61 protein-coding genes and 2 pseudogenes (1 of these 63 only partly in view) are annotated in these 57671 nt (G+C 38.9%); 25 read left to right on the top strand and 38 right to left on the bottom strand.

All coding sequences use genetic code 11. The features are described 5' to 3' along the window. The first annotated feature begins 49 nt into the window (after positions 1-49). From MHI23_RS09030 to MHI23_RS08990, 9 genes are all read left to right on the top strand, one after another. Positions 50-2212: an MMPL family transporter gene (locus MHI23_RS09030; protein ID WP_224426487.1), complete on the top strand. Its 2163-nt coding sequence runs from the start codon at positions 50-52 to the stop codon at positions 2210-2212. Positions 2213-2313: 101 nt separating this feature from the next. After that, complete coding sequence (locus tag MHI23_RS09025; protein ID WP_125587384.1) at positions 2314-3498, top strand: sensor histidine kinase; 1185 nt, start codon at positions 2314-2316, stop codon at positions 3496-3498. A gap of 5 nt (positions 3499-3503) precedes the next feature. Further along, positions 3504-4154: a response regulator transcription factor gene (locus MHI23_RS09020; protein ID WP_224426488.1), complete on the top strand. Its 651-nt coding sequence runs from the start codon at positions 3504-3506 to the stop codon at positions 4152-4154. A gap of 207 nt (positions 4155-4361) precedes the next feature. Beyond that, the gene (locus tag MHI23_RS09015; protein WP_342492449.1) at positions 4362-5330 is read left to right on the top strand and encodes an AraC family transcriptional regulator; all 969 of its coding nucleotides are present in this window, start codon (positions 4362-4364) and stop codon (positions 5328-5330) included. A 139-nt stretch (positions 5331-5469) separates the two neighbouring features. After that, entirely contained in the window at positions 5470-6888 is a 1419-nt protein-coding gene (rhaB, locus tag MHI23_RS09010; protein ID WP_224426490.1) for a rhamnulokinase, read from the top strand. Positions 6889-6909: 21 nt separating this feature from the next. After that, positions 6910-8178: an L-rhamnose isomerase gene (rhaA, locus tag MHI23_RS09005; protein ID WP_224426491.1), complete on the top strand. Its 1269-nt coding sequence runs from the start codon at positions 6910-6912 to the stop codon at positions 8176-8178. Between the two features lie 280 nt (positions 8179-8458). Continuing rightward, positions 8459-9175 (top strand): (Fe-S)-binding protein, encoded by a 717-nt coding sequence (locus MHI23_RS09000; RefSeq protein WP_342492448.1) that lies wholly within the window; start codon positions 8459-8461, stop codon positions 9173-9175. A gap of 21 nt (positions 9176-9196) precedes the next feature. Beyond that, on the top strand, positions 9197-10621 hold the full coding sequence (locus MHI23_RS08995; protein ID WP_342492447.1) for a LutB/LldF family L-lactate oxidation iron-sulfur protein: 1425 nt from the start codon (positions 9197-9199) through the stop codon (positions 10619-10621). Then, positions 10621-11334 carry a lactate utilization protein C gene (locus tag MHI23_RS08990; protein WP_224426493.1) on the top strand — a complete coding sequence of 238 codons (714 nt, stop codon included), beginning with the start codon at positions 10621-10623 and terminating at the stop codon, positions 11332-11334. Before MHI23_RS08995 ends, MHI23_RS08990 begins: the two co-directional genes overlap by 1 nt. 119 nt (positions 11335-11453) lie before the next feature. Here the strand turns inward: MHI23_RS08990 and MHI23_RS08985 are convergent, their stop codons facing one another. The 3 genes from MHI23_RS08985 to MHI23_RS08975 form a co-directional block, all read right to left on the bottom strand. Then, a complete protein-coding gene (locus tag MHI23_RS08985; protein WP_125587379.1) occupies positions 11454-12725 on the bottom strand; it encodes an MFS transporter in 1272 nt (423 codons plus the stop codon). Positions 12726-12807: 82 nt separating this feature from the next. After that, positions 12808-13122 carry an L-rhamnose mutarotase gene (gene rhaM, locus MHI23_RS08980; RefSeq protein ID WP_056766886.1) on the bottom strand — a complete coding sequence of 105 codons (315 nt, stop codon included), beginning with the start codon at positions 13120-13122 and terminating at the stop codon, positions 12808-12810. 331 nt (positions 13123-13453) lie between these two features. After that, the gene (locus tag MHI23_RS08975) at positions 13454-14236 is read right to left on the bottom strand and encodes a DeoR/GlpR family DNA-binding transcription regulator (RefSeq protein ID WP_224426495.1); all 783 of its coding nucleotides are present in this window, start codon (positions 14234-14236) and stop codon (positions 13454-13456) included. 378 nt (positions 14237-14614) lie between these two features. Between MHI23_RS08975 and rhaD the strand changes: the two genes are divergently transcribed. Further along, a complete protein-coding gene (gene rhaD, locus MHI23_RS08970; protein WP_224426496.1) occupies positions 14615-15439 on the top strand; it encodes a rhamnulose-1-phosphate aldolase in 825 nt (274 codons plus the stop codon). A gap of 42 nt (positions 15440-15481) precedes the next feature. Next, a complete protein-coding gene (aldA, locus tag MHI23_RS08965; RefSeq protein WP_125587377.1) occupies positions 15482-16948 on the top strand; it encodes an aldehyde dehydrogenase in 1467 nt (488 codons plus the stop codon). A gap of 124 nt (positions 16949-17072) precedes the next feature. On the opposite strand, the gene MHI23_RS08960 is transcribed toward aldA, so the two are convergent. Further along, positions 17073-17414 carry a helix-turn-helix domain-containing protein gene (locus tag MHI23_RS08960; RefSeq protein WP_024425154.1) on the bottom strand — a complete coding sequence of 114 codons (342 nt, stop codon included), beginning with the start codon at positions 17412-17414 and terminating at the stop codon, positions 17073-17075. Positions 17415-17536: 122 nt separating this feature from the next. Here MHI23_RS08960 and MHI23_RS08955 point away from each other — a divergent pair, with 122 nt between their 5' ends. Then, complete coding sequence (locus MHI23_RS08955) at positions 17537-18118, top strand: NAD(P)H-dependent oxidoreductase (protein ID WP_125587376.1); 582 nt, start codon at positions 17537-17539, stop codon at positions 18116-18118. A 228-nt stretch (positions 18119-18346) separates the two neighbouring features. On the opposite strand, the gene MHI23_RS08950 is transcribed toward MHI23_RS08955, so the two are convergent. Then, positions 18347-18916, bottom strand: a complete 570-nt coding sequence (locus MHI23_RS08950) for a sugar O-acetyltransferase (RefSeq protein ID WP_024427095.1) — start codon at positions 18914-18916, stop codon at positions 18347-18349. 225 nt (positions 18917-19141) lie between these two features. On the opposite strand from MHI23_RS08950, the gene MHI23_RS08945 reads away from it, so the two are divergent. From MHI23_RS08945 to MHI23_RS08935, 3 genes are all read left to right on the top strand, one after another. Next, positions 19142-20323: an MFS transporter gene (locus tag MHI23_RS08945; RefSeq protein WP_248350617.1), complete on the top strand. Its 1182-nt coding sequence runs from the start codon at positions 19142-19144 to the stop codon at positions 20321-20323. Between the two features lie 184 nt (positions 20324-20507). Further along, positions 20508-20843: a hypothetical protein gene (locus MHI23_RS08940; protein ID WP_024425150.1), complete on the top strand. Its 336-nt coding sequence runs from the start codon at positions 20508-20510 to the stop codon at positions 20841-20843. Positions 20844-20886: 43 nt separating this feature from the next. After that, a complete protein-coding gene (locus MHI23_RS08935; protein ID WP_254966705.1) occupies positions 20887-21012 on the top strand; it encodes a hypothetical protein in 126 nt (41 codons plus the stop codon). A gap of 53 nt (positions 21013-21065) precedes the next feature. Here MHI23_RS08935 and parC read toward each other — a convergent pair whose 3' ends face one another. From parC to MHI23_RS08915, 4 genes are all read right to left on the bottom strand, one after another. Further along, on the bottom strand, positions 21066-23504 hold the full coding sequence (gene parC / locus MHI23_RS08930) for a DNA topoisomerase IV subunit A (RefSeq protein ID WP_073205734.1): 2439 nt from the start codon (positions 23502-23504) through the stop codon (positions 21066-21068). Positions 23505-23506: 2 nt separating this feature from the next. Continuing rightward, a complete protein-coding gene (gene parE / locus MHI23_RS08925; protein ID WP_024425148.1) occupies positions 23507-25474 on the bottom strand; it encodes a DNA topoisomerase IV subunit B in 1968 nt (655 codons plus the stop codon). Positions 25475-25891: 417 nt separating this feature from the next. Then, a complete protein-coding gene (locus MHI23_RS08920; RefSeq protein ID WP_024425147.1) occupies positions 25892-26305 on the bottom strand; it encodes a CoA-binding protein in 414 nt (137 codons plus the stop codon). Further along, the gene (locus MHI23_RS08915) at positions 26256-26384 is read right to left on the bottom strand and encodes a hypothetical protein (RefSeq protein ID WP_254966706.1); all 129 of its coding nucleotides are present in this window, start codon (positions 26382-26384) and stop codon (positions 26256-26258) included. The genes MHI23_RS08920 and MHI23_RS08915 overlap by 50 nt, the downstream gene beginning before the upstream one ends. A 75-nt stretch (positions 26385-26459) precedes the next feature. On the opposite strand from MHI23_RS08915, the gene plsY reads away from it, so the two are divergent. After that, a complete protein-coding gene (gene plsY / locus MHI23_RS08910; RefSeq protein ID WP_024425146.1) occupies positions 26460-27041 on the top strand; it encodes a glycerol-3-phosphate 1-O-acyltransferase PlsY in 582 nt (193 codons plus the stop codon). A 97-nt stretch (positions 27042-27138) separates the two neighbouring features. Next, on the top strand, positions 27139-27426 hold the full coding sequence (locus MHI23_RS08905; RefSeq protein ID WP_024425145.1) for a HesB/YadR/YfhF family protein: 288 nt from the start codon (positions 27139-27141) through the stop codon (positions 27424-27426). Positions 27427-27465: 39 nt separating this feature from the next. Here MHI23_RS08905 and MHI23_RS08900 read toward each other — a convergent pair whose 3' ends face one another. The 7 genes from MHI23_RS08900 to acnA form a co-directional block, all read right to left on the bottom strand. Next, a complete protein-coding gene (locus tag MHI23_RS08900; protein ID WP_024427092.1) occupies positions 27466-27777 on the bottom strand; it encodes a hypothetical protein in 312 nt (103 codons plus the stop codon). A gap of 3 nt (positions 27778-27780) precedes the next feature. Continuing rightward, complete coding sequence (locus MHI23_RS08895) at positions 27781-28203, bottom strand: thioesterase family protein (protein WP_024427091.1); 423 nt, start codon at positions 28201-28203, stop codon at positions 27781-27783. A gap of 107 nt (positions 28204-28310) precedes the next feature. Further along, a complete protein-coding gene (gene tlp / locus MHI23_RS08890; protein WP_024427090.1) occupies positions 28311-28553 on the bottom strand; it encodes a small acid-soluble spore protein Tlp in 243 nt (80 codons plus the stop codon). A 14-nt stretch (positions 28554-28567) separates the two neighbouring features. Continuing rightward, positions 28568-28711 carry an acid-soluble spore protein N gene (locus MHI23_RS08885; RefSeq protein ID WP_008357830.1) on the bottom strand — a complete coding sequence of 48 codons (144 nt, stop codon included), beginning with the start codon at positions 28709-28711 and terminating at the stop codon, positions 28568-28570. 51 nt (positions 28712-28762) lie between these two features. Further along, positions 28763-28933, bottom strand: a complete 171-nt coding sequence (locus MHI23_RS08880; protein ID WP_229137412.1) for an FbpB family small basic protein — start codon at positions 28931-28933, stop codon at positions 28763-28765. A 28-nt stretch (positions 28934-28961) separates the two neighbouring features. Further along, complete coding sequence (locus MHI23_RS08875) at positions 28962-29465, bottom strand: TlpA disulfide reductase family protein (RefSeq protein WP_342492446.1); 504 nt, start codon at positions 29463-29465, stop codon at positions 28962-28964. Positions 29466-29531: 66 nt separating this feature from the next. Continuing rightward, positions 29532-32261, bottom strand: a complete 2730-nt coding sequence (acnA, locus tag MHI23_RS08870; protein ID WP_024427088.1) for an aconitate hydratase AcnA — start codon at positions 32259-32261, stop codon at positions 29532-29534. Positions 32262-32481: 220 nt separating this feature from the next. Between acnA and sspO the strand changes: the two genes are divergently transcribed. From sspO to MHI23_RS08850, 4 genes are all read left to right on the top strand, one after another. After that, entirely contained in the window at positions 32482-32628 is a 147-nt protein-coding gene (sspO, locus tag MHI23_RS08865; protein ID WP_024425139.1) for a small acid-soluble spore protein O, read from the top strand. A 16-nt stretch (positions 32629-32644) separates the two neighbouring features. Next, on the top strand, positions 32645-32791 hold the full coding sequence (locus MHI23_RS08860) for a small acid-soluble spore protein P (RefSeq protein ID WP_003211331.1): 147 nt from the start codon (positions 32645-32647) through the stop codon (positions 32789-32791). 102 nt (positions 32792-32893) lie between these two features. Next, a complete protein-coding gene (locus MHI23_RS08855; protein ID WP_024425138.1) occupies positions 32894-33295 on the top strand; it encodes an Hsp20/alpha crystallin family protein in 402 nt (133 codons plus the stop codon). A 262-nt stretch (positions 33296-33557) separates the two neighbouring features. Then, complete coding sequence (locus MHI23_RS08850) at positions 33558-33986, top strand: DUF2621 domain-containing protein (RefSeq protein ID WP_024427086.1); 429 nt, start codon at positions 33558-33560, stop codon at positions 33984-33986. A gap of 19 nt (positions 33987-34005) precedes the next feature. Here MHI23_RS08850 and MHI23_RS08845 read toward each other — a convergent pair whose 3' ends face one another. Continuing rightward, positions 34006-34488 carry a CcdC protein domain-containing protein gene (locus tag MHI23_RS08845; protein ID WP_024425136.1) on the bottom strand — a complete coding sequence of 161 codons (483 nt, stop codon included), beginning with the start codon at positions 34486-34488 and terminating at the stop codon, positions 34006-34008. Between the two features lie 94 nt (positions 34489-34582). Then, positions 34583-35290, bottom strand: a complete 708-nt coding sequence (locus MHI23_RS08840) for a cytochrome c biogenesis protein CcdA (RefSeq protein WP_064498509.1) — start codon at positions 35288-35290, stop codon at positions 34583-34585. A gap of 214 nt (positions 35291-35504) precedes the next feature. Here MHI23_RS08840 and MHI23_RS08835 point away from each other — a divergent pair, with 214 nt between their 5' ends. Next, entirely contained in the window at positions 35505-35672 is a 168-nt protein-coding gene (locus MHI23_RS08835; protein WP_008343814.1) for an aspartyl-phosphate phosphatase Spo0E family protein, read from the top strand. Between the two features lie 261 nt (positions 35673-35933). Here MHI23_RS08835 and MHI23_RS08830 read toward each other — a convergent pair whose 3' ends face one another. The 6 genes from MHI23_RS08830 to yneA form a co-directional block, all read right to left on the bottom strand. Continuing rightward, the gene (locus MHI23_RS08830) at positions 35934-36152 is read right to left on the bottom strand and encodes a YneF family protein (protein WP_003212379.1); all 219 of its coding nucleotides are present in this window, start codon (positions 36150-36152) and stop codon (positions 35934-35936) included. 84 nt (positions 36153-36236) lie between these two features. Beyond that, entirely contained in the window at positions 36237-36683 is a 447-nt protein-coding gene (sirA, locus tag MHI23_RS08825) for a sporulation inhibitor of replication protein SirA (protein WP_024425134.1), read from the bottom strand. 198 nt (positions 36684-36881) lie between these two features. Beyond that, positions 36882-38885 carry a transketolase gene (gene tkt, locus MHI23_RS08820; RefSeq protein ID WP_125587374.1) on the bottom strand — a complete coding sequence of 668 codons (2004 nt, stop codon included), beginning with the start codon at positions 38883-38885 and terminating at the stop codon, positions 36882-36884. 187 nt (positions 38886-39072) lie between these two features. Further along, positions 39073-39303: a DUF896 domain-containing protein gene (locus MHI23_RS08815; RefSeq protein WP_024425132.1), complete on the bottom strand. Its 231-nt coding sequence runs from the start codon at positions 39301-39303 to the stop codon at positions 39073-39075. Between the two features lie 69 nt (positions 39304-39372). Further along, on the bottom strand, positions 39373-40020 hold the full coding sequence (locus MHI23_RS08810; protein WP_025093247.1) for a recombinase family protein: 648 nt from the start codon (positions 40018-40020) through the stop codon (positions 39373-39375). A 17-nt stretch (positions 40021-40037) separates the two neighbouring features. Next, positions 40038-40349, bottom strand: coding sequence for a cell division suppressor protein YneA (gene yneA, locus MHI23_RS08805; RefSeq protein ID WP_041117521.1), 312 nt, complete (start codon positions 40347-40349; stop codon positions 40038-40040). Between the two features lie 158 nt (positions 40350-40507). Between yneA and lexA the strand changes: the two genes are divergently transcribed. Continuing rightward, positions 40508-41128 carry a transcriptional repressor LexA gene (lexA, locus tag MHI23_RS08800; protein WP_024425129.1) on the top strand — a complete coding sequence of 207 codons (621 nt, stop codon included), beginning with the start codon at positions 40508-40510 and terminating at the stop codon, positions 41126-41128. 44 nt (positions 41129-41172) lie between these two features. Here lexA and MHI23_RS08795 read toward each other — a convergent pair whose 3' ends face one another. Continuing rightward, complete coding sequence (locus tag MHI23_RS08795; protein ID WP_342492445.1) at positions 41173-41619, bottom strand: hypothetical protein; 447 nt, start codon at positions 41617-41619, stop codon at positions 41173-41175. Between the two features lie 296 nt (positions 41620-41915). On the opposite strand from MHI23_RS08795, the gene MHI23_RS08790 reads away from it, so the two are divergent. Then, positions 41916-42458 (top strand): IseA DL-endopeptidase inhibitor family protein, encoded by a 543-nt coding sequence (locus MHI23_RS08790; protein WP_024425127.1) that lies wholly within the window; start codon positions 41916-41918, stop codon positions 42456-42458. A 59-nt stretch (positions 42459-42517) separates the two neighbouring features. Here the strand turns inward: MHI23_RS08790 and MHI23_RS08785 are convergent. The 8 genes from MHI23_RS08785 to MHI23_RS08750 all read right to left on the bottom strand — a co-directional run bounded on the left by MHI23_RS08785 (position 42518) and on the right by MHI23_RS08750 (position 53480). Continuing rightward, a protein-coding gene (locus MHI23_RS08785) for an IS3 family transposase (protein ID WP_125587610.1) occupies positions 42518-43668 on the bottom strand; the annotation gives its coding sequence in 2 pieces (ribosomal slippage) (positions 42518-43398 and positions 43398-43668; 1152 coding nt in all). 110 nt (positions 43669-43778) lie between these two features. After that, entirely contained in the window at positions 43779-44627 is an 849-nt protein-coding gene (locus MHI23_RS08780; protein ID WP_041109222.1) for an STAS domain-containing protein, read from the bottom strand. A gap of 144 nt (positions 44628-44771) precedes the next feature. Continuing rightward, positions 44772-45152: a NucA/NucB deoxyribonuclease domain-containing protein gene (locus tag MHI23_RS08775; RefSeq protein WP_044335941.1), complete on the bottom strand. Its 381-nt coding sequence runs from the start codon at positions 45150-45152 to the stop codon at positions 44772-44774. 257 nt (positions 45153-45409) lie between these two features. Beyond that, positions 45410-46318: a trypsin-like serine protease gene (locus MHI23_RS08770; protein WP_024425124.1), complete on the bottom strand. Its 909-nt coding sequence runs from the start codon at positions 46316-46318 to the stop codon at positions 45410-45412. A 197-nt stretch (positions 46319-46515) separates the two neighbouring features. Further along, positions 46516-49659, bottom strand: a complete 3144-nt coding sequence (locus MHI23_RS08765) for a cytochrome P450 (protein WP_342492444.1) — start codon at positions 49657-49659, stop codon at positions 46516-46518. A 22-nt stretch (positions 49660-49681) separates the two neighbouring features. Further along, positions 49682-50260, bottom strand: coding sequence for a TetR/AcrR family transcriptional regulator (locus MHI23_RS08760; RefSeq protein ID WP_041109214.1), 579 nt, complete (start codon positions 50258-50260; stop codon positions 49682-49684). Between the two features lie 227 nt (positions 50261-50487). Further along, on the bottom strand, positions 50488-51198 hold the full coding sequence (locus MHI23_RS08755) for a DUF421 domain-containing protein (RefSeq protein ID WP_149126621.1): 711 nt from the start codon (positions 51196-51198) through the stop codon (positions 50488-50490). A 65-nt stretch (positions 51199-51263) separates the two neighbouring features. Further along, positions 51264-53480, bottom strand: a complete 2217-nt coding sequence (locus MHI23_RS08750) for an RNA ligase (protein WP_197202481.1) — start codon at positions 53478-53480, stop codon at positions 51264-51266. Positions 53481-53590: 110 nt separating this feature from the next. Here MHI23_RS08750 and MHI23_RS08745 point away from each other — a divergent pair, with 110 nt between their 5' ends. Beyond that, positions 53591-53782, top strand: coding sequence for a TIGR00366 family protein (locus tag MHI23_RS08745; protein ID WP_044335590.1), 192 nt, complete (start codon positions 53591-53593; stop codon positions 53780-53782). A 12-nt stretch (positions 53783-53794) separates the two neighbouring features. Here the strand turns inward: MHI23_RS08745 and MHI23_RS08740 are convergent, their stop codons facing one another. The 5 genes and pseudogenes from MHI23_RS08740 to MHI23_RS08720 form a co-directional block, all read right to left on the bottom strand. Further along, complete coding sequence (locus MHI23_RS08740) at positions 53795-54703, bottom strand: DMT family transporter (protein WP_342492443.1); 909 nt, start codon at positions 54701-54703, stop codon at positions 53795-53797. 151 nt (positions 54704-54854) lie between these two features. Next, positions 54855-55576 (bottom strand): annotated as a pseudogene (locus MHI23_RS08735) (lactate utilization protein C). Beyond that, positions 55576-56103, bottom strand: a pseudogene (locus MHI23_RS08730) (lactate utilisation protein LutB domain-containing protein); the annotation flags it as partial. The pseudogenes MHI23_RS08735 and MHI23_RS08730, both read right to left, overlap by 1 nt. A 75-nt stretch (positions 56104-56178) precedes the next feature. Beyond that, a complete protein-coding gene (locus MHI23_RS08725) occupies positions 56179-56919 on the bottom strand; it encodes an ABC transporter ATP-binding protein (protein WP_342492442.1) in 741 nt (246 codons plus the stop codon). A gap of 10 nt (positions 56920-56929) precedes the next feature. Continuing rightward, positions 56930-57671 carry the final stretch of a hypothetical protein gene (locus MHI23_RS08720; protein ID WP_254966782.1) on the bottom strand. It continues 947 nt past the right edge of the window, so the window shows 742 of its 1689 coding nt (coding positions 948-1689); its start codon lies beyond the right edge, outside the window; its stop codon occupies positions 56930-56932.

Here is a 57671-nt window from a genome sequence, read left to right as displayed (position 1 = left end):
TAGAATAAAGAGGTGAATATCATGAATTCGATGAAAAAGGAGTAAGTGAATGGCTAAATTTTTATATAACTTAGGAAACTTTGCTTTTACTAAGCCGAAACGAATGTTAATCGGTTGGTTACTTATTTTAGTAGCTGTAGTTGCAGCAACAATAGGGACAGGCGTTTCATTTAATGGAGATATGTCGATTCCAGGAACAAAATCTGAAAAAGCGATGGATCTCTTGGAAAAGAAGTTCCCAGCAGGTGATGATGAGGGAACGATTCGTCTAATATTTAAAGCACCTAAAGATGAAACTTTAGAAGCAAAGAAAGTGAAACATAAAATTAATGAGACGATAAAAGAAATTAAAAAGGATAAAGCAGTTAAGCAGGTGACCGATTTATATGAGACCTTTACGATAAGTAAAGATAAGAAAATAGGATATGCTGATATTACGTATCGAGTGAAAGCGGACAAGGTAAAGGAATCCTCAAAAGAGAAAGTATTAAATAGCATAAAGATTTCAAAAGATGCGGGCATCCAAACGGAATTAGGCGGCTCCGTGACATTCTCTGAAATTGAAGTAGGTGGCATTTCTGAAATCATAGGGATTATCTTCGCCTTCTTGATTTTAGCCTTTACATTTGCTTCACTTTTGGTCGCAGGATTACCAATATTGACGGCTGTGATTGGGTTAGTAATAGGTGTGATGGTCATTTTAATCACCTCAAACTTTGTAGACATGTCTGCATTTAGTCTCACATTAGCGGTGATGATTGGTCTTGCAGTAGGAATTGATTATGCGCTGTTTATCATTTCAAGATATCGACAGCTGTTAGCAGAAGGCTACAATTTGAATGAGGCTGCTGCTAGAGCAGTGGGTACCGCAGGAAGTGCTGTATTATTTGCGGGCGTCACTGTCATTGTTGCATTATGTGGACTTGTATTAGTTGACATACCGTTTCTAGGTATCATGGGCCTTGTGGGAGCCTTTATGGTACTATCTGTTATGCTTGTTTCCCTCACGATTGTTCCAGCTATACTAGGGCTTCTTGGAGATAAGGTGAGTCCTTCTAGGAAAAATAAGTTATTTTCTAAATTACAGCCAAAAAAAGAGAAAAAAACAATGGGCTGGGGAAGATTTATTCAAAAGCATCCGGGTAAAATAATGCTAGGTGTCATTTTATTGACAGGATTGATAAGCTGGCCAGCACTTCATATGGAGCTTGGTCTTCCGGATAACGGTATGAAAGGCAAAGAAACAACTGAACGTAAAGGATACGATCTTTTAGCAGAAGGTTTTGGCAAGGGGTTTAATGGACCACTTGTTGTCATCATAGATGCCTCTCAAGCAGATAAAACGATGAAGTCCGAGTCCGTCGAGAAATCATCAAAATTGTTAGAAAAAATGGATGGTATCAAACAAATCACGCCGGCGATCCCTGATCCATCGGGTGAGTACGCAATGTTAACAATCTTACCTAGAAGTGGTCCGGAGGATAAAGAAACGAAGCAATTAGTGAAAGACATTCGAAATGTATCGAGTGTGACTGACACAAAGTTTCTTGTGACTGGTTCTACTGCCGTGAATATAGATATTTCAGATAGACTCAGTGAAGCATTGCCAAAATTTGCAGGAGTCATTATTGGATTTGCTTTTGTGTTAATGATTCTTGTATTTAGATCATTCCTTGTTCCATTAAAGGCTGTACTAGGTTTTTTAATGACATTAACTGCTACATTAGGTTTTGCTGTCTTTGTTTTACAGGATGGACACCTTGCCCCATTGTTTGGAATACCTGCAGCAGGACCGTTGTTAAACTTTATGCCTGTACTAGTAACAGGAATATTATTTGGTCTTGCAATGGATTATGAAGTATTTTTAGTTAGTAGAATGAGGGAAGAATTCCTTCTATCTCATGATGCAAAGAAATCAGTTATTTCTGGCTTACAGCATAGTGGCAGGGTTGTAACTGCAGCAGGCTTAATTATGATTTTCGTTTTCGCAAGCTTTATTTTTGCTCAAGACTTGATTATTAAAACAATGGGATTAACATTGGCATTTGGGGTTTTATTCGATGCATTTGTCATTAGAATGACCTTTATCCCTGCTTGTATGATGCTATTAGGGCGGGCAAATTGGTACTTACCAAAATGGCTGGCACGATTGCTTCCGCATATTGATATTGAAGGAGAGTCAATTGCCCAAAAAGAAAAGAAGATTATATAATGTATTCTTTTTAAAATGTTAAAATTCTAATACCGCCCTTGCCTCTTTAAAAGGCGGGCGGTATTTTTCGTGTTATGATGGGGTTTGGAAGGTGAGAGTTTATGGTTAAGAAACGGATAGACCCATTTAATGAAATGATCTATTCCCGAATTCCCACGTTATTATGGGGCGTTCTTGTGTATGCTGCAGCGATGATTTTTCAGTTTTTAACAGCATCTTTATCGCTTTCAAGTTTGTTTTTTTCTGGCCTTATCGCGATCCATCTCATTTTGCACTGGTGGTCATTTTATTGGTTCAAGAAGAAGCCTTGGATTTATTTCTTCATACAAGGAATCGTTATTCTACTTTGTGTTTTAGCTATGCAAGCTGCCTCTCCTGTTATTTTAATTGGTCTTTTACCGTTATTAATTGCTCAAAGCATCGGTGTATACTATCATACATTAAAGATTATTTTGACAGGACTTTGTTTTTATGTGCTTTTTTTTCTAGCTCTTATTTTGGTTAATGATACAGATGATCTGACTGTCTACATTCCGATTTTATTTCTTATCCTTATTGTGGTCGTTGCATACTCTATCTTATTTTTTAGACAAGTAAAGGCTAGAATACGAACTCAAACGTTTCTAAAGGAACTCGAACTCGCACATCAGCAGGTGGAGGAGTTAACCCTTGCTAATGAACGTCAAAGAATGGCGAGAGATTTACATGATACCCTTGCACAAGGGCTTGCAGGCATTATTATGCAATTGGAAGCTGTTCAAGCACATTTAGAGAACCAAAATACCCAGCGTGCTCAAAGCATTATCAAGGGCTCAATGAGCCAAGCGCGAAAAACATTAGGTGAGGCACGAATGGTGATTGATGATCTTCGGAAGGATCGTCATGATCAATACGATTTAACTGAAACAGTGAAAAATGAAGTAAATCGATTTACGACAGCAACGAATATCCCAATTCGTACAAAGATATCTGTACCTCAGAATATGTCACCTTTTTTTATTGAACATACTGTTTACATGATAAAAGAATGCTTAACGAATGTTTCAAAACATGCCAAAGCAAGCCATGTCGAGTTAGTGATGGTACAACAAGGTGATCACATCCATTTGAAAATAGCAGACAATGGAGTGGGATTTGATGAGAAAAAACGAGAATCCACTTTTGGACATTACGGCATCATTGGTATGTCAGAACGTGTTCGGCTGCTTGGTGGAGAGATCCATTTGAAAAGTAAAAAAAATGAAGGTACACAAGTAATAGTGAACATACCTTTGAAAAAGGAGTAAATACAGTGTCTTATCGAATTGTGATTGTTGATGATCATTATGTTGTGAGAGAAGGATTAAAATTAATTCTTGAAACAGACGAAAGATTTGAAGTTGTTGGAGAAGCAGAAGATGGAGGAAAGGGGATAGATGTCATAAAAGAAAAATCCCCAGACCTTGTATTACTTGACCTCAACATGCCAATGATGAGCGGGCTTGATATGCTTAGAGAAATGCAGACTCTTCAAATAAAAGTTCCTGTACTCATTTTGACTACTTATAATGAAGAAAAATTAATGATCCAAGGGTTACAGCTTGGTGCAAAAGGCTACCTCTTAAAGGATGCCAGCAGAGAAAACTTATTTAATACAATTGAAGCGGCCATTAGAGGAGACATTTTACTTCAATCAAATGTGGCCTCAAAGGTATTTGAATCAACCTTACACAAAGAACCTCAAGAAAAATTGAAAACAGACAACCACTTGCTTACCGAAAAAGAAATGCTCGTTTTGCAAGCAGTAGCTAGAGGGTTTCGGAGTAAGGAAATTGCATTTGATATGGGAATTTCCGAGAGAACTGTAAAAGCACATTTAACAAACATTTATCAAAAACTAAATGTGACATCAAGAGCTGAAGCAATTAAAACATCAATAGAATTAGGAATCATTCATTTTTAGATAATTGAACAAACAGGAGTCAAAGCCACTCTTGCAGAAGCACTTTTGTACAAACCTATGAGCTTGGGAAATAATAAAGAGACTACTTCAGGTAGTCTCTTTTTAAAAAGCATGGAGTTAGACTCTATAAAAGAAAGAAGGTATGTGGGCTTTGGTTGAAGAAGTCTAATAAACAATGAAGTAAGATTATAAACAAAGGAGAAACCTATGCAACATGATCTTCTCAATCAATTATTAAAGATAACAGATGAAGAGGAACTGATTCTACAAAACAGAAGAGAGATAAATAAAGACATTTATACCAATCAGTCTAATTTTATTATAGAAAGTCAAAAATTTCTCAATCAAGAGAGTATGATTACGGTTCGAAAACATACACGCTTTGTGGATTTTCCTAAACATAAACACGACTACATTGAGATTAATTATGTTTACAATGGACAGTATAACCAAAAAGTAGGGAATCAAAGAATAAAATTGCAACAAGGGGAGCTGTTATTTTTAAACCAGCATATTGAGCATGAAACTCAAGCTTGTGCAGAAGAAGACATTATTATTAATTTTATCATTTTACCTCATTTTTTTGATTTTATCTTTTCGTTTTTAACGACTGAAAACAGAATTAGTAATTTCTTAATTAACAGTTTATATAACAGTACTCAAAATGGACAATTCCTTTACTTTAAAGTTTCAGATGTAGAAAGCATTCAAGAATTAATAAAAAAAATTATTATTGAAATTATGTCTCCTGCTTTTATGTCTGAATCCACCATTAAATTGTATATGGGGCTTTTAATGGTGGAGTTAATTAAACACGCTGATAAGGCCGAACATACAGAAGACAATCCTGTACAACATTATTTAATTGTTGAATCATTAAAGTATATTGATGAACATTTCCAGCGTGCATCACTGAATGAATTAGCCACAAAATTAAGCCAGCCCGCTTATGCTTTAAGTAAAGAGATTAAAAAGGCTACCAACTATACATTTAAAGAATTACTTCAAGAAAAACGTTTAAATAAAGCGAAAGAGTTACTGGAAAGTACAGATATGCCAATTGCCTCTGTTATAGATCAAGTTGGATATGATAATGTAAGTTATTTCTATCGGATTTTTAAAAACAAATATCATCAGACCCCAAAGCAATTCAGAGAACACTTAGCAAAAAGATAAGATGCTGCTAAATGTTCTTTTTTATTTTAAACAATTGCAAATAAGGACAATAAATAAATCATTTTAGACATTATTTTCTCCTTTTAGCTGGCTTAATATAAAGACATAAGCAAACGCTTTCATGCAAAGGGTGATTAAAATGAAGAAATGTTGTTTAGCAGTTGATATTGGTGCTTCTAGTGGAAGATTAATAGCGGGTCATCTTGAAGATGGACTTTTAAATCTAAAAGAAATCCACCGTTTCGAGAATAAAATGGTCCAAAAAAATGGCCAGTTTTGCTGGGAGCTTGATCGATTATTTGAAGAAATAAAAAAGGGAATCCATCAATGTAGTGAAATGGGATTATCTCCAGAAAGTATCGGTATTGATACATGGGCAGTAGACTTTGTTTTACTAGATGAATGGAACAAACCTTTAACAGATTTTGTTGCCTATCGCGATTCGAGAACAGACGGGATGATGGATGAGGTTTTTAAAACATTCATGAAGGAACGTTTGTATCTAGAGACAGGAATTCAATTTCAAAAATTTAATACGATTTATCAACTTTATTCAATCAAACAAAATCATCCGGAGATTTTAGAAAATGCAAAATCTTTTCTAATGGTTCCTGACTATTTTCATTATTTATTAACAGGAAAAAAGGCAAACGAATACACAAATGCCACTTCAACTCAGCTGGTTAATGCTTTCACAAAGAAATGGGATCATGAAATATTAGATCAACTAGGCATGAACAAAGAAATGTTCCAAGAAATTCATACCCCCAAAACAGTGTTGGGTACATTGACTGAAGATTTAATAGAGGAATTCGGCTTTAATATGAAGGTTATTCTCCCAGCCACTCACGATACTGGTTCAGCTGTCATTTCGGTTCCTGAGCAGGAAGAAACAATCTATATTAGTTCAGGAACGTGGTCTTTAGTTGGTGTAGAAAATCATTTTCCAATATGTATTACAAAAGCTTTAGATTACAATTTCACCAATGAGGGCGGCATTGATTATCGCTATAGATTTTTAAAGAATATTATGGGGCTTTGGATGATACAAGAAGTGAAAAGAAATTATAAAAATCAATTTTCTTTTGCAGAGTTGGTCGTCTTAGCTAATCAGGCTCAAACATTTAAATCCATCGTTAATGTAGATGATCCACGGTTTTTAAAGCCAGAAAATATGATTCAAGAGATTCAAAGTTATTGTCAAGAAACAAACCAGCCAATTCCATCTAGACCTGGAGAAGTAGCAAAATGTGTGTTTGACAGTTTAGTATGCAGCTACCAGCAAGCCATTAATCAAATTGAAGAAATTTTTGAAAGAACATTCAATCAAATTAATGTGATCGGAGGGGGTTGCCAAAATGAACTGTTAAATCAACTAATTGCTGACGCAACAAAAAAAGAAGTATACGCTGGTCCAGTTGAAGCAACCACCATTGGAAATATTGTAACGCAGTTAATGGCAGTTGGCGAAATTGAAGATATAAAAGAAGCAAGAACAATCATTAAGAACTCTTTTAAGGTTAAAAAATACACACCTTTAACAGTAACGACACCGTAAAAAAGAAAGGAAGAATATCACATGACAATAAGAGAAAATTATGAGATTGCGAAAAAAGAATATGAAAAATGGGGAATCAATGTTGATGAAGTATTGGAACAATTAAAAAATGTACCGATTTCCATTCATTGCTGGCAGGGAGATGACATTGCTGGATTTGAAGTAAATAAAGGAGAATTGTCAGGTGGAATTGATGTAACGGGAAATTATCCTGGTAAAGCAACCACACCTCAACAACTAAGAGCAGATTTAGAGAAAGCGTTGTCTTTAATTCCTGGAAAACATCGTGTGAACTTACATGCCATTTATGCGGAAACAAATAGAGAAGTCGTTGAAAGGGATCAATTAGAGCCAAGACACTTTGAAAACTGGGTGAAATGGGCTAAAGATCAAGGTGTAGGCTTAGATTTCAATCCAACATTATTCTCACATGAAAAAGCAGCAGATGGGCTAACGTTGTCTCATCCTGATGAACATATCAGAAATTTTTGGATCAATCATTGTATCGCCAGCCGCAAAATTGGTGAGTATTTTGGTAAAGAATTAGGAACAGCATCCTTAACAAATATTTGGATTCCAGATGGTTATAAAGATATTCCAAGTGATCGACTAACGCCTCGTCAACGGTTAAAAGATTCGTTAGATAAGATTTTTGAAGAGGAGATCAATGAAAACTATAATCTTGATGCCGTTGAAAGTAAGTTATTCGGTATTGGTTCTGAATCTTATGTGGTTGGATCGCATGAATTTTATCTTGGATACGCATTAAAGAATAATAAACTATGTTTATTAGATACAGGACATTTCCATCCGACTGAAATGGTATCAAACAAAATTTCATCTATGCTGCTTTACAGTGACAAGCTTGCCCTTCATGTTTCTCGTCCTGTTCGCTGGGACAGTGATCATGTTGTGACGCTGGATGATGAGTTACGTGAAATTGGTCTCGAAATTGTTCGAAATCAAGCATTGGATAAAGTGATGATTGGCCTTGATTTCTTTGATGCAAGTATTAACCGAGTTGCAGCATGGACAATTGGAACAAGAAACATGATTAAATCGTTACTATATGCAATGTTAGTACCAAATGAACATTTAAAAGAGTTACAGGAAGATGGAAACTTTACAGAAAGATTAGCATTAATAGAGGAATTCAAAACGTATCCTTTCGGTGCAATCTGGGATTACTATTGTGAAAAAATGGGCGTGCCTGTAAAAGAAACATGGCTGGAAGAAGTGAAACAATATGAGCAAGATGTATTAACAAAAAGAAACTCTGTATTAGCCTAAAAAATCATGAAAGGCTAACTAGTAAATTTACAAAAAGATACAGTCAGGGGAAGGGTCTAATAGATCAATTCCCCTGTTTATATTACAAGGATTCCTTTTTAGATGAATAGGTTACAACTCAATGTTTTTTCCACTCTACGCGTGCTAATTGAAGGGAATCATATTCATCTCACATGGAGAATACACAATAAAATACTTATGAGAGAAGGGGCCTGCTTTTACTTATCAATCATCAGCCGACCAGGTAAATCTAAATATTCGTTATGAGGAGGTTTTAAAATTGAAAGTGAGCTTATTTATTACATGTTTAATTGATACTTTCCAGCCGAATGTTGGTAAGGCAACAGTTGAGATACTTGAACACCTTGGTTGTGAAGTATCATTTCCTACATCACAAGTATGTTGTGGCCAGCCCGCCTATAATAGTGGCTATGTTGCCGAAGCCAAGCAAGCAGCGAAAAATATGATTCAAACCTTTGAAGATGCAGAGTATATAGTAACTCCCTCTGGTTCTTGTGCAGCGATGTTCCACGAATATCCACATATATTCAAAGGAGATTTTCAATGGGAGGAGCGAGCAAGGCGTCTTGCTGAGAAAACGTATGAACTAACTCAATTTATCGTAGAGGTGTTAAAGGTTACAGATGTAGGGGCACGTTTAAAAGGGAAAGCGACCTATCATACATCTTGTCATATGACACGTTTGCTAGGTGTGAAGGAAGCACCTTTTACGCTGCTTTCTAATGTAAAAGAATTAGAGGTTGAGCAACTTCCCAACGCCCAAAATTGCTGTGGATTTGGTGGAACTTTTTCTGTGAAAATGATGCCAATATCTGAACAAATGGTAGACGAAAAAGTAGAAAGTGTTGAACAGACAGGTGCGGACTATTTAATTAGTGCAGATTGTGGATGTTTAATGAATATTGGAGGACGAATAGAACGTTTAGGAAAATCTGCGCGGGTACTGCATATTGCAGAGGTATTAAATAGCCGTTAATTCAAGGGGGGGGAACACGACATGAGCATGAAAATTAGTGATAAAAAATTTAATGAACGTATTGATAAAGGAATCCAAGATTCTACGATGCGTGAAGCTGTGTCTACAGCTCAAGAACGCCTGTATACACGTCGTTTGGCAGCTAGTGAAGAGCTTGGGAACTGGGAAGAATGGCGTGATTTAGGGGAGCAAATCCGTCAACACACGCTGGAGAATTTAGATTATTACTTAATGCAATTAAGTGAAAATGTTACAAAACGCGGGGGACATGTCTTTTTTGCGAAAACAAAAGAAGACGCCGCTCAATACATAAAGGAAGTTGCAGAAAAAAAACAAGCCAAGAAAGTCGTGAAATCCAAATCAATGGTAACCGAAGAAATCGAAATGAATAAAACTTTAGAAGACATAGGTTGTGAAGTGGTAGAAAGTGACCTTGGCGAATACATTTTGCAAGTTGATGATCATGAACCACCTTCCCACATCGTAGCGCCGGCTCTTCATATGAAAAAAGAACAAATTCGTGATGTATTTCAAGAAAAACTAGGTTATGGAAAGTCGGAAGATCCTTACGAGATGACAAAATTTGTTCGTAAAATCCTGCGCGAAAAATTTCTTGAAGCAGAAATCGGTGTCACCGGTTGCAACTTTGCCGTTGCAAATACAGGATCAATCTGTTTAGTGACCAATGAAGGAAATGCGGATCTTGTAACTGCTATTCCAAAAACGCAAATCGCTGTAATGGGAATGGAACGTCTTGTACCAACAATGGAGGAGCTGGATGTACTCGTTGGATTGCTTTGCAGAAGTGCAGTAGGGCAAAAGCTAACGAGTTACATTACAACAGTAGGGCCTAAATATGAAGAAGAGGCAGATGGTCCAGAAGAATTTCACCTTGTTGTCGTTGATAACGGCCGTTCTGAAATCTTAGGGTCTGAGTTCCAACAAGTATTACAATGCATCCGTTGTGCGGCATGTATTAATGTATGTCCAGTATATCGTCATGTCGGAGGACATTCTTATGGCTCTATCTATCCGGGGCCAATTGGTGCAGTATTAAGTCCACTTTTAGGTGGATATGACGATTATAAAGAACTGCCATATGCATCAACTCTTTGTGCAGCATGTACTGATGCTTGTCCAGTTAAAATTCCGCTACACGAACTACTTTTAAAACATCGTCAAGTAATTGTTGAAAAAAAAGGACGTGCTCCTCTAGGTGAGAAACTAGCGATGAAAATGTTTGGAATGGGAGCATCATCTGCTGCTCTATACAAACTAGGTACAAAAATGGCACCTACAGCTATGAAGCCCATTGTATCAGGAGATCGAGTCTCCAAAGGAATTGGCCCATTAAAAAATTGGACTGAAATTCGAGAATTCCCAGCTCCAAGTAAAGAACGTTTTCGAGACTGGTTTGACAATCATAAAAAAGGTGGTGAAAAGTAATGAGAGGAACAGCTCAAAATCAGGAAGTTTTTTTAAATCATGTGGCTAAACAGCTGGGACGGGAAAGACGAATAAGTGGTGTTGTACGTCCAGAGTGGAAGAATAACGTAAACTGGGATGTAATGAAAGGTTATACAGAAAAGGAGTTAATCGCTACGTTCACAGAGCACTGCAGCAAAATTCATACCACTGTTTTTGAAACAACAAAAGATCACTTAGCTGAAGATTTAAAGAAAATTGTTGCTGAACATGGCGGGGGGCCCGTAATGACAGCCCAAGATTCACGTTTCAAAGAATATGGCTTAACAGATTTACTTGAAAAAGAATGGCCGGAAGAAAATATAGAGGTACATGTATGGGATTCAAAAAGAGGACGTGAAGCGAATCATTCCCTCGCCGAAAAAGCCAATATTGGTATTACATTCAGTGACTATGCACTTGCCGAGTCAGGAACAATTGTTGTAAAAACTCATGAGGGACAAGGGCGGGCACTTCACTTTTTGCCGACTGTCTATGTCACGATTATCCCGCGTGAAACGATTGTGGCACGTATTACACAGGCTGTTTCTGACCTAAACCAACGTGTGGAAAAGGGAGAAGCTGTTGCTTCTTGTATTCACTTTATTTCTGGACCAAGTAATTCTGCAGATATCGAAATGAATTTGGTCGTAGGTGTGCATGGACCTTTAAAAGCTTTTTATTTCATTGTGTAAGGTTGGTTGATATAAAAAATAGAGTTTCCATTTGGAATCTCTATTTTTTATTGTAGTAAGGAGAGCAGAGGGGAGGCAGAAAAATAACCAAGCTTCTCAAAGAAAGCTTGGCTATTTTTTTAAGCGCTGTATCGTTCTTTTTCAATTTCTTTTAATGATTTTCCTCTTGTTTCTGGCGCCATGACTAATCCAATAATTGCAGCAATTACAAGAAACCCAATCATAATAGAACCTGATATTTTAAATCCTAATGTAGAAATCATCGTTGGAATCACAAGTGATATAAGGCCAACGGCTACACGCGCTGTACAAAAAAGGAATCCTTGTGCCTTTGCACGGTATTTTGTATGAAATAACTCACTTGACCAAAGACCATAAAATGCTTGAGCACCAAAACCAGCTGCAATTCCCCATAATATTACAAATATAAGCAGTTCAGTCATGCCCATTCCGCCATACGTAAGAGTAGCCCAAGCAGCAATCCCCATTGCCGCTCCTATGCCATACAATACACGTCTGTTCACTTTATCACCTAGTTTAATAAAGACAAAGTACGTTCCTAAAACGGTCAAAATCCATAAAAACGCTTGTAATAAATTTGCTTGTGATGATGAAAGCCCTCCAACGGTCTGATAAATATACGGCATGAAGTATCCCATTACACCAGCTACTAAGTTCCAAAAGCAATAGATCCCTAGTAATAAAATAATGGCATGACGGTTTGCTTTGATTGTGAATAATTCTTTGACTGGACTTTTTAATTTTTCACCATTTGCTTTTTGATTCTCTTCTTTTTGTTTTTCTTCTTCCCATATTTTTGATTCACTAATTTGTTGTTGCATAATCCAAGTAATTAAAGCGATTACAAATAATTGACCAAAAATAATTCGGCTTCCTAAAAGACCTAATGGGGCCAAGGCGACAGAGAGGAGTAACGAAATAGCTGGACCAACCGACCACGCTAACTGTCCCCATCCTACACGAGATGCACGTTCATTTTCAGGCGCTTCTTCTGCTATATACGTCCAAGCAGCTGGAATGGCAGCTCCTACGGCTACTCCAGTAATAATGTATCCAGCTAACAACATGGGGAAGTTAAAAGACAACATCGTTAATAAGACACCAAACATATAGACCAATAAATCGTATTTATAAATTAACTTTCGCCCATATTTATCAACCAGAACGCCTCCTATGAGGGCTCCTGCAGCTGAAGCAAATCCATTAGCACTCAGCGCTCCTAATAATCCCAGTTTAAAATCATTTAAATTTAAATATTCCATCCAGAGTGTCAGGCCGCCAGCAGCAGCTACGATGGATGCTGCCTCCAAATAATTTGACATTGCTACAGTAATAGTAGACTTTAATCCGCCTTTTGCATTACCAGCCATATTTAAATCCCCTCTCAAGTACCTTCAAACGATACATCCGTTTGAATGCCTGTATTTTTGCTGTCTTTGTTTTCCTAAAAAATTATGCTAAGTAAAACAATTCATTTAAATCTACAGAGCGCGGACTGTTATCTGAATTTGTCTCCATGATAGGTGCCATGTAATCCCACCATTTTTTACAAATATCACTTTTAGCCATCTGGTTCCATCTATCTTCATTTTCGATTTCCAAATAAGCAAACAATTGACCACTTTCTTTTTCTAAGAAAATAGAATAGTTATGAGCTCCATGCTGTTTTAATGCCTCAACCATTTCCGGCCATATTTCATCATGTCGACGTTTGTATTCATCAAATTGATCCTTGTGTACAAACATAATACTGGCTTTTCTTATCATCTCTCTCGCTCCTTGTACTGTAGAATAAATGAAAAAATAAAGAAAGCGTTTGCAAAAAAAGCAATTTAATCTTCACAATAAAGGGATTTTTTCCCCTGATTTCTGCAAAATCTTTATTTTTCTTTGTTTATATGGTCATATTATTATAAAAACAAAAATAAAACAACATTTTTTTATTATTGGTTTTTGTTAATGTTGATTACGAGAGGGGTTCATCATAAATAAGGCAAGATAAAATTGTGGATATAGAAAAAGACAAACCTATATAGGTTTGTCTTGAACACGTATATACACAGAAAAGGAGAGACCTTAATCTTCTATTTGGATTTGACTATGAAGGAGATTCACTCATCAAGGCTACAGAAGTAACATTAATATTTTTATCACGTAAAATGGCATGTGCATCATTGCTTAGTTTATCGTCAACAATAATGCGGCTAATATCACTTAATGAAGAGATATGAGAAAATTCACGGTATCCAAACTTACTAGAGTCGACCATTAAAATGGTCTCATGTGACCGTTCAATCATTTTTCTTTTTAAGAGAGCCTGCCACTCATTTGAATCACTTAAGCCGCTATTTAAGTCAATACCCTTACAGGATAAGAACACTTTATTCACATGATAATTTTCCAGTGAGCGCTCTGCTAGAGGTCCTACGTAGGACAACGATTTAGGAAGGAGGAGACCTCCTGTTGAGATCACCTGAATTTTTTCTTTCTTACTTAATTCTATGGCCACCTTAATGGAGTTGGTGATAACAGTCAAAGGAATATTCGGAAGGATTTTTGACATGTACCATGCAGTGGTACTTGCGTCAAGGATAATACGGTCACCTTCTTCAACTTGCTTCACAGCTTCACGTGCAATCACTTTCTTTTCTAATACATTCGTAATTTCCCGCTCTGAAAAATCAACTTCTGATTCTTTTTCCTCAATACTAACTGCTCCGCCGTGGCTTCGCCGCAACTTATTTTCTTTCTCTAATTTTTCAAGATCCCGGCGAATCGTTTCATCTGTCACAGAAAAAATTTCGCTTAATTCTGAAACACGAATGCTGGATCGTAAATTAACTAAATCTACTATTTTTTGATGCCTTTCAGCTAATAACATGTGTAACTTCCTTTCGCTTTTAAATATGAATAAAAGAAAAACAGCATAAAATTGCCTATAAGGTTGTTGTTTTGTTTTTATTTTTGTTTGTTTTCATCATAACATACTTATAACTTCAAAAAAATGATCTTAAACAGCAGCAAGGTTTAGTATTTAACGCGAATGAAACAGCATTGTATCAATCATATAATAACCACTTATATCACAATCAAAACAAACATAAACAAAGATAAAATGTTTGTTTATGTTGACTTAATGTGTTTCTCAAAGTAATATGAGGATGTAAACGCTTTTGTATTAATTTATCAAAAGAATAATTTTTATTTAGAAAGATATATATCAATGAAAACAAGGGAGAAGATGGAGTTGAAAGACCTTATGACAAAGAAAGATATACTAAAAGCACCTTTCCTTCAAGAAATGACAAAAACGACAGCAAACCTATATCGCTTAGGTTGGGATGAACGAAATGGCGGGAATATTAGTTATTTATTAAAAGAGGACGAAGTAGCAGAGTACCTTGACGTTCATGATGTGAAACGAACGGTGCCGATGATTTTTGATGGTGCTGAGTTAGCAGGGAAATATTTTATTGTGACGGGTTCGGGGAAATATTTTAAAAATGTAATAGATAATCCAGCCGCTAACCTTGGTATTATTCGTATAACTGAAGATGGTAAATCGCTTGATATTTTATGGGGGTTAGAAGAGGGAGGCGTTCCAACAAGTGAGCTTCCATCACATTTAATGAGCCATATTGAAAGATTAAAAGCAGATCCAAACCATCGTGTGATCATGCACTGTCATGCAACAAACCTTATTGGTATGACATTCACACACAGCTTGGATGAAGCAGCATTTACAAAAACTTTATGGCAGATGTGTACCGAATGCATTGTTGTATTCCCAGAAGGAATTGGTATTATTCCATGGATGGTTCCAGGAACTGATTCAATTGGAGAAGCTACAGCTGCAAAAATGAAAGATGTTCGTTCAGTTATTTGGCCACACCACGGAATTTTTGGTGCTGGAACTACAATGGATGAGACATTTGGGTTAATTGAAACAGCTGAAAAAGCTGCGGAAGTATACACAGTTGTATGTGCACAAGGAAGCGTCAAACAAACCATTACAGATCAACAGCTTCAAGACTTGGCAGATGCTTTTGGTGTTGTGCCAAGACAAGGAGTTTTAAATCTATAAAAATAGTCTTTCCTACAATCCAATATTAGGAGGTTTCAGTAAATGAACTCACAAACCAATGTTAAACAATTTCAAATGTACATTAATGGAGAATTTGTAAATGCTAGCTCTGGCGAAGTGATACAGGTGTTAAATCCGGCAACTGAAAAAGTGATTTCAGAAGTGCCAAGTTGTTCTAAAGAAGAGGTTCAAGAAGCGATTGAGTTTGCAGAAGCTGCACAAAAAGAATGGAAAAAGAAACCGGCTGCTGAGCGTGCAAAGTATTTAACACGTTTAGCTGAAGAAATTCGAAAAAATAGAGATTTTCTTGCACGCGTCATTTCAGAAGAACAAGGAAAAGTACTTGCTCTCTCTACTACAGAAGTTGATTTTACTGCTGAGTACATTGATTATATGGCAGGTTCAGCAAGGACGTACGAAGGGGAAATTCTTCAAAGTGACAGACCAAATGAAAATATAATGATCTTTAAAGAGCCAATCGGGGTTGTAGCTGGCTTTTTACCATGGAATTTCCCATTCTTCCTTGTAGCGAGAAAGGCTGCGCCTGCATTGGTAACAGGGAATACCATTGTCATTAAACCTAGTAGTGATACGCCAAATAATGCAATAGAATTTGCAAAATTAGTAGATAAAGTGGGTATTCCAAAAGGGGTATTCAATCTTGTAACAGGGCGCGGAGATACAGTGGGAGACGAACTTGCTTCAAATGAAAAGATTGGTTTAGTCAGTTTAACAGGGAGCGTGGATGCAGGTGTAAGTGTCATGAAAGCTGCAGCTCAAAATGTAACAAAAGTCAGTCTAGAGCTTGGCGGTAAAGCACCAGCTATTGTAGCTGAAGATGCAGACATTGATTTAGCCGTGAAAGCAATTGTCGACTCACGTATCATTAATACGGGACAAGTATGTAACTGTGCTGAACGCGTGTATGTTCATGAAAGTATCGCCGATCCATTTATCAAAAAAATTGTCACATCAATGAAAAATGTGAAATATGGCAATCCTCTCGAAGATGAAGGTTTAGATATGGGACCACTTACAAATAAGCAAGCAATAGAATCAATTGAAGCGATGGTAAACCGAGCTGTTGAAGAAGGGGCCCAAGTGTTAACTGGTGGAAAACGTGCAGATGTGACACCTGGATATTACTATGAACCAACAGTCCTCGTGAATGTAAAACAAGATTCAGAAATTGTACAGGAAGAAGTATTTGGACCGGTTCTCCCGATTATGACGTTTAAAGATTTAGATGAAGCAATTGAGCTTGCGAATGATTGCCAATATGGATTAACATCATCTATCTTTACACAGAATTTAGATACAGCGATGCGTGCTGCAAATGAGTTACTATTTGGAGAAACGTACATTAACCGTGAAAACTTTGAAGCCATTCAGGGATTCCACGCAGGTCGTAAGAAATCTGGAATTGGCGGAGCAGATGGTAAACATGGGTTAGAAGAATTTTTACAAACTCATGTTGTTTATTTGCAGCATAACTCAAACAAAAAATAAGAGAAAGACAACTTAATATTCCATGAGATTTATCAATGTTCTAAGAGTATCTCAAGAGAGATGCTCTTTTTTTGACTGAATGTACACCCTTTTGCCTAAAAGTACAATTTCACTCAACGTCTAACTATTTTTTCATTTGTTCTTCACCCCAATAGCAAATCGCATCTAATACAGGGATCAATGATAATCCCTTTTCCGATAAACTATATTCTACTTTTGGAGGCACTTGAGGATATTCTTTACGATTAATTAACTGATCTGCTTCAAGTTCTTTTAGTGTATTGGTTAATGTTTTAAAAGAGATTGCCCCAAGCATTCGTTTCAACTGATTATAGCGAATAGGCGCATTGTTTGCATATAAAGCATACAGTACCGTCATCTTATATTTCCCACCAATTAATGATAAAGTGTACCCAAATCCAGTTTCTTTTAGATCAGCATGAGCTGTAAAGGATTCTTTGGTCATTTCACACTCTCCTTTAGGTTAGTATCGCACTTTAATTACCGTACTTGTAGTACGTTATAGCATACAATAAAATGAATGTACATCAAAATATGATGAAAATAACAAAAAAGGGTGAATGAATCATGAAAACAATTGTCTATGCACATCCTTGGGATGGAAGCTATAATCATGCCATTTTGACTTCCATTACAGAAAATCTAGAAACAAAGAGAGAACCATTTCAAGTGATTGATTTATATAAAGATGGGTTCAATCCCGTTTTTTCAGCTGAGGAATTGAAGTATTTTCATAAAGGAGAAACGCCTGATCAATTAGTTAAGGATTATCAAAAGAAATTAAGTCAGTCAACTGAATTAATTTTTATATTTCCTGTCTGGTGGTGGGATTTACCTGCAATTTTAAAAGGATTTATTGATAAAGTCATGTTAAGAGGTTTCGCATTCTTAGAAGATCAAAACACTGGGGCTTTAAAAGGTTTGTTGACATATATTAAAAAAACAACCGTGATCTCAACATCTACAACAGATAAGGATTATATAGAATCTGAAGGTGGGAATGCGATTCAAAGCGTTTTTATTAACCGAACTCTTGCTGACTTGGGACTTAAAAATGAAGACACCAAATGGATTCATTTTTCGAGAGTTAATTTAACAACAGATGAAAAGAGAAAAATATTTTTAAACGAAATATCCCAAAGTATTTAATTTACTGTAGCAGCCAATAAGGAAAGGCACAACCTTTACGACCGATCTAATTTATTGAGAAGGTGGTAGAGGTTGTGAAATTAAATATCGACACTCAAATATGTATTCTCATTTCTTAGTTTACATAATATATATTCTAGGAAGTTAAACAAACATTGAATTTCTCTTGTCTCAAAATTAAGTATACTTATCTTATTGAGACAAAATAGGAAAAATCAAAATCCAACGTTATTCGCCAGATTTTGATTCATCAAGATATTTAATGATTTTCGCAGGATTTCCGCCAACCACCACATTTGCTGGAACATTTTTTGTCACAACGGCACCAGATGCAATGACAGCATTGTCGCCAATTGTGACACCTGGATTAATAATAGCACCGCCGCCAATCCATACATGGTTTCCAATGGTGACTGGTTTGCCGAATTCAATGCCTTTTGCACGTTCTATCGGGTCAAGCGGGTGTCCAGCCGTATAAATATGTACATTCGGACCTAATAAACAGTGATGTCCAATGGTAATTTTGCAAACGTCTAATAACACTGCATCAAAATTTGCAAAAAAATGCTCACCAATCTCAATATTGTATCCGTAATCGCACTGCAGTCTTCCTTCAAAAACGACATCATTTCCGCAAGCGCCTAATAATTCCTTTAAAATGGATGTTCTTTTTTCTTGCTGATTGGTTTGCTGATATGCGTATGTCAATTGTCTCGCTCTTTCACGATCTGCGATCAGTGTTTGGTCACTAGATACATAATGTTCTCCTTGGATCATTTTTTCCTTTTCACTTTTCATGTTGATCTCCTCCTCCCTTCTATTTAAATTGATGTGATATGATTACATCCTACCGCCCCGTTTATGTTTATTTTACCTTCTCATCATAAGAATTGGAAAGGAATGATTTCTTTTGACTAGAATTGACCTTGTTCCTCCAGCAAGTTATTTACGAATCAGCAAGTCTCATTTATAATCGAGTAGATTTGTTCAATAACATATATATCTTTAATTGTGAGGGATTAGATGGAATTAAAGTGGTATAAAGCAATTATTGTGATCTTTACGATGTCTGGGATCTCCATTTCTACATGGTTTTCACGGACACCGGAAGTGAGAGATTTATTACAAGCAAACACAGGAACAATGGGACTTATTTTACTCGGTTTATCCGTTGGTTCAATTGTTGGGCTTGTTCTTTCAAATGTATTCATCCGCAAAAAAGGCGGCCGAGTGGCGATTGTGATCAGTGCTTTTTTGATGTTCCTTGGATTTACTACTCTTGCCATTGGTTCAACACTCTCTTCTATCTTTGTCGTCACTTCTGGTCTTTTTCTTTTTGGCGCAGGCTCTGGCATGTGCAATGTAGCGATGAACTTAGAAGGAACAGAGATTGAGTACAGCATCAAGAAAACCATTCTGCCTATATTGCATGCTTCCTTTAGCATTGGGACTTTAATTGGAGCAGGTGCTGGTATTCTTTTTATCCATTTAGGGGTTTCTGTATTGATACACCTTCTCGCTATTGCCCTTCTGCTGTTCCTCAGCATATTGATTTGTACACGGTTTATTCCGCACGGGACAGGAAAGGATCAGCATGAGAAACAGTCCGATACAGTTGAGCCTACTCAAACGGCATGGCTGAACAAACGAACGATATCTCTTGCGATGATCGCCTTATGTCTTGCGTTTGTCGAAGGCTCCGCCAATGATTGGATTCCACTTGCAATGGTGGATGGCTACCAAGTTTCACATTCCATGAGTACGGTCATCTATGCTTTGTTTTTGTGCGGCATGATTAGCGGCAGACTGATCAGCGGACGTTTGATCGATCGCTTTGGCAGAGTATTATTGCTAAGAGTTGCGATTTTATCAGCAGCTGCCGGCCTATTCTTAGTCATTTTGAAGATTTCACTTGTTGTATGTATGATATCAATCTTTTTATGGGGACTTGGCGCATCTTTAGGCTTTCCGCTAACTATTTCTGCAGCAGGCGATGATAGCCGGTACGCTGTCAAACGCGTTAGTATTGTGACCTTATCTGGTTACACAGCCTCCCTTTCCGGTCCTCCTATTTTAGGGCTGCTTGCCAATCAGGTTGGACTGCTTCATGCCTTTATCTTTGTTCTAATTGCCATATGTATTGCAGGAATCTTTACTAAAGCTGTAGCAAAACCACATTCATTACAAGCGACTAAAAGTGTCTGATCCTTGATCATGGCACTTTTTTTAAATTTAAAAAATAAAATTGAAACCTTTCATGAAGTGAAACAGTCCTATAGATGTCGTGATGTTTATCGCTTTTTTAATGAGGGAAAGTAAAAAAATAAGACTTTTCAAATAACTGAAAACGTGGTAAGATCATGAAAATAACCAGGAAGGGGTGAGAAAAATGAAAAAAAATATGCTATTAAAATTAGGTGTTTTATGCATAGCACTTGCAAGTTTTCATTTGTTCTCAATGCCTCATTCCGTTCAGGTATACCATCATGCTAAGGTGGTTGCCGATCAAGAATCACATGAAATGAAAATCGTCCAGACAATGGGCGATGAAAAGAAACAAAAACATGTGAACGCAGTATTTGCCGCATTTACAGCACTGCTGATTATTGGCAGTATGACAGCTGGATTTGCACGCATCACTCATACTGATCGATTTGACCGGAAAAAGAAGCATTTACTTGCAGTGTTCTATCAATCTTCTTATTTCCGACAAGCTCGTGTTTAACCCAACCATCTAAATCAAAACAAAAATTGGGAGGTTTTACACGATGTTATTTTTCTTAAGAATTTTCATTCTAGGTCTTTTCTCTGTCACTTCACTTTCTCTTTTCGTCTACCAAGGAATTGAAGTAGTGCACGCCATTACAAGCATGTTTGGCAACCACGAGAGCTAAATGACCCGTATATAAAAGAAACCCCCTGCCAGTCGCAGGGGGTTTTCGTTTGCTTATTTATTGTCATCTGGTGCAGGTTCAGGTGTCAGAAGGACATGAGTCACTTCTCCCTGCTCTTCCTCATCTATAATAAATGATCCATTGCTATAGCGGTCATTTGCTCTTAAAGTAGAAATATCAAGTGGAATCGTTGTACCCTTTTCTGTATCTATCTCAAGTGTATCGTGCAGCGCTGCAGCGATCACAGCCACAATACGGTGCGGGTTTTTCTTTAATTCTCTCAGCATAAGAACTCCGCGTTTCGCTCTTGATGTTTTATCAAATTCAGAGAGGTTCATTCGCTTTACAGCCCCTCTTTGTGTCGTGAGCACAAGGACATCGTTTTTTGGATCAATAATCTGGCCAGAGACTACCTCGTCCCCTTCCTTCAAGTTGATTCCTTTGACACCGGCCGCTCTCGGTCCAACAACACTTACTTCTTCTTCATCAAACCACAAACCGTAACCATTTTTCGTTGCAATAAACAATTCCTGCTGTCCTGTTGTGACATGAACATCGACGAGTTCATCGTCACCTTTTAGGTTCAAGGCAACAAGCGGTTTCGAATAACGCTGCGCCTTATATTGAAGAAGCTCCGTTTTCTTCACCATTCCGCCTTTCGTAAAGAATAAAAGATATGACGTTTCATCAAATTCTTTTATTGGAATGGCTTTTTGGATTGATTCCTCGCGATCAATCGAAATGATATTCGTAATATGCTGCCCCATGTCTTTCCAGCGTATATCTGGCAGCTGGTGAACAGGACAATAAATGTAGCTTCCTTTATTCGTAAACAGCAGAAGAACATCCGTTGTATTCATTTCAAACTGATGAATCAACCGGTCAGTATCCTTCATGCCAAAGTCCTTACCGTTAGAGGCAGCATAGGAGCGCTGGCTTGTTCGCTTAATGTAACCATCCTTCGTGACTGTCACATAAACATCCTCTGATGCGATCATCACTTCAAGGTTAATCTTAATTTCTTCGATTTTTTCCTCAATAACGGATCTTCTCTCATCAGCATATGTCTTTTTGAGCTTTTTCAGGCTGTTTGTAATGACCTTCAGCAGCTTTTTCTCGTTCGCTAAAATGTCTTCAAGCTCTGCTATGCGCACATCTAGCTCTCTTGCTTCGTCTCTTAATTGCGTAATATCTGTATTCGTTAAACGATATAACTGGAGTGAAACAATCGCTTCTGATTGTGCTTCTGTAAAGTCATATTTGGCCATCAAGTTGTTCTTTGCATCACGCTTATCATTAGAGGAGCGGATTGTGGCAATAACTTCATCTAAGATGGAAAGTGCCTTAATTAATCCGTCTACAATATGGTGGCGTTCCTTCGCTTTTCGAAGCTCGTACGCTGAGCGGTTCGTCACCACTTCTTTTTGATGGGCAATATATGCATCTAGTACAGTGGTGAGCGTCATTAAGGTCGGTCTTCGATTATGTATCGCTACCATATTAAAGTTATATGGGATTTGCAGATCTGAGTTTTTATATAAGAAATTCAGCACACCATTTGCATCTGCTTCTTTTTTCAGCTCTACTACGATTCGAAGCCCAGTACGGTCTGTCTCATCTCGGACCTCTGAAATGCCTTCTACTTTTCTTTCAATTCGGAACTCGTCCATCTTTTTGACAAGATTGGCTTTATTCACTTCGTAAGGAATTTCTGTGATGACGATTTGCTGGCGTCCGCCGCGGATGGTTTCAATCTCCGCTTTGCCTCGAATCATAATCTTTCCTTTTCCTGTTTCATACGCCTTCTTAATACCGTCTACACCTTGAATGATACCGCCTGTTGGGAAATCTGGCCCTTTGATGACCGTCATTAAATCCTCAACCGTACAATGCGGCTGTTCGATTCGTTTAATAACGCCATCAATGACTTCTCCCAAGTGATGCGGAGGGATATCTGTGGCATACCCGGCTGAAATTCCTGTTGATCCGTTCACGAGAAGGTTTGGGAACATCGCTGGTAATACAACGGGCTCTTTGCTTGTATCATCAAAGTTTGCGACAAATTCGACCGTTTCCTTGTCTAAGTCCTTTAAAAGCTCTGAAGCAATAGCAGACAGCCTTGCTTCCGTATAACGCATGGCAGCAGGCGGATCACCATCGATACTCCCGTTATTCCCATGCATCTCAATCAGTACATTTCGTACTTTCCACTCCTGACTCATTCTTACCATCGCTTCATAAACAGATGAGTCTCCGTGCGGGTGATAGTTACCAATCACGTTACCGACTGTTTTAGCGGCTTTACGGAAGTTTTTATCCTGCGTATTTCCTTCTGCATACATCGCATATAAAATTCTTCGTTGTACAGGTTTTAGTCCATCACGTGCATCTGGAAGCGCACGGTCTTGGATAATATATTTACTATAGCGGCCAAAGCGGTCGCCGATTACTTCTTCTAATGGTAAATCATGAAATCGTTCTTGTTGTGCCATGTTTAAACCTCCTCAGCTAGCGACAAGTTTTCATTTTCAAGAATGTTGCTTTCCTCATCAAGTCCAAAGGCGACATTCTTTTCAATCCATTTACGGCGTGGTTCTACTTTGTCACCCATTAGAGTTGTGACGCGGCGTTCCACACGTGCAGCATCATCAATTTTGACCCTGACAAGTGTTCTCGATTCTGGATTCATTGTCGTTTCCCATAGCTGGTCGGCATTCATTTCACCTAACCCTTTGTAGCGCTGAATCGTGTACCCTTTTCCAACTTTCTTCAATACATCATCCATTTCTTCATCAGACCATGCGTACTCAATGATTTCTTTTTTCCCTGAGCCTTTGCTGACTTTATATAAAGGCGGGAGTGCAATAAACACTTTGCCATGCTCAATCAGCGGCTTCATATAGCGGTAGAAGAATGTTAAGAGAAGCACTTGAATATGCGCTCCATCCGTATCCGCATCTGTCATGATCACGATTTTGTCATAATTGATGTCTTCTACATTAAAATCGACACCGACGCCTCCACCAATTGCATGAATAATGGTGTTGATTTCTTCGTTTTTGAAAATATCAGCAAGCTTTGCTTTTTCTGTATTGATGACCTTTCCGCGCAGCGGCAGCACCGCCTGGAATTTACGGTCGCGCCCCTGTTTTGCTGACCCGCCCGCTGAGTCACCCTCTACTAGGTATAGTTCGTTTCTTGCTGGGTTTCTAGATTGGGCAGGTGTTAATTTTCCGCTCAGCGTGGCTTCAGACTTTTTCCTTTTCTTGCCGCTCCTTGCCTCTTCACGGGCTTTTCTAGCAGCCTCTCTTGCCTGCTGCGCTTTAATCGCTTTTTTCACGAGAAGAGTGGCTGTTTCCCGGTTTTCTTCAAGGAAATACGCAAGTTTTTCAGAAATAACAGCATCAACAGCTGAACGTGCCTCACTTGTCCCAAGCTTTCCTTTTGTCTGCCCTTCAAATTGAAGCAGCTCTTCAGGAATTCTGACAGAAATAATAGCAGACAGTCCTTCGCGAATATCAGTGCCTTCTAAATTTTTGTCTTTTTCTTTTAAAAGAGCGACTTTGCGAGCATATTCGTTAAAGGCTCTCGTCATGGCCGTTTTGGCACCAGACTCATGTGTTCCGCCATCTTTTGTTCTGACGTTATTAACGAAGGAAAGGATATTTTCCGAATAGCCATCATTAAATTGAAAAGCAAAATCTACTTCAATGGACTGATGCTCTCCTTCAAATGAGACGACTTCACTCAGAACATCTTTTTCTTCATTTAAATAAGCAACAAAGGCTTCAATGCCTGTCTCATAATAAAACGTTTCTTGTACATCATGCCGTTCATCGATCAGCTCTATTTTTAACCCTTTTAATAAAAAGGCAGATTCTCTTAAACGCTCTGATAATGTATCGAAATTATAGGTCGTCACACTGAACATGGTAGGGTCAGGCTTAAAATGAATCAGTGTCCCCGTTTTTTTCGATTTTCCGATTTTTTCGAGTGATGTGACAGGTTTACCGCCGTTTTCAAACCGCTGATGATAAATAAATCCGTCACGTTCAATTGTGACAGTGAGCCATTCTGACAGCGCGTTCACAACAGATGCCCCAACTCCGTGAAGTCCACCACTTGTTTTATATCCGCCTTGACCAAATTTTCCGCCTGCGTGCAGGACCGTTAAAATGATCTCAGGTGTCGGTTTTCCAAGCTTATGCATACCAGTAGGCATTCCACGCCCTTTATCTTGGACGGAAATGCTGTTATCTTTATGTATTTTGACAATGATATGATCTCCATGGCCAGCGAGCACTTCATCGACAGAGTTGTCTACAATCTCATAGACAAGGTGATGAAGACCGCGCGAATCCGTAGATCCAATATACATCCCTGGACGTTTACGGACCGCTTCAAGCCCCTCTAGCACCTGAATAGAATCATCGTTATAATCTACTTGCTGCTTTTTAACCAAATGCTTAATCCCCTTTCACTAACAAACATAACCGGCTAATCATCAAATGATCTCTCTAGATTTTAATGATGATCATGCTGCTCATTACTGTCCACTTTAATAAGCTGCATCATCATCATGCATGTGTCATTCACCAATACATGCTCTTTTGCACAGCTATGAGAATCATTCTACATTCTGCAATCAGAACTAGAAGTCCATTATAAACAAGACTGTTTCATAAGCCAAATGCAATCATATGATGGTTTTAGCAAAACAGAACAAATGTTCTATATTTATCTTATCGCTCTTTTTCTCGATATGCAAGGCCGCCGATATGTCCCTGTCGCCTTATTTTATCGCTTTCTTTCAGAATCGCAAATATATTTCTGCAACAAAAAAGCAAAAATCCTTGAAAAACCAAGGATTTTTGACGATTTAATGAGTTTTTGTCATCGCATGAGCCACCTTGATACATAAATCCATGATGGCGACCTTGCCATTTTCCTCAATCAGCCTTTTCGCTTCTTCGTGATATATGCCTTGCTGCGCCCAAAAAACAGGTGCGTCTATTTCGAGAAACTCTTCTGCCACCTCTGGTAAAAACTCTGAACGTCTAAAGACATTGACAATATCAACAGGCTCTTTTATATCTTTTAAAGAAGCGACTGCTTTCACACCGAGTGCTTCATCGATCGTTGGATTCACTGGGATCATCTCATACCCGGCATCCTGCATCGCCTTAGACACCATATAAGACGTCCGGTGCGGCTGATCTGATAATCCAACAACAGCAATTCGTTTACTGCTTTTTAATATACGGCCGATTTCTTCTTTCGTAGGATTGTTCATCAAGACACTCCTTTTCCTCCATTTTAGCGAATTTCTGCTTAAAAACAAAGCCGAATCCATCTGCTTTCGATTTTTTCAAAAAAAGTTCCCCATGTTTTTCACAAGATCATGTTAAAATGTAAGACAAGAGGGAGAATATAAAGGAGTTATGCAGATGTTAATTGCTTTGATGTTTATTTTGGCTTATCTTCTCGGCAGTATTCCATCCGGTCTCATTGTCGGGAAAGCTGCAAAGGGTATCGATATCCGTGAACATGGCAGCGGAAACCTAGGTGCGACGAATGCATTTCGTACACTTGGCGTAAAAGCAGGGTCTATTGTGATTACTGCTGATATCCTAAAAGGGACGCTTGCTTCAGCTTTACCGTTTTTCATGCAGCTGGACATCCATCCCTTATTAGCAGGAGTTGCTGCTGTTATCGGTCACAGCTTTCCTGTCTTTGCAAAATTTAAAGGGGGAAAGGCAGTCGCTACATCAGGCGGTGTGCTGCTATTTTATGCCCCATTCCTATTTATCACGATGATCGCTGCTTTTTTCTTATTTTTATACATTAGTAAATATGTTTCACTATCATCTATGCTGACCGGGATCTATACATTCATTTACAGCATATTCACCAAAGACCTATTCTTAATCATTGTTGTTGCCGTTCTTGCTGGCTTTGTGATCTACAGACACATCGCCAACCTCAAACGAATTCTCAACAAAACTGAACCGAAAATCAAATGGCTCTAGCCGTTTCATCCATTTAAATATGTGGTAAAAGTAAAGAAAAGCTGTTTTTGCATCCTGCATTTTAAAAACAGCATGACTTCAAAAAGGGGCGATCACATTGAAATTAACGATAAAAGAAGATGCACTCAATTGGTACAAGGATGAATTAGATTTAGAAAAAGGTGATCAAGTTCGCTTTTTTGTGAGATATGGCGGGTGCAGTAATGTACAAAAAGGCTTTTCTCTCGGCGTCGCAAAAGATGAACCTCAAAATGCCGGCGCAACCGCTGAAATAGAAGGTATTACTTTCTTTATTGAGGAAAGTGATATTTGGTACTTTGACAACCATGATCTGCATATTGATTATAACGAGTCCGTGAAAGAACCAGAATTTCATTATGAATAAACAAAAAAGATACCTCATCCCTCGGGTATCTTTTTTGTTTTACACTTCAATATACAGCCCATACTCCTGAATGTTCCCTAAAGATCGTTCCTTTTGCAGAATTCTTTTTTGCGGCTCACCGATCAAGTCAAAATGAGGAAACCCTTCGCGGTCATGAATCCATTCTTTTTTTAGTCCATGTCTTTCTCCCCACTCAACTAACCGCTTCATATCCTGACAGGCTGCTTTTGTGACAGTATTGGCATTTGGAAAACGGTCATCGAGCCAGTAGTGAGTTAAAAAAGCAACTTTGCCTTGCTTGACAGCTGATTTCCAAGCGTTTAAATCGCTTCGTTTAATACCAAAAGCCATAAATTAAACCCGCTTCTTCGACTGTTCATATACTTTATGCCAGGCAGGAAAGGCTTTTCTAAATTGAATAGGTCTAAAGGTGTCTTTATCCACACATATATGTGAGGTTGTCCCTGTAATCGCTGTTTGTCCATCAGGTTTTTGAATTTCATAGCCATACACCGTTTTGACACCATTATATTCTTCAATCCATGTATGAACGGTTGCTGTTTCACCGTACAGCAATGGTTTTTTATATTGAACCTGCAAGTCTATCACAGGTGCAAGAGCACCATCTGCTTCTAGCTGCGCATAGGAAAACCCTAATTCTTTAATCAATGCTGTTCTGCCGACTTCCATCCAAATTAAATAATTGGCATGATACACGATGCCCATTTGATCTGTTTCTGCATAACGGACTTCTATTTCTTTTTTGGATACATACACGTTTTCATCGCTCTCCTATCAAAACCTAAGGTCTGTCTCTGCCATTTTACCACATTCCAAATGGTTCTTCTAAAAAGAGGCAATAAAATAAACCAGGAATCCCTGGTTTATTCGGTATAGCCATTCTTTCTTGCCGCTTCTTCGTCCTTGATCTCAGAACGCATCGCGTCAATACTCATTTTGCGGTTTTCGTTTTTTTGTTTGATCATTTGCTTTTCTGTCTCTGTCGAAACGGACATCGCTGCTTCAGATTCATCGATGTTGTCAAGTGTGTTCTCGATCATATCTTGCAGCTTTTCAACATTATCAGAACGATCATCTGGATTGGATTGATATGACTCGTTATTCATGATGATTCCCCTCCTTATTCGCCCTTCGTCTGTATCACATCAGGCTGTTCATTTGATTTATTATGCATCTTTTTACCTTTATTCCGTTTGTATGCTACAGGTTTTGTCCCTAAATGGTCTGGTGTAAACTGCGCTTGTTTATCATGCTCTCTACCCATTATTCATCCCTCCCTCTTCTTTAGGATGAACGAAAACGGATAATTCATAACTTATTTCTGTCTAAATCGCTCTTCCAACTTTTCTTCAAGCTGGTTTAAAAATTCCTCATTGCTTAATAATTCTTTTTTATTTTCAAGCACAAGCTCTTCAAATGTGCGTCGTTTTCTTCTTCTCATTTCACTCACCTCCATATATGTATGATTACATTTTCGCCAAAACATTTAGAAAATAAGCAAAAGAGCTGAATCATTATAGATCCAGCTCTTTTTCAATTTCTTTTTTTGTCAGCATTTGATGCTTCACAGACATGATGCGCCCTTTTTCATCTAATATGTATGTCGTTGGGTATGAAAGCACCTGATATCTTGCTTGAATGCCTTTTTGGTCCAATAAAACAGGAAAGCTCACCTTTAATTCTTTTGTGAATGCTGCCACATGATCCACACTCTTTTCAGTGGTCGTTAAATTCACTGCTAGTACTTCAACTTGGTCATTTTCGCTCCTAATCGCGTCTAGATCCGGCATTTCCGTCCTGCACGGCTTACACCATGTCGCCCAGAAATTGATGAGCACCTTTTTCCCTCGGTAATCAGATAACGAGGCGGTTTTGCCGTCAAGGGTTTTCAGTTCAAAATCAGGGGCTTGATCCCCTTTTTCAAGACCGATTGCGGGCTCTTTTGGCCCAAATAAATTCCACGCAAGTAAACCAATCAACACAAGTAAAACAGCGCTTGCCATTCCTTTTTTCCACATGATTGATCCTCCACTATTTTAAAAAAGAAGAGAAAGCTGTTGGATCGCCTTCTCTTCTTTGCTGTATTAGTTGCTTGCCAATTTTTCGCGAAGTACCATTTGAAGGATACCGCCATGACGATAGTAGTCAATTTCGACTTCACTGTCAAAGCGAACCACCACTTCAAACGTTTTCTCGTTTCCATCTGTGTCAATTGCTTTCACAGTGACGAGATCACGTGGACGAACTGTTTCGTCAACATGAACTTCAAATGTTTCTGTTCCTGTTAGACCATGAGTTTCTGCACTTTCTCCATCTTTAAACTGCAGAGGAAGTACGCCCATGAAGACAAGGTTACTTCTGTGGATACGCTCAAAGCTTTCAGCTAGAACAAATTTAATTCCAAGAAGGTTTGTTCCTTTAGCAGCCCAGTCACGTGAAGAACCCATTCCGTAATCTTTACCTGCTAAGATCGCAAGACCTGTTCCATCCTCTTTATAACGCATGCATGCATCATAAATCGATGTCACTTCACCAGTTGGCCAGTAAGTTGTATAACCGCCTTCTGTTCCTGGTGCAATTTGGTTCTTAATACGGATGTTTGCAAAAGTACCTCTCATCATGACATGGTGGTTACCACGGCGAGATCCATATGAGTTAAAGTCTCTAGGCGATACGCCTCTTTCTTGCAAGTATTTGCCCGCCGGTGTGTCCTTACCAATCGCTCCAGCAGGAGAAATATGGTCAGTTGTGACAGAGTCACCGAACTTCGCAACGACGCGCAAGCCTTTAAGCGGTTCAACTTTACCAGGTTCAACTGATAGGTTTTCAAAGAATGGCGGGTTATCAATGTATGTGGAATTTTCATCCCATTTATACAATGCATCATCCGTCGTTTTAATTTCATTCCAGCGGTCATTGTTGTCAAAAACAGTTTCATACTCTGAACGGAATAGCTCAGGTGTGACAGTGCTTTTAACGACGCTGTTGATTTCATCCATTGATGGCCAAATGTCATTGAAATAAACGTTCTCGCCATTTTTATCGACACCGATAGGATCTTTTGTTAAATCAATATTCACCGTACCAGCAAGTGCATAAGCCACAACTAATGGTGGAGATGCAAGGTAGTTCCCTTTCACAAGCGGATGAATACGACCTTCAAAGTTACGGTTACCCGATAAAACAGAAGTGATCAGCAGATCATTTTCAGAGACTGCATCTTCAATTTCTTTCTCAAGCGGTCCGGAGTTTCCGATACATGTTGTACAGCCATATCCAACAATGTTAAATCCAAGGTCTTTTAAATATGGAAGAAGTCCCGAATTCACAAGGTACCCTGTTACAACTTTAGAACCCGGCGCTAGTGACGTTTTCACGTAGTTCGGCACTTTCATACCGAGCTCACTTGCTTTCTTCGCAACAAGACCTGCTCCGATTAACACGTATGGGTTCGATGTATTCGTACAGCTCGTAATCGCTGCAATCGCAATCGCACCTGTCTTCATCACAGCTTTTTCACCGTTTGCAAGATCAAATTCGATTTGTTTATCAAGCTCTGATTTATCTAAGCCAAACCCTTGGTTACCAGCTGGGCTTTCGATGTGTTTATGGAACGTCTCTTTCATTTGAGAAAGTGGAATCAAATCTTGTGGACGTTTAGGACCAGATAAGTTTGACTCAATTTTAGAAAGATCAATTTCCACAACATCAGTAAAAATTGGTTCTTCTGCATCTGGCGTATAGAATAAGCCATTTGCACGAGAATATTCTTCAACGATATTAATTTGCTCTTCATCACGTCCAGTAAGTCGCAGGTAAGCAAGCGCTTCTTCATCTACTGGGAAGAATCCGCAAGTAGCACCGTATTCTGGCGCCATGTTCGCAATGGTTGCACGATCTGCTAACGGCAATTGTGCAACACCCGGTCCGAAGAACTCAACGAACTTGTTCACTACGCCTTTTTCACGAAGGACTTGTGTGACTTTTAATGCAAGGTCAGTTGCAGTTGTTCCATTTGGAAGCTCTCCAACTAATTTAGCACCAATCACTTCTGGTACTGGGAAGTATGAAGGTTGACCAAGCATACCAGCTTCCGCTTCGATACCGCCAACGCCCCATCCAAGTACACCGATACCGTTAATCATCGTTGTATGAGAGTCAGTTCCAACTAATGTATCTGGGTAAGTGATGATCTCGCCATCTTCTTCAATCGCATGAACAACACTTGCAAGATACTCTAAGTTCACTTGGTGAACAATTCCTGTTGCAGGTGGGACAGCTTGATAGTTATTAAACGCTTTCTTTGCCCAGCTAAGGAAGTTATAACGCTCTGCGTTACGTTCGAACTCTAAATCCATGTTAATGTTTAATGCATCTTCAGTTCCAGCTTTATCAACTTGTACTGAGTGGTCAATCACAAGGTCAACTGGAATTTCAGGGTTGATTTTATCCGGGTCCCCGCCTACATCTGCCATTGCTTTTCTTAAAGAAGCAAGGTCAACGACAGCTGGTACACCCGTGAAGTCTTGTAAAATAACACGAGAAGGTTTAAACGGAACATCAATTTCTTTTACCTCGGCAGTTCCCCATTTTGCCAAGTTTTCAACGTGTTCCTTCTTGATCACTCTACCGTCTACTTGGCGAAGCACTGATTCTAAAAGTACCTTAATGGAATAAGGCAGCTTAGAAACATTTCCGATTCCTTGTTTCTCTAGTGCTTCTAACGAATAATAGTGATACGTTTTCCCATTTGTCGAAAACGTTTTTCTAGATTGAAAAGCGTCTTGTTTAGCGACTTGCTGCTGTTTCGACATGTCCAAAATCCCCCTTTTGATGATCAAGATCAATTTCAATTCTCAGAAAAATCGTCGTATTTCACCACAATTTTCTCACAATTTCATCTTAAAACAAATTCATACATAAGTAAATAACAATGCTTTTATTAAATTCAATAAGTTTAACTTATCATTAGGAAATGATTACTCTTCATAAACGAAGCGGGGCGGGCTCATACTACAAATGAGGTGATAGAACATGACAAAACGCAAAGCTAATCATGTCATGAATGGCATGAACGCAGCCAAAAGCCAGGGTAATGGCGCAGGCTATACGGAAGATGATCAGCTCGTTTTAACAGAAGAACAAAGGCAAAACAATAAAAAACGTAAAAAGAATCAATAAGAAGGAGCCAAACATCATGACGAATAAAAACACAGGGAAAGACATCCGTCAAAACTCTCCTAAGGAGCATCAAGGCGGTCAGCCTGAGCCGTTATCAGGCAGTAAAAAAGTGAAAAACCGCAACCATACAAGACAAAAGCACAATTCTCATCATGATATGTAATTATTCCCCTCTCATCCCGTGACCACACGGGATGTTTTAGGTCTTTCACACATTTCCATTTTCATCATATGATTTATTATGAGATGTGATGGAGGAGTGTTTATGGAGAATGAAAAGCAATCGAATTCCTCTGATTTTATTGAAATAGATGATTGGCTCAATGTTTTAATGGATGATCCATTTGCCTGGTATGATGAACACCTCCCAATTGATCTTTATGAAACAAGCCGTGATTATATTATCGAAATCGATGTCTCCACCTTATCGATCACTGATGTAAAGCTGACCTTCGCTGGACATGAGCTGACGTTGACTTACACAGTACAGCATCCAAATGGTGAAGGCGAACAGCCAATTGAAAAAAGCGTGATGCTCCCTTTTTATTTAAACGACAAAGACATTGAAACAGATTATGAAAACCGAATCATATCGATAAAAATTAAAAAATGTTCCGACCATCCAAACGGTGCATTTTCCTTTCAAATCCCGCACTTCAAACATTAAGAGCCCACCTTTATATAGGTGGGCTCTCTTCCCGTTCGTTTCAAGTCAATACCTTTTGCGAACCACCATGGCCAAATAGTAGAGTCGCTATATGATAAAGTATTCTTTTTCTACTAATTGGTTTGGGTCATTCTAGTAAATGGGCGGCTATCAATGAAAAAGGGCGTTTATAGAGAAAATAGACATACATTTTTGTTATTTTCTTCTATCCTCTCTTCATGTAATATAAAATAGAGAGATAAGGGGTATAAGGAGTGAGAACATGTTAAGCGGCTGGTTTTTGTGGTTCATTTTATTTTGGGGTACAGTGATGATCGGATTACTCGCAATCGGTGGCTTTTTTATGTTTCGTAAATTTTTAAAACGATTGCCAAAGGAAGATGGGAAATCAGAGCTTGATTGGCAGGATGAATATATTCAAAAGAGCCTTCACCTATGGCGGGATGAGGACAAACAGCTGTTAAATGAACTCGTATTACCTGTGCCAGAGCTGTTTAGAGATGTTGCCAAAGAAAAAATAGCGGGTAAAATTGGTGAGCTGGCATTAAAAGAACAGGCTGCCAGCATTAATTTAGACTTAATCATTCGCGGCTACATTATGGCCACACCAAAGCGGGATCATAAGTTTTTACTGAAGCGCCTTCAAGAAAAAAACATTGATCACTCGCCATATGAATCGTTATTAAAATAACCTCCTTTAAAAAGGAGGTTTAATTCATTTGAATCTGCTGCGGATCTAATTGTTTAGACAGCTTTCTAAACGATAAATACATGGCAACCCGCCAAGGCACGATCATGCCAAAGGCAAGAATCCAAAACATCCCGCTTAATGAACCATAATCAATAGAAGAACTTAGGATGGTCTTCATCCCGATACGAAGGACAAGAAGTCCAATGAGAATGAACACAAATGCTTTTGACCGTTTTAAGTAGATGTCATTGCCTCTAATTTCAAACTTCGATGTTTTGATTAAAAATATGGAGAAAAACATCCCCACTGTGATCGCTTCTAGAAATTCAGCTCCAGTTACCCGAAACATAGGAACAAAAAACATCAGTGCGCCAGTGCTCATGAAAATAGGAGGTAAAATAATTTTTTTCGCAGTTGCAGGTTTTGCAGATGACTTAATGCGAATAAACATGACGGCCACCGCCATACATACCGCAATTATAGAAGAGATCAAGATCATCATATCAAATCATTCCTTTATTCTTTAAGGTCAGCCTATGTATAATATACTCCAATTGACGAAAAAAAACCATTCGCCGCGACTGTGGAAAACGATTTCAAAAGCCTGTAAAGCCGCCAAACAATGATGAGAACATGATGATAATCCATGTCAGAAGATCAAAGAACAGCAAAATCCCTACCACAATCATAATGATCCCGCCAATTCGCATGATAAGCTGCTGACGCTTTCTGATCCACCCCATTTTCGTAATGAAAAAGGAGAGAATAAAAAACGGGACGGCAAATCCAAATATATACGCAATCATATACATGACCGCCGACTCAGGATTGTTACTCGCCAGTGTGATGACAGCGGATAAAATAGGTCCTGTACAAGGTGTCCATCCAGCGGCAAAGCCCATTCCGATGAGAATGGATCCAAAAAAACCAGCAGGACGATTTTTGAACTGGATTCTCTTTTCGCCCATGAGGAAAGAGGGCTTAAATACGCCAAGAGTCATAAAACCAAAGAAAATAATGAGGATGGCTCCAATTTGACGAATCGCTTGATGATAATCATTAAAAAACTTCCCGACAAACGATGTCCCAAAGCCAATCGCAATAAATATAATAGAGAACCCAACTAAAAAAAATAAAGTATGAAGCAGACTTCTTCTTCTCAGCATCACCTTCTCGGATTTCACTTCATCTATACTAACGCCCGTAATATACGATAAAAATGCTGGATAAAGCGGCAGACAGCACGGTGAAATAAAAGAAAGAAATCCTGCTCCAAATGCTAAAAAGTAATTCAAATCTGTCAAAAGAACACCCCCTTCTTACAATATACAAAAAGAGATGACAAAATCATTTCATTTTTTTTACATCACCTCAATAAAGATGGTCTATTCTCTTAAAACCTTATATAATTTAATTTGACATCAAGATAATGAATCCTTTAAATTTGAAAATAAACCTTAAAATGGATATAATAGAATCGATTCTTTTTATCAAGATTTGCATGAAAGGAACATGACTTTGGTAAAAACATCATTATTAACTCAAATCGAAGAAAAAAGAGAAGAGCTGATGAAAGTTGTCTTGCATAATGGGATGACATCAACAGTGACCATCGAACATAGCCAGCAGCTAGATCATCTCCTCTTACAATATCAACGACACTTACACTCAAACTCAGCCAACTAATCATACTTCATGATATCAAACATGCCGTACCATTTTTAGAACAGTTGATATGTGTGACCATAAACGAAACAAAAACCTCTGACATAGGGGTTTTTTGTTTTTCACATGCTCTTGACGCCATAATAAAAACCACCTTCCCTGCTTCATTCATGCAAGTACAGTGGTTTTAAGCGTCTGATGAAGGTGAATTGAATAAAGAAAGGACAACGCTTGTCCATTCTTTAAAACCATGTTCCATCTATGATCATAATATCGTACGTATTATTTCGCTTGGTTGTTCATGGCTTTCATCATTTGATTGATTTTCTTCTGGGACGGTTTCATGCCCATTTGCATCATCATCATTCGAAGCATTTGTTCATTAATCGGTGGATTCTTTTTCAAATAGCTCATCATATACTTACGAGCAATAAAGAATCCGAGTGCAACTCCTGCAAGCAGTGCAACAACGCCTACAAGGATGACAACCCATAAATCCATAATTCTTCCTCCTTCATGTTGTCTCGTATAAAGTGTACTAAACAAAAGGCTATTATACAACATTTCACGTTCAATTTTATTTTTTTAAACAAAATTCCTCACTTTTACTGGATTGAGCCATCCGTGTTTCTTTGAACTAAAGTCCATCGCAAGAAAACAAGGGCTGATTTTTCTCAGCACTTCAAAAAACACCGCTTCTGCCTCATAACTGCCAGTGGCAGACATTTGAATATACCGGTCTTTAATAATAAATGCTGCAGTTCCTTTTCCATCTGGTAAAGAAGCGCTGTAAATCGAGCCTATTTGTGTATAGTGAATGTTCGTTAAGTTATTCATTAGACGCTGGTGCATATGAAAAGCAGGGATACGTTTCGTCACATAATCCACTTGCTTCACAAGCATAACCAACTCATCGTCAGTGCGGTTCGTCCAATGTAACGACTCAAACAAATGAAACAAAATCGATTCTCTGCCAAAATAGTGATGCGCAAATTCATCCTCAATCCAATAAATATAATAATGACGTTCCATGTCTATCCCTTCCTTTCACATTTCGTCAATCTCGTTTATTGCTTGTATTATACAAAAATGTGAAAGAAAGAATTGTCTATATATGAAGCAAGAAGAAACTAGTTTTGTCAAAAAAACAAGAAAAAAGAAAAAAGTTTGCAGAGCGGATGAAAATGCTCTGCAAACAGATAGCAAAAAAGCATGATGCTTGGAGTTCGTTTATTTATTCAGCTTCGCTTTCACACGGCTGACTACATTGCTGACAGTAAAGCCGTATTTCTCGATAATGGTTTCACCTGGAGCAGAAGCACCAAATTTATCAATTGCAATTATGTCACCATCAAGGCCAGTGTAACGCTCCCAGCCAAGTGAAGCACCCATTTCAATCGCAATACGTGCACGCACTGCTTTAGGAAGAACGGATTCTTTGTATTCGTCTGACTGCTGATCGAAGCGATCCCATGCAGGAAGGCTGACAACAGATGCGCGGATACCTTCTTTTTCAAGTGCCTTTTGTGCTTCAATGGCTAAACCAACCTCAGATCCTGAAGCGAGTAGAAGTGCTTCTGGCTGTGCATCAGCTGCTTCAACTACAACGTATCCACCTTTTTCTACTCCCTCATATGCCTTCTCTGGTGCCTGGTCAATCGTTGGAAGGTTTTGACGAGTAAGAACTAGTGCTGTCGGTTTATCCGTTGAAGATACAGCTAGTTTCCACGCTGCAGCTGTTTCATTTCCATCTGCTGGGCGGATAACGGAAAGGTTAGGCATCGCACGCAGTGAAGCAAGCTGTTCAACCGGTTCATGCGTCGGGCCATCTTCACCAACAGCGATACTATCATGAGTAAAGACGTAAGTGACTGGAAGTCCCATTAAGGCAGCAAGACGAATCGCTGGTCTTAAGTAATCTGAGAAAACAAAGAACGTTCCGCCGAATACACGAAGACCGCCGTGAAGTGCCATACCATTGAGCGCTGCACCCATTGCAAACTCTCTGACACCGAACCAAATGTTTTTGCCGGCATAATTATTTTTACCGAAATCATCTGTGTTTTTAATCGTTGTTTTATTTGATCCAGCAAGGTCAGCAGACCCGCCAATAAAGAAAGGTACTTGCTTTGCAATGCCATTTAACACTTCACCTGAAGATGCGCGGGAGGCAAGGCTTGAACCTGCTTCATAAACAGGAACCTCTTGATCCCAATTTTCAGGAAGCTTTCCTTCAATCGCAAGCTTCAGCTGTGCTGCCAGCTCTGGATATTCTTTTTCGTATTGCGCAAACAATTCATTCCACGCTGCTTCTTTTTTCTGTCCAGCGTCTTTGACAGCTTCTTTGAAATGATCGTACACTTCAGAAGGTACATGGAAATCTTCTTCAAACGTCCAAGAGTAAGCTTCCTTCGTCAGCTTTGCTTCCTCACTGCCAAGCGGTGCACCATGCACACCAGACGTTCCCGCACGGTTTGGCGATCCGAAACCGATCGTTGTTTTCACTTCGATTAATGTAGGTCTGTCTGTGCTTTGCTTCGCCTTTTCAATAGCAGCTGTTACTTCTTCGATGTTGTTGCCGTCTTTCACGTAAAGAACTTCCCAGTTCATCGCTTCAAAACGATTCTTCACATTTTCAGAGAATGAACGATCTAAGTCGCCATCTAAAGAAATGTCATTTGAATCGTAAAGAACGATTAAACGGCCTAAGCCTAAATGACCAGCAAGTGAAGCTGCTTCAGAGGAAATTCCCTCCATTAAGTCTCCATCTCCGCAAATGCTGTATGTATAGTGGTCTACAACATGAAAGTTGTCTTTGTTATACGTTTCCGCAAGATGTCTTTCTGCAAGTGCCATTCCTACTGCCATAGCAATTCCCTGGCCTAGTGGACCCGTTGTCGCGTCTACGCCTTCTGTGTGTCCAAATTCAGGATGTCCAGGTGTTTTGCTTCCCCATTGGCGGAATTGTTTTAAATCATCAATGCTCAGATTGTATCCGCTTAAATGAAGCATGCTGTATAGAAGCATAGAACCATGGCCCGCAGATAAAACAAAGCGGTCTCTGTTAAACCAATTTGGATTTTGCGGACTTACGTTTAAGTGATTCGTCCATAAAGCGTACGCCATTGGTGCAGCACCCATCGGCATTCCTGGGTGACCGGAATTCGCTTTTTCAATTGCGTCTATGGAGAGAGTACGTATTGTTGCAATAGATTTCAATTCAATCGTTTCCATATAAATCCCCTTCCGTATCTTGTGTACACCATTATCATAAATCTACTGTCCTTTTTTCACAACTATTTCACGCTGAAAAAGAAGGATTTTGTCACATTTAGTTTATCGATCACCTAAAAAGTTATGCAAATATGAAAAAAGACGAGAATATTCTTCCCATCTTTTCAAAATTCAAGAAATCACAGCCTTAATGAAGGTTCTGATCTTTTTCTCTTTTTAATTTTTCTGGTGTAACATCGTTTCCTTCAGGGTCAACGATTTTAACAGTTTTAAGTGTATTTTTCATAGAAGAACGAAAAGCTTTCAAATACTCTTCTCTCAACTGCTTTTGTTCTGTTTTTTCAGCGTCTGATAAACCGGTCTCTTTCGATTTTTTTGAAAGCTCATTTATTCTTGCAAGCTGTTCTTTAGAAATCATGACAAACTCCTTTAAAGCATTTTCTCTACATACTACTAAATATCAATCATTTTGACAACAAATTACGCTTTAGGTGGTAAAGCCTTTTTCATATTCTTGATACCTTCTATGCACCGTTGCTTTTGAAATGTCAAAACCTAATGCCTGAAGAGTTGCGGCAATTTCGGCGAACGTCATGTTATTTTTTCTTAATCGAACAATTTCTGAAATCGGCACTTCAATACGCTCACGGCCAGGTGCATGGTTCTGCTGCCTTAAATTCAGTTCAGGCTGATATCCGCGCTCAACAGCCCTTTTCATCCCCCGCTTGATTTTCAGGTTATGAATTTTCCGTTGGTACTCTTCGACGACTCCTACAATCTCGATGACCATTTCATCTGCTTCTGAAAGCTCAAGCTCTCCTCTATGAAACACGCTGTATACCTTTACGTTCTCTTTAAATAGACAATGAAGAAGCGCAATTTTTGCTTGTCCTCTTCCAAGACGTGTTTCATCTTGGATAAGAACGGCATCGATCGACTCTTCCTTCAGTGCAGCAAGCATTTCAAACACGCCATCACGATCTAGCTCATATCCACTTGCTTTTTCTTTGATGACTTTGACCACATTCATCTTGTGCATGGCAGCTAAAGCCAGCAGTTCTTCTTCTTGTCTTTTCAGCGAGGTTTCCTGCTCTTCTTTCACAGTGCTTACTCTCGCATAAATGATTGCGTTCATGTCTTCAATCGACCTTTCTACTGTACTGTTGCAAGCTGATATACGACTGGATGCTCTTTTTTCACGGGTATGACAAGAATGTCTCCAGGCTTGATTTCTGTTGAAGCAAGATCATTGTGTTCTGTTACCCAGTCAATAAATGCATTTTTGTCGATTGATTTGCTGTCATTTACTTGATCAGCTAACCCCCACAGAGTATCTCCTGATTGAACCTCTATTTTAACATATTGATTTGAATCATTATGGCTTGTGACTGCAATAAGTGAGAGAAATATGCCAACGATGAATGAGAATACCCCAATAAAAATAATAGATTCTTTTAACCTCATAATGTCATCTCTCCTAATAGAATATGTGTTCGCTCTTTCTGTCTCTCATTATAAATACGAACAAACGTTTCTGTCAAACGTTTTTTCGAACCTATGTTTGTACTGTTAGGAAAAACATGCTATAATTTCTTTAAAATTGACGTTTTGAGGTGCAAAAGATGACGAAGCTATCAAAAAGACAACTCGATATCCTGAAATTCATCAAAGATGAAGTAAAAAGCAAGGGTTATCCCCCATCCGTCCGTGAAATTGGAGAAGCTGTCGGTCTAGCATCCAGTTCAACGGTCCATGGACATTTAGCTAGACTAGAAACAAAGGGCTTAATTAGAAGAGACCCGACAAAACCTAGAGCGATCGAAGTACTAGATGAAGAGGAAATGAATATTCCAAAGAGTGCTGTAATGAACGTTCCAGTCATCGGAAAAGTAACGGCAGGCCTTCCTATCACAGCTGTTGAGAATGTAGAAGAATACTTCCCTCTTCCAGAGACATTTGCTGCACCAGACGAACAAGTGTTTATGCTTGAAATTATGGGAGAAAGTATGATTGATGCAGGTATTTTGGACAAGGACTATGTCATTGTGCGTCAGCAAAGCACTGCTAACAATGGAGATATTGTGGTCGCCATGACAGAGGAAGATGAAGCGACAGTGAAACGTTTTTATAAAGAAGATACACACTTTAGATTACAGCCAGAAAATCCATCAATGGAACCGATTATTTTACAGAATGTGAGTATACTAGGTAAAGTGATTGGCGTTTTTCGAAATATTCATTAAAAAAAGCCGGTATTCATCAGCTGCTGATGAGAACCGGCTTTTTCTTATGCACAAGAATAGGCAAGAATACTTGAGCTTGGGAAGGAACCAAATGTAAAGTTCGGCCATATAAAGCCAGTTGTTCGGCCAAAAGGCTGTGAGGAAAGAACGAACATTAAAAATACTTGGCCGTTTCTCAAAAGCACAATTGTCCATCTTCTATTACATCCCGCTGCAAATTGTACAGTTTGATGGCCTCCGCCTACACCTTGCCCAGATATAAACGACTGCATACTTTGAGGCTGAGAGAGTGCTTGCTGATACTGCGAAATCATATGCTGCGGCGGTGCTGGCGGTGCCGATTGTCCGCCTGACCCTTGACCTGGCCAAGTACCTCCTCCAATCGGAAACCCAGGAAAACCTCCAATTTGAGGAATAGAAATCGATGGCAATCCCTGCATCTGCCTATCATATGAGTAACCATTCCCCATACCTTCATACGGATGATACATATTAAACACCACTTTCTTTAGACATTCATCACGACAGTATATGTCTTAAATAAAAAAGAGTGTTAAACGTCTAAATAGAAATTTTTCCAAAAGACGTTTCGTTCTTCTTTAGAACGGTTAAATAATGATTAAGAAGAAAAATAAAAAAAATGAAAACTTTTTGTCTCCCTCAAACGTTATATAATTAGAAACAAAAGAAATAAAAAAACATTTAGATTTAATACTTGTAATATCGATGTAATTATTGTAACATTTGTAACATAAGAAGTTTTCATTGAGAAAAGGAGGCAATCGCCTTGAAAAAATTATTTGTTTTATTAACTGCTATTATGCTTATGATCTCATTACAAACAACAACATTGGCCGCTTCCAAGAAATCAGCCGCTTTGACAAATAAAGAAGCGTTACATATTGCCCTTGATGCAAGAGAACATTTTTGGAGTGCAATGTCAGGCTACAAAATTAAAGACCATTCTAATGTCAAATTAAAATCATTTACCTATAAAGATATGACGTACAACTATCTTTCTAAAACATTTGATACAAAGAAAAAATTAAACAGCTACCTATCTCAAGTTTTCACTCCAGATGCCATCAAACATGGTTTAAAAGATTATCAGTTCATTGTTCATAAAGGCAAAATGGCTGTTCCAGTCGGTGATGGAGACAACATGCTCAATTGGGAAAAAGCCACACCTAAACTTGTTTCTAAAAAACAAACGGTCCGCACATATGAATTTACTGTCCCAACACTTGATGGACGCAAAGTAAAACGAACTGTTACGTACGAAAAAGTACAAAAAAATTGGAAAGTCACACAAATTGACGCTGTCATCTAAATAAAAAACCAGGCCTTTCGGGACTGACCCCCGTTTTTGAGACAGGGATCAAAACACCTTTATAAAACAGCCAGTTGCCGAAACTCTTTTGGTGACTGGCTGTTTAATTTCAATTGAATTCGGATATTGTTATAATAATCAATATACTCCCTGACCGTTTTTTCTACAATGGCTGTTGTAGTGTTTGTCAGGTGGTGGAGATAGAATCCTTCTGTTTTTAAACTGGAGTGGAAGGATTCTATGGGGGCATTATCAGCGGGCATTCCCTTCCGGGACATGCTCATGGTAATGCTTTTTTCCTTTATCTCCTTTTGATAAGCATAAGAAGTGTAGACCGAACCTTGATCACTATGAAGTACGCAGCCTTTAGGTAATGTCTGTAACTGCTTCAATGTATCTAAAACAAGAGAAACATCCTGTTTATCACCAATCGTATAAGCCACAATCTCACTAGTATACAAATCCTTTATGCTGGATAGATAAAGTGGTTTTTGACCAAATGGCAAATACGTTATATCTGTCACCAGTTTTTCAAGTGGCTTTGTCGCAGTAAAATCCTGTTTTAAGTGATTTTCTGCAATATAGTAAGGTTGACCAGTCTGTTTACGCTTTTTTATTTTCACACGACACTGTAAACCGTAGGTTTGCATAATGCGTTGTACTGTCTTATGATTTATTCTCCTTTCTTTTCGCAGTAGGGCCGTTATTTTACGATAACCGTACGTATATTGGTGTGACTCACAAAGCGACGATATGAGGTCAATTAACACTTGCTGTTTTGGCAGGAGATCTTGTTTTTTCCAACGATAAAATGTTGATCTTGCGAGCTCAAACATCTGACAGAATGCACTTACACTTACTGTGTCTTTTACCGCATCATAAATCGACACGAATGCTTCTTTTTTCACTTCCTTTCCCATTCTATATACTTTTTTAATAGGTCAATTTGTTGCTTTAAATAAAGATTTTCTGTTTTCAACTTCTCGTTCTCATTTTGATATTCTGGTCCTTTCCCGTAGGTATACTGCTTTCCAACTGGTTGATGAAATCGATGGATTTCACCCTCGCGATACCATTTCATCCACGTTTTCACTTGTGTTCTATTCTTAATTCCTAACTTGTCCATGATTTCTTTTGTCGGGATTCCAGCTAACCTCATTTGAACGGCCTCTTCTTTTACACTAATCGGATAACTAACTCTTTTTCCCATACAAAAAACACCTCCAAATTGTTTTCAGATATGCTATACCCGATTTTTCAATTTAAAGGTGTTTTTATTTGTCTCACTTTATGGGGTCAGTCCCTTCATCGGCCTGGTTTTTATATTGAAGAAAATTCAGTCATTCGGTCCAGCGCGTGAGCAAGTGATGATGCTGTGCGAAATTCATTAAAAGGAAGCCCAAGCTGCACTGCTGTTTGGGCAATTTCTGGTCTAATCCCTGAAATGGTCGTCTCTACTCCAATTAACCGAAGTGACGTGACAAGATCAAAGATTTGATGAGCCACCATTGTATCAATAATGACCACACCCGATAAGTCAATACATAAATGCTGAACACCTTTTTGCGAGCACTGATTTAGCGTATTTTCTAAAATAATCTTTGCTCTCGCTGTGTCAATGTCACCTACTAAAGGCAATAACGCAATCTGGCTTTTTAAGACAATCACCGGTGAGCTCAATTCGTAAATCATATCTCTTTGAGCCACGAGTTTTTCGGTTGTATTTTTCACATATTGCTGGATAAACACATGGATTGAAATATTAAACGCTTCGGAAATTAAATCATACCAATAAAAGATGCGGTCAATATCAATGTCATCTTGACGCTGTTTGATAAATTCTTTTAAGTAATGCAGAACCACTCTTTGATTGGACATGTATTCTCTCACGACATAATCTAATGGTGTATTTAAATGCTTTGGGTCACTGGCTAAATCCTCAGACCATTTTTTAAATTCAGTATGTAAATACGTCTTATCTTCAATAATAGCTCGTATAAAATGCTGGTAATAATCTTGATTCTGCCGTTTTAGCTCTGCTATGATGCTGGAATCTGTTGAACGATATATGGATTCTGGATCATCGTCCTCAATTGATTCATACCATGTTTCAGTCAGCTTCTCTGCATGCTGCATAAAAAAATCGTATAATGCACGGTTCTTATCCATAAGCAAATGTCCCTTCACATTTTCTTCTTGTCAGTCTTTGTACCTTATAAATTGATTGTACCACTGAATCTTTTGTCCCTGCTAGCTCGAATAGGCTCTGATGATAAACAAAAGAGCCCCCACTCTAGGGAGACTCTTTCCGATTTATTTCACAATGAATAATATTCTTTTCCCATCAGGAAACCCGCTGATTTGGTGCCCGACCCATGAGCCTGCTCCCCTATTATCGGATGGACTGACATATTGTACGCTTGCGCCTTTTCCTCCCTCAAGACAAACCGCCATTGGCCATTCATCCCGGTCAAAGCCAGGTTTTGTCGGAATTCCTTTTAATGATTCTTGCCTGCGGGCATCTGCTCCATTTCGGTCAATGGTACACACATCTGAATGCCCTTTTCGGATGGCTTCTTGAATATGACTGCCTGTTTCAGGGTACCTTTCCTTTGGAAATTGAACGACATGATCATATCGATCAGCCCCTTTTGCTGCCTGCTTCTCTCCAAATCCACCTAACAACGTGCCCATCCATATCACAAAACATAAGGCGACAGCAGCGATCCAGCCTCTTTTCATCTTCAAAAGCGCGTGACCTCCTCATCCATCTTCAGCATCATCTTGACTTAAAGGAAATGTGTCATTTTAATGTATGAGTGGTGCGCAGATGCCATGAGAAAAAAATGAGGAGGCTCTCAATCTCAATTCTCTCAGGTTAGAAATATGAATCCTATCAAATCGATTCATACAAAAAAGCTTGTCCCCTATGAAGGAAACAAGCTCTATTTTTATTGCGCTTTCGCATAGTTTATAAACTCAACAAAGGCAGCTGTCGCTTTCGGCCCGCCATTTATCGTTCCGTTTGAATACCCAGCGTTATGAACTCCAACGATTTGCTGGTTCTGATCCAGCATGGCAGAACCTGAATTTCCGCTGAATGTATCAATCGTATAGTACGCTAGATTCGTATCTTCTCTCGTCACAGGACCCGACATCTCCCACTGTGACACCTTGCCAGTCGATCTCATTTTATCACCAGGATATCCTGAGATTTTAATGGTTGTCCCAGTCAAGTTTGTCACCTGGCGGATGGATCGGTAGCCGACCGTATTGCCAATGTTCGTATCGGTTTTAATCACGGCAAAGTCATATTGGCTTGCACCAGTATTAATATACCCGCTTGGCACATAGAACTCAGTCATTTTTGCTGAACCGTTCACCGCAGTACTATCATTCATACCAGGATATACAGTTCCTTTTTCACTATAGCTTCTCGATGCTGTATTGTATACGCAGTGCCCGTTTGTCAAAATTTTGTTAGGAGCAATGAGTGTTCCCGTACAGCTTGAGCCGCCAAATGTAATATAAGCAATCGAATTGTATGGTGCCACTCTTGTATTTGCTACTTTGGTTCTACCATCGTCTCCAATGACGACTTTCGTTTGAAAATCTTTTAAATATTTTGATAGTGGTTTTACTTTTTCGCCAACAGTAGAAGAAAGATCATCCACTTTGTCAAAGGATGAGGGGGCTTTCGTATCATTGTGGAAATCACTTGAAGAAATCACTTTACCATCAGAAGTCACCATGTCATAATCAGACGTTAGTACTGAATCCGATGCGGCATGGGCAAAACTAGGCACACTTAAAGCACCAAAAACGAGAAGAGAAGGGAGTAACATTTTCACCTTTTTCATTATATTCCTCCTTTATGTCCTATATCAAAAATCATACGATTGTTTCATATTGGAGTAAATGAGAGAATATTCTTATTTTTTACAAAATATTTCATTTCCAAATTAGGTGTTTTGTATCTTCCCAACCTTCATTCTATCGATCTCTTTCTATGAGAACAGAAAAAACCGCCTAATAAATAGGCGGTCTTTCCTCTTTGTCAGCTCCACACATCTTTTACATATTTATTGTCGTTTGCGAGGGCTGTCAGCCAATTTTCAGCTGTTTCCTTCGAGCATTGTTTCTCGTTTTGATAGAGATCGATCAGTGTAGCCTCTACATCTGGAGCCATGACTTTTCCGTCTCCGCACACGTACAGGTAAGCACCTTGATCAAGCAATTCGATCAGCATGCCGCCGTCTTCTTTCAACAAATGCTGGACATATACTTTTTGCTCATCGTAACGAGAATAAGCACGATGGATATGGACAACGCCGTTTTGCGCTGCAAGCTTCATTTCATCAAAATACAGATCATCTTCCTGAGGGTGACGGCAGCCAAAATATAGGTGGGCTTCGCCTAGCTGCTTCCCTTCCTTCTGCCACACTTCTCTTGCCTGAACAAATCCTCTAAATGGAGCGATTCCTGTACCTGGTCCAATCATAATCATCGGTATGTCTGATGAAGGGGGCAGCTGGAATCCGTCTTGTGCTTCATGCAGGAAGCAGGCTACTTCTTCCCCTTCTTTCAGACCACATAAATAGGTTGATGCGACTCCGGCATATTCTCCGCTGCCGCTCCATGCTTTACCTTTGACAACTGCCACTGTGATACTGACTTTTTCTTCATCTACCTTTGGCGAGCTAGAGATCGAATAATAACGCGGCTTCAAACCTGGTAAAAGCGCCAAAAAGTGTACAAATGGCAGCTCACACGCTTCATATTGATCTAATAAATCCAGCATGGTTACTCGTTTCTTTAAGATGGCTTCTTGATATGCTTCACTAGCCATTTGTTCAAGTTCCACGCGGTGAGGCGGACATACCGTATGTGCTGCAAGCTCTCTTAGCTGTGTACGTGTCGCAGGCTCTTGAAGCTCAACATGCGAGGCAAGTAATTCTTTGATTGGAATCGGCTGATCTAATGGTAAATGACTTGCCTCTTTATCAGATGAAAGCTTAATGCGCTGATCTGGATCTAGTTTAAAGCGGCGGGTCACACGCTCAACGAGTGCATCACTATTTTTGGGCACAATCCCGATATGATCCCCTTCTTTGTATGCTTTGCCAGCAGGCAATTTCAGTTCAATATGTCTTGTCTGCCGCGTGCTTGTTTCTGATTGTAATTCTTCATTTTTCAATACAACAGCTGAAAAGGCATCATATATTTTAGCTACAGGACGCTCCACTAGCTCATTCGTATAAGAAACTGATAGGTTTGGTTTTTCCTTCCCCTTTTCTTGGAAGGTGAGCTTAAATTCTTTTGCAAGCTGTTCGAAGACTGTTTTCTGGAAGATTTCTTTATCCTCATCCATATCACCGCCTGCATCCCCTTCTCCTAAATCAGCTACACGTTTGGCTCCTTTTCTTTCTAGAGCTTCATCAATTAGACGGGGGATCCGCTGGTACGTACTCGCCCAATTTCGATCTCCGCATCCAAAGACAGCAAATGTCACGTTTGATAAATCCTGCTCCTCATCCTGCGCCAGCCAATCCACGAATTGCTTCGCATTGTCAGGTGGATGTCCGTTGTATGAAGCGGTCACGATGAGGACAGCACCTGTATCTGGCAATTGGCGTGTAAAGTCATCAAGCGGCGCAGTGGTCACATCAAACCCTTTTGCTTTCCCGTCTTCAGCCAATTCGTTCGCTATTTGCTTTGCTGTGCCAAGGTTTGAGCCATATAAAACTAACAGTGGTGTACCGTGACTCGCCACTTTTGATTCACTAGATTTAGTGCTTTTCTTCGGTTCTTCCTTCGGTGGTGCCATAAAGAATTGCTGCTTCCTTGGCCGCACTTTGATTTTAAAATCGTTAGGTTTAATTGTGAGAGATTCTTTTAAATCAAGCTCATAAGATGTGTGATCAATTAACTCTAAATTGTGCAGGACCATCGCGAGAACCATCGTAGCTTCATGCAGGGCGAACTGCATACCGATACATGCTCGCTGTCCATTCCCAAAAGGTTTGTAGGCATGCTGCGGGATTTTCTCAGGATGTGTAAACCGCTCTGGTTTAAATTCTTCAGCATCCTCGCCCCATACCGCTGGATCACGGTGTAATTTAGGGAGAAGAACAGAGACACTTTGATTCTTTTGAATCGGATATTTCCCCCCGATTACTGTGTCCTCTTTCGCATAAAGAGAGAACGTAGGCGCTGTTGGCCAAAGGCGGAGAGCTTCATTTAACACCATACGAGTGTAGCTTAGCTTTTGCACCTGTTTAAATGCCGGAAGCCCGCCCTGCAGCACCTCATCTGCTTCCTGGACGGCTTTCTTTAATTTCTCTGGATTCTTTAGTAAGAAATAAATTGCAAATGATAGCAGTCCGCTTGTTGTTTCGTGCCCTGCAATTAAGAAGGTGATGATTTGATAACGGATATTTTCATCGGATAAACGTTCACCTGTTTCAGGGTCCTCTGCATGCAGCATAAGAGACAGTAAATCATCGCCCGTTTTATCTTGTTTTCTTCGTTCCTGAATAATGTCATCTACTAATTTCTTCATAAAATCGACATGCTGGTCAAATTCTTTTCTTCTTTTGATCATCAGTTTATCTGCAATTGGCAATCGGCTCGACTGCTCCATTGCTTCATTTAAACCTTTCAGCATGCTGTCGATGAACGGATGCTGATTTTCTTTATAAAAGCTGTTAAAGCGAAAATCAAAACCGCAAAGGCCGATCGTATCTAAAGTCAGCTTTGTCATATCCTCAGCTACTTCAATTTCTTCATCGCGGCCTGTTCTTTGCCATTTTTGCACAAGCTGTGTGGCAATATCGAGCATCATCTCATGATAGCCCTTCATGGCCTGCTGGCTGAATGCAGGCATCAAAATTTGATGAGCCTTTCTCCAGTTCGGTTCTTCTGTCCAGCTTGTAAATAGTCCGTCCCCTGCAAATGCTCTTACTTTACTCAGACTAGTTCCAATAAATTTATCAAAACGGCTTTCGTCACATACTTCTTTGACAAGTTCATGGCTGGAAACAAAAATACTTGTTGCATTTGAAAATTCAAACTGAAAGATCGGCCCTAATTCATCTGCCAGCCGCCAAAAGGTTTGAGCAAGCTCCCCCTTTTTTATATGGGGAATATTTTTAAAAGGTCCGTATGTTTTTGGTTTTGGAATGATTGATGTTTGCTTCATATGCCCACTCCCTTTATTTCTTTTAAGATGCAACGCTGATGGCACGCCATAAACATTGCTCAATTTCCTCCAAAAATTCAATCGTTGGCTCTATTTCTTCTGCAAGAATTTGTTTATGCAGCTGCACAAAAGCACCAAATACAATAGATAAAATGGTTCTGCCTGAGAGGTTTGGGTGAATCCCATCCTTTTTCCCTTCTTCAAAGATAAGGAATAGCTCATGTAACAAATGCTGCATTTTCTCTTTGCTCGTCTCGTCTAAGTAATGGGACCGTTTATCAATCTCTAAGAAATACAGCCCGCTTGGATTCTCCTTTGTAAACAAAACTAAGCAATAAAATACATGCTTAAAGTACGCCCGAATACTTAACTTTGGATCTGGACTGTTTGTGTTCATTTTTTCGATAAATGCCGAAAGGCTGCGCTGGTACAAAATATTGACGAGTGCCTCCTTGCTGTCGAAATAACGGTAAATGGTGCCCGCTCCGACGTTTGCTCTTTTTGAAATCATCGGCATTGTGGTGCCATCAAAGCCTCGTTCAATAAATAGTTCCAGCGAAGCCTTCATGATCTGTTCTTGTTTATCAGTCACTGCTGGCATTTCATCCCCTCCTTTTAAAACGTAGGAATGAACGTTCATTCCGTTTGTGGTATATTATATTAATATTTTAATTTCATCTATTTATACTTAAACATACTTATTTTACTCCGTCACTACATTTTCTGAAAATAATAATAATTGAGAAATGATACCTAGTCGCATGACATCCAAAGGACTTATAAAGATTGTCAAATGTGTGTCATGCAGGTGTCATCAGCACTACACATTCATTCCTGATCGATTGGGGAATGAATATGGTCGTCATATGTATCAATATATAAGCTTCCATTACTTGAACGGACAGCATAAACAATGTCCTTTAAGGACAGCTGCCTTTTTTTCAGCTCTTCTTCTATCCATTGCTCTGTTAATTGATTTTCTTGTATGTTTTTTTGGATGAGTTTCCCGTCCATGATGACTTCAATCGGCATATAACGCTCTGCCTCCATGAATAAATGAAGGTCCTTCCGCGTGACTTTTTCAAACGAAGGGTATTTTTTCACTGACATATGCCCATCTGTTTCAATCATTGCAAATTCAACTTCGCTAATATCAAAAATGTCTTTTTCTCTCAGCTGCTGATTTAAATAATCAAGGGTATATCTCATCCCTTTCATATTCCCCTCAAGAATTTTTCCATTTTGTATGACAAGTGTTGGTTTACCCGCCATCAACCCTCTTATCTTCCGGCTTCTTAATGCAAGCAGGGAAATCACATAAATAATCATGACAAGTGACACAAAGGAAATCGTTGTGTGCTGAAACGGGAGCGTTGTATTAAACGCCAGATTCGCTGCAATTGAACCTAAGCTGATGGCTGCTATAAAATCAAAAATATTCATTTGCGCAATGGTTTGTTTCCCTAAAAGACGTGCTCCTCCAAATAAAATCGCAAAAGCAAACATCGTCCGAAGAATGACTTCAATATGGTCAGGCATGCAAGTGTCCCACCTTTCAATTGCATCAAAAAAAGCCTTTTCCTTAGAAAAGACTCTTTGTTAGACTATGCATTTATTTCATCATTATTCAATTGGGCAGTACCGTTTTGTTCAAATTGTGATCGCAGTTCAATAATTGAGCTATTCCTCACATGATCTGCTTCTTGCTCAAGAAGCCATGTATAAAATCTTGCTTGCTCCGCTGTCTGCAAAGCCTGCATATATTTTTGCGAGGAACGCTTCTCTACAACGCGCTGCTTCATTCCCCGCATCTGCTTCCAGAATTGATAATAAGGGAGCTTGAGTTTGGTCATAAAGCCGCGAGCATCCTCAATGACATACCCCTCTTCTTTAATTGTATTATCATGAGAGACCGCCTGATACCATTTATAAAAAGACGTCCAATCATGGAAAACAGCCACTTCCTGCTTGCAGGATATTCCAAGCTGTTCACTTAATCTTTTCACTTCAGCGAATGGTGCTTTTTCATAGCTTAACTGCCGCTTCACAATATCAAGTAAAATGAGCCTATCTTGTTCATATGTGATAATATGCGGATCTTTTTCTGGCAAAATGACTTCAAACACAAGAGATACATGGTGGTCACGGACATATGATTTAATGTAATCAGCCTGCACGTCACTGAAGGTCTTATCAAATAGCTCTTCGACCCAGGAAGCATGCTGATTTTGTTTCACATGTGATGTATACGATTTGGATGTAAACACCAATTCATCTTCCATTTCATTATACCCAACAGTTCCTAAGTATCCATTTGCTTTATCATATACAGTGACAGGGAATTGCAGATGGTTCACTAAATGCTGCATTCTTGTCTCCGGACGCTCATCAATGTTAAAAAATTTATTGTAGCTTCTAGACACAATCTGCTTAGAAACCATATTGACAAACAAACCTCTTGCTTTCACATTCACATCATCCCATTGCCGTTCACTAAAAGCCTTTTTCGTAAAATTAAAAGATGAAATATGGTGCGGAAGTTTTAATTCCTGTACGTATTCATGCTGATCTAAATAAGCTAAAAAATCATCCAGTGAAATATCTGGCTGAACAGCAGCCGATTGTTTTTTCTCAGACGCTCTGTAGACTGGATTGTCAATTTCATGAGTCTCAATCCCGTCAGCTGTGATTTTCAACACCCGCAGCTGCCCCCCAAATTCAACCTGACCTTCTAGGTTATAAGACCTTTCCGCTGCGTGAATAGGCAGTCTGTATAAATTGCGATGCCCGTGAATTTGGATGATATCCAGCCCAGCCGTATTTTGAACAAATAAGTGATCAATATCATCTGAATATTCTCCTACGCCGTGAATGAGCTGCTGTGTTGAGACATGAAGAAGTTCTTCTGGCAAATGAGCAAGCCCGCCATGTGTAACAAGAAATGTCTGATCATGGTACGTAAAATAAGTAAGCTGATGAAAGGTTCTGACAAACTTTCGTACTTCCTTCAAATCAAAGTTTGCTGCTTCGATTTCAGGCACAGTATGACGATTAAACATATTGCTTCTGACTTTTTCACCATGTGCAAACCGGTATAAATGCTGATCATGATTGCCTTCAATGACGATGACATTCCGGCATTCTCTATGGGCGAGCATCCATTCTAATACTTCTTTGTTTTCTATTCCTCTATCAAGCAAGTCACCTGCAAAGATATAAAGTTCGTTTTCTTTGATGTCTCCTTGCAAATAGGTGGTAAGTGCGGTGTAACAACCGTGAATATCTCCGAAAACATGAATGGCCTCATATTGATCAAAGGATCGAGGCTGATAAGTCATCACTTGCGGATATTCCTCCGGCTGCAAAACAGTCACCCATGACGGGACCTTTTCTGTTTTTAACCGCTCGTTCATTTGATACAAAACAGATTCCCGCACCACTTTGTGAGATTCACGTGAGCGATTTTGCAAAAGAGCTGTTTCAAGGGGTACCTGCGTGAAATCGACGACATACACCCTGTAACGATAAGATGTCGCTAAAGACTTGTATTGAGAAATCGATTTACTTGAAATATGTGTCGCATCAATCACAGTAAAGTCTCCGCGCTCCATACGGGCTGTGAGTAGATCGAATAATAAAGACCAAACTTTGTGGTCATGCTTGCTTGAAATGTCTAGTTTCCCATTGACTGATAGCTGCGGCGGCTGAGTTAACAGCCGGATTTGATCCGCTGATAAAGTGTAAGGCTCTAAGCCTTGTTCTTTGATCCATGTTGATTTACCTACGCCTGGGAGACCTCGTAAAAGGACTAAAGTTCTCATATTGGTTCTCCTTTAATGAGTGATATTTTACCTATTATAGATAAATTATGGATAAATCTCAATCTTTTATTGATTATGGTAATATATAGGTAGAAAAGGAGGTTTTACGTATGTCTAATGGAGAGAATGTGGCATTCAACATGGGAGATCTTCTATTTCAAGTGTTCTCTCTTATATTCATTGCCTTTATTGTGACAATCATTGTCATCGCGTTTCGCATGATCAGAAGAAAACGAATGGAATTGAAAAAAATCGAGGCAAGATTAAACAAAGTAATTGAAAAAAACGATTTAAAAGAGTAAAAAATCCGGAAGTTAACCGGATTTTTTTGTTTTCATCACGATACCTTGACGCTGCTGCATCAAAAAGAAAAAGACGCCTAAAAGAACAAGCAGACCGCCAAGCATTTGAAGCAGCGTGACTTTCTCTCCAAGCAGCCATACAGCAAGGATCGTTGCCCCAACAGGTTCACCTAGAATACTCATTGAAATGGTAGTCGCATTAACATAGGTTAATAGCCAATTATTAATGACATGAGACATCGTGGGAATAATGGCGAGCAATAAAAAAATTCCCCACTCTTTAACCGGATAGCCTATAAAAGGAGTTTGCTGAAGCAGGTTGAATAAAATTAAAAAAAGACCGGCAAAGCCAAATACACAAAAACTATAAATCCAATGAGATATTTTTCTTACAGCCTGTTGGCCTATTAACAAATAACAAACAACAGCGATCACACTCAAAAAGGATAAAAGATCTCCTAAGATGGCTTCCTTGCTATGACCAATATCTCCCCAGCCTATCATGAGGGCACCAACAATCGCCCCACACATCGTGAATATTGCAGACATTGTTGTTCGTTCACGGAAAATGAGGAATCCGCCTAATAAGGACACCATCGGCTGAAGGGCGATAATAATGGTAGAGCTTGCCACTGTCGTCAGCTTCAGTGAGCCAAACCACAACACAAAATGGAGTCCTAAAAAGAAGCCTGAGGTACATAAGAAAAACCAGTCTCTGCGCTTTATCGAGAGAAATTCTTTTTTTCTTGGCAAGATAAACGGCAGCATGAGAGCCGCCGCAAAAATCATTCGATACATACTTAAAATAGCAGCAGGTGCATTTGACCATTTCACAATGATTGCAGAAAACGAAATAGCAATAATTGAAATCACAAGCGGCAGTGCAATTGATTTCGTTTGAGCAGTTGTCTTCATTTCCATTAGCAGCTTCCTTTACATCAGCAGTAGATGGTAGATGAGCAGTTCATCTTGTATGTCGTCATCTTACTATGTCCTTTCACCTAGTGGCAAGATGATTTTTTAAAACTGGCGTGAGCTTATTGGATGAAAAAAGCTTTCATTACGAAAGCCTTCATTCATCATCTATTAACAGATAAACGGCCTGAACTGAACCATGAACCCCTACCACTAAATTCATTTCAATATCGGCAGAATTACTTGGACCTGATATAAAATGGATGGCACCTTTCGCCTGCTCCCCTCTTCTACTGAGCGATTAAGATCCGAAACAGCCTGAATCATTCGCGGAACAATCGAGCTTTTCTCTATACACACGATATACATCATCGGCAAAAAATGCAGCGCTCTCCCTTGACCTTGGTGGGATGAAAGGACAACTGTACCTGATTCTGCAAGGGTATAATCACTGAACACAACTGCATATTTCGCTTGTTCTGCCTGCCTTATGTTTTCTTCTCTTGATACATCTGTATTCCAGCAGGCGATGGAAATCCCTTCTTGTTGCAAACGGTCAAACATAGAGCGGAAACCATATTGTTCAAAGCGATGATCACGCGATGTCATCACAGCACCCTCACCATATTCTGTCATCAACAATCGTAATACCGAGGGCGCTTTCTCCGGTGTTGTTTCGACTACTCTTGTATGAATTTGCTGACATTGCTTTTTCAATTGCTCGACTAATTCATCTTTAGACAAACTTCCGTTTGTTTCCCACTGGACTTGATGCTTCCATGCAGGCCGTTGAATAGATGCAGATGGGCAAGAGTTTTTACCTAATTGATGCTGGATATGAGATAAAAACGACTCTCGGTGAGAAATGGTCCCCTTCATCACTGCTCCTCCTTTTGTCTCTTTTTAAACCAATCCCTGAATCTTTCTTTATTTGGAGCTGGCAGATCACGAATATCTGTCCAATTCTTTAAAGGGCCTATTCCTCTTGAAATTTGTCCGTTTGAAGCCATCCGATTCATCAGCACAGGGGCTGCTTTTGTTCCAAATTGATACACCCCAGGAGTCGATGCACCCATGCCAAACATTTTCATCGCCATCATTTCAGCTTTAGGCGCTCTCCCCTCTTTTTCAACGATCACCTGCCTATTTTTAATCAATAACTCATGAAGTGGAATCTTCACTGGACAAGCATCCGTGCAGGCTGCGCACAAACTTGATGCAAAGGGGAGTTCTTGATAGTCATCATAGCCGCCAAGAAGAGGCGAAAGAACAGCTCCGATTGGTCCTGGATAAATTGAACCGTACGAATGTCCACCAACATGCCGATAAACGGGGCAGACATTGATGCAGGCTGCGCACCGGATACATTGGAGAACTGGCTGAAAGGCGGTTCCTAATATATTTGACGAAGAATGTATCTATAGAACTTAATGTGCTTACTAGTGTTGTAATCAATGTTATTCTGTGTTTTCTCAAACCAATCACTCTTTAAAATTACTATAAGAATGTGTCAACATATGAAAAACTTCTTCTAAACTATGAGTATTTCCATTCATTTGACTGTCTTGCAATCTTATTTCCTCCAAGCTACCAGTGGCAATACAATTTCCTTTTTCAATTATTACTAGTCTGTCACATAATTTTTCTGCTACTTCAAGTATATGAGTACTGAAGATGATGGAGTTTCCTTTATGAGTAAAGGCTTTTAAATAATCTTTAATCGCCTTTATGCTTTCTGGGTCTAATCCTGTAAATGGTTCATCCATAATCAAGAGAACCGGATTATGAACTAAGGCACCCATTAATATAATTTTTTGACGCATACCTTTTGAATAGGTTTTAATTAAGACATCAATTTTTTTTTCGAGAAAGAGTAGTTGGGACAGATCGGATATAAAAAGATCAATTTGATTGGAGGGAACTCCTCTTAATTCACCCATGAAGGTTACGTATTCTCTACCTGTTAAATAATCATAGGGACTTAAATCATCGAATACACAGCCAATCTGTGACTTATATTCATTGGGATCCTCCACCTCATATAAACTTACAAATCCGCTGTCAGGTTTCATTAATCCCGATAATATAGATAAAGTTGTCGTTTTACCAGCACCGTTTGAACCCAATAAGCCTAAAATTTCACCAGAATGTATGTGGAAACTTATTTTTTTTATCGCAGGTATACTGCCATATGACTTGGAAATATTCACCACATTTAACATATAATCATCCTTACTCACTAAATTCACTTAAAGATGCGAAGTTTTTAAATTCAGAATTTGTTAATTTTTTGCAGCATAAATGGAATAGGATTGAACTAATCATAAATGCCATTGACGAAAATAATATTACGGTTAACAAAGAATTTTTGGAGATTATGATGATTAAACTTCCAATCATAATAAATAAACTCGACAAAAATTTACTCATGATACTGGACCTTGTGCTAGGCAAATCCAGATAGGTTTCTCTTTCATAATTCGGGAAGGTAATACTGGAGACTAAAGCAATTAGTATTGTAACAACCATCGTTAATACATTTAAAAGAAGAATCAATAAGAAATTGACGTCAAATACTAAACAGGTTGCTAAACTAACACCAATTGAAAAAGGCAGTGCAACTCCTAACAAACTAAGCACCTTGGCTAAGCATATTTCTTCAACTCTTACAGGAGTAAGTAAAAGATAAACAAAACTTTTTCCTTCAAAATCAGGCGAAAAGCGATTAAAAAGTCTATGGATTATCATAACAGCTCCTGAAAGATGGAGAATAGAAAAAATCGAAAAATGATTTCCCTCTATAAAAGAAATATTTTTGGAGGATAAAAAATAATAAGGTATAAATATCAATATGTATTGAAAGATAATTAATAAAAATGTTTGATTAAATCTATACATCTGGATTCTTTGAAAATGTTTATAATCTTTTTCAACAATTTTCCTTGTTAAAAATGGAATAAATTTAAGGTGTTTT

The sequence above is a fragment of the Bacillus sp. FSL M7-0003 genome (genome assembly GCF_038628485.1).
In the GTDB taxonomy this organism is placed as follows: domain Bacteria; phylum Bacillota; class Bacilli; order Bacillales; family Bacillaceae; genus Bacillus; species Bacillus safensis.
The sequence above is the reverse complement of the archived record's forward strand: the minus strand, read 5'-3'. Positions and strand labels throughout refer to the sequence as shown.

Coding starts and splice junctions, on each gene's coding strand:
- MHI23_RS08765 (WP_342492444.1), bottom strand. CDS start 49,659: ATGAAGCAAACATCAATCATTCCAAAACCAAAAACATACGGACCTTTT.
- rhaB (WP_224426490.1), top strand. CDS start 5,470: ATGAAGAAATGTTGTTTAGCAGTTGATATTGGTGCTTCTAGTGGAAGA.
- plsY (WP_024425146.1), top strand. CDS start 26,460: ATGTTAATTGCTTTGATGTTTATTTTGGCTTATCTTCTCGGCAGTATT.
- MHI23_RS08815 (WP_024425132.1), bottom strand. CDS start 39,303: ATGATTTCTAAAGAACAGCTTGCAAGAATAAATGAGCTTTCAAAAAAA.
- MHI23_RS08920 (WP_024425147.1), bottom strand. CDS start 26,305: ATGAACAATCCTACGAAAGAAGAAATCGGCCGTATATTAAAAAGCAGT.
- MHI23_RS08945 (WP_248350617.1), top strand. CDS start 19,142: ATGGAATTAAAGTGGTATAAAGCAATTATTGTGATCTTTACGATGTCT.
- MHI23_RS08845 (WP_024425136.1), bottom strand. CDS start 34,488: ATGATGATCTTGATCTCTTCTATAATTGCGGTATGTATGGCGGTGGCC.
- MHI23_RS08900 (WP_024427092.1), bottom strand. CDS start 27,777: ATGGCTTTTGGTATTAAACGAAGCGATTTAAACGCTTGGAAATCAGCT.
- MHI23_RS08755 (WP_149126621.1), bottom strand. CDS start 51,198: ATGCCTGACCATATTGAAGTCATTCTTCGGACGATGTTTGCTTTTGCG.
- MHI23_RS08885 (WP_008357830.1), bottom strand. CDS start 28,711: ATGGGTAGAGAGCATGATAAACAAGCGCAGTTTACACCAGACCATTTA.
- MHI23_RS08810 (WP_025093247.1), bottom strand. CDS start 40,020: ATGAACGCAATCATTTATGCGAGAGTAAGCACTGTGAAAGAAGAGCAG.
- MHI23_RS08850 (WP_024427086.1), top strand. CDS start 33,558: ATGTTAAGCGGCTGGTTTTTGTGGTTCATTTTATTTTGGGGTACAGTG.
- lexA (WP_024425129.1), top strand. CDS start 40,508: ATGACGAAGCTATCAAAAAGACAACTCGATATCCTGAAATTCATCAAA.
- MHI23_RS08770 (WP_024425124.1), bottom strand. CDS start 46,318: ATGAAAAAGGTGAAAATGTTACTCCCTTCTCTTCTCGTTTTTGGTGCT.
- MHI23_RS08960 (WP_024425154.1), bottom strand. CDS start 17,414: ATGACCAAAGAATCCTTTACAGCTCATGCTGATCTAAAAGAAACTGGA.
- MHI23_RS08795 (WP_342492445.1), bottom strand. CDS start 41,619: ATGTATCATCCGTATGAAGGTATGGGGAATGGTTACTCATATGATAGG.
- MHI23_RS08775 (WP_044335941.1), bottom strand. CDS start 45,152: ATGGGCACGTTGTTAGGTGGATTTGGAGAGAAGCAGGCAGCAAAAGGG.
- MHI23_RS08855 (WP_024425138.1), top strand. CDS start 32,894: ATGGAGAATGAAAAGCAATCGAATTCCTCTGATTTTATTGAAATAGAT.
- MHI23_RS08995 (WP_342492447.1), top strand. CDS start 9,197: ATGAGCATGAAAATTAGTGATAAAAAATTTAATGAACGTATTGATAAA.
- rhaA (WP_224426491.1), top strand. CDS start 6,910: ATGACAATAAGAGAAAATTATGAGATTGCGAAAAAAGAATATGAAAAA.
- MHI23_RS08760 (WP_041109214.1), bottom strand. CDS start 50,260: ATGCCAGCAGTGACTGATAAACAAGAACAGATCATGAAGGCTTCGCTG.
- MHI23_RS08940 (WP_024425150.1), top strand. CDS start 20,508: ATGAAAAAAAATATGCTATTAAAATTAGGTGTTTTATGCATAGCACTT.
- rhaD (WP_224426496.1), top strand. CDS start 14,615: ATGACAAAGAAAGATATACTAAAAGCACCTTTCCTTCAAGAAATGACA.
- MHI23_RS08880 (WP_229137412.1), bottom strand. CDS start 28,933: ATGTTTTGGCGAAAATGTAATCATACATATATGGAGGTGAGTGAAATG.
- MHI23_RS08975 (WP_224426495.1), bottom strand. CDS start 14,236: ATGTTATTAGCTGAAAGGCATCAAAAAATAGTAGATTTAGTTAATTTA.
- MHI23_RS09030 (WP_224426487.1), top strand. CDS start 50: ATGGCTAAATTTTTATATAACTTAGGAAACTTTGCTTTTACTAAGCCG.
- tlp (WP_024427090.1), bottom strand. CDS start 28,553: ATGAATAACGAGTCATATCAATCCAATCCAGATGATCGTTCTGATAAT.
- MHI23_RS08780 (WP_041109222.1), bottom strand. CDS start 44,627: ATGGATAAGAACCGTGCATTATACGATTTTTTTATGCAGCATGCAGAG.
- tkt (WP_125587374.1), bottom strand. CDS start 38,885: ATGGAAACGATTGAATTGAAATCTATTGCAACAATACGTACTCTCTCC.
- rhaM (WP_056766886.1), bottom strand. CDS start 13,122: ATGATAAGAAAAGCCAGTATTATGTTTGTACACAAGGATCAATTTGAT.
- MHI23_RS08860 (WP_003211331.1), top strand. CDS start 32,645: ATGACGAATAAAAACACAGGGAAAGACATCCGTCAAAACTCTCCTAAG.
- MHI23_RS08985 (WP_125587379.1), bottom strand. CDS start 12,725: ATGGCTGGTAATGCAAAAGGCGGATTAAAGTCTACTATTACTGTAGCA.
- acnA (WP_024427088.1), bottom strand. CDS start 32,261: ATGTCGAAACAGCAGCAAGTCGCTAAACAAGACGCTTTTCAATCTAGA.
- MHI23_RS08750 (WP_197202481.1), bottom strand. CDS start 53,480: ATGAGAACTTTAGTCCTTTTACGAGGTCTCCCAGGCGTAGGTAAATCA.
- aldA (WP_125587377.1), top strand. CDS start 15,482: ATGAACTCACAAACCAATGTTAAACAATTTCAAATGTACATTAATGGA.
- MHI23_RS08830 (WP_003212379.1), bottom strand. CDS start 36,152: ATGGATTTATGGGTTGTCATCCTTGTAGGCGTTGTTGCACTGCTTGCA.
- sirA (WP_024425134.1), bottom strand. CDS start 36,683: ATGGAACGTCATTATTATATTTATTGGATTGAGGATGAATTTGCGCAT.
- MHI23_RS08950 (WP_024427095.1), bottom strand. CDS start 18,916: ATGAAAAGTGAAAAGGAAAAAATGATCCAAGGAGAACATTATGTATCT.
- MHI23_RS08745 (WP_044335590.1), top strand. CDS start 53,591: ATGTCTAATGGAGAGAATGTGGCATTCAACATGGGAGATCTTCTATTT.
- MHI23_RS08725 (WP_342492442.1), bottom strand. CDS start 56,919: ATGTTAAATGTGGTGAATATTTCCAAGTCATATGGCAGTATACCTGCG.
- MHI23_RS08875 (WP_342492446.1), bottom strand. CDS start 29,465: ATGTGGAAAAAAGGAATGGCAAGCGCTGTTTTACTTGTGTTGATTGGT.
- MHI23_RS09015 (WP_342492449.1), top strand. CDS start 4,362: ATGCAACATGATCTTCTCAATCAATTATTAAAGATAACAGATGAAGAG.
- MHI23_RS09025 (WP_125587384.1), top strand. CDS start 2,314: ATGGTTAAGAAACGGATAGACCCATTTAATGAAATGATCTATTCCCGA.
- MHI23_RS08935 (WP_254966705.1), top strand. CDS start 20,887: ATGTTATTTTTCTTAAGAATTTTCATTCTAGGTCTTTTCTCTGTCACT.
- MHI23_RS08955 (WP_125587376.1), top strand. CDS start 17,537: ATGAAAACAATTGTCTATGCACATCCTTGGGATGGAAGCTATAATCAT.
- MHI23_RS08990 (WP_224426493.1), top strand. CDS start 10,621: ATGAGAGGAACAGCTCAAAATCAGGAAGTTTTTTTAAATCATGTGGCT.
- MHI23_RS08740 (WP_342492443.1), bottom strand. CDS start 54,703: ATGGAAATGAAGACAACTGCTCAAACGAAATCAATTGCACTGCCGCTT.
- sspO (WP_024425139.1), top strand. CDS start 32,482: ATGACAAAACGCAAAGCTAATCATGTCATGAATGGCATGAACGCAGCC.
- parC (WP_073205734.1), bottom strand. CDS start 23,504: ATGGCACAACAAGAACGATTTCATGATTTACCATTAGAAGAAGTAATC.
- yneA (WP_041117521.1), bottom strand. CDS start 40,349: ATGAGGTTAAAAGAATCTATTATTTTTATTGGGGTATTCTCATTCATC.